58 protein-coding genes and 1 other RNA gene (1 of these 59 running past the window's edge) are annotated in these 57,671 nt (G+C 46.4%); 47 read left to right on the top strand and 12 right to left on the bottom strand.

All coding sequences use genetic code 11. From position 1 onward, the window contains the following. From addA to rnpB, 30 genes are all read left to right on the top strand, one after another. A protein-coding gene (addA, locus tag RCO25_RS19825) for a helicase-exonuclease AddAB subunit AddA (protein ID WP_308997857.1) crosses the window boundary here: on the top strand, positions 1-454 show its final stretch. It extends 3,425 nt beyond the left edge of the window; 454 of the gene's 3,879 nt are visible here — the last part of the coding sequence; its start codon lies off the left edge, out of view; its stop codon occupies positions 452-454. Positions 455-456: 2 nt separating this feature from the next. Next, positions 457-1,071 (top strand): hypothetical protein, encoded by a 615-nt coding sequence (locus tag RCO25_RS19820; protein WP_308997856.1) that lies wholly within the window; start codon positions 457-459, stop codon positions 1,069-1,071. Between the two features lie 80 nt (positions 1,072-1,151). Continuing rightward, complete coding sequence (locus tag RCO25_RS19815) at positions 1,152-1,460, top strand: hypothetical protein (protein ID WP_308997855.1); 309 nt, start codon at positions 1,152-1,154, stop codon at positions 1,458-1,460. A 120-nt stretch (positions 1,461-1,580) separates the two neighbouring features. Then, entirely contained in the window at positions 1,581-1,934 is a 354-nt protein-coding gene (locus RCO25_RS19810; RefSeq protein ID WP_308997854.1) for a histidine triad nucleotide-binding protein, read from the top strand. Positions 1,935-2,019: 85 nt separating this feature from the next. Beyond that, the gene (gene rpsU / locus RCO25_RS19805; RefSeq protein WP_005547957.1) at positions 2,020-2,193 is read left to right on the top strand and encodes a 30S ribosomal protein S21; all 174 of its coding nucleotides are present in this window, start codon (positions 2,020-2,022) and stop codon (positions 2,191-2,193) included. A 15-nt stretch (positions 2,194-2,208) separates the two neighbouring features. After that, a complete protein-coding gene (locus tag RCO25_RS19800) occupies positions 2,209-2,652 on the top strand; it encodes a GatB/YqeY domain-containing protein (RefSeq protein WP_139994357.1) in 444 nt (147 codons plus the stop codon). A 152-nt stretch (positions 2,653-2,804) separates the two neighbouring features. After that, complete coding sequence (locus tag RCO25_RS19795; protein WP_308997853.1) at positions 2,805-4,184, top strand: NfeD family protein; 1,380 nt, start codon at positions 2,805-2,807, stop codon at positions 4,182-4,184. Positions 4,185-4,221: 37 nt separating this feature from the next. Continuing rightward, on the top strand, positions 4,222-5,211 hold the full coding sequence (gene floA / locus RCO25_RS19790; RefSeq protein WP_308997852.1) for a flotillin-like protein FloA: 990 nt from the start codon (positions 4,222-4,224) through the stop codon (positions 5,209-5,211). Positions 5,212-5,272: 61 nt separating this feature from the next. Beyond that, positions 5,273-5,767 (top strand): hypothetical protein, encoded by a 495-nt coding sequence (locus RCO25_RS19785; RefSeq protein WP_308997851.1) that lies wholly within the window; start codon positions 5,273-5,275, stop codon positions 5,765-5,767. A gap of 170 nt (positions 5,768-5,937) precedes the next feature. Continuing rightward, positions 5,938-6,216 (top strand): sporulation protein YqfC, encoded by a 279-nt coding sequence (yqfC, locus tag RCO25_RS19780; protein ID WP_308997850.1) that lies wholly within the window; start codon positions 5,938-5,940, stop codon positions 6,214-6,216. A gap of 68 nt (positions 6,217-6,284) precedes the next feature. Further along, the gene (gene yqfD / locus RCO25_RS19775) at positions 6,285-7,478 is read left to right on the top strand and encodes a sporulation protein YqfD (protein WP_308997849.1); all 1,194 of its coding nucleotides are present in this window, start codon (positions 6,285-6,287) and stop codon (positions 7,476-7,478) included. 6 nt (positions 7,479-7,484) lie between these two features. Then, positions 7,485-8,456 (top strand): PhoH family protein, encoded by a 972-nt coding sequence (locus tag RCO25_RS19770; RefSeq protein WP_308997909.1) that lies wholly within the window; start codon positions 7,485-7,487, stop codon positions 8,454-8,456. 17 nt (positions 8,457-8,473) lie between these two features. Then, positions 8,474-10,720: an HD family phosphohydrolase gene (locus RCO25_RS19765; RefSeq protein ID WP_308997848.1), complete on the top strand. Its 2,247-nt coding sequence runs from the start codon at positions 8,474-8,476 to the stop codon at positions 10,718-10,720. Continuing rightward, on the top strand, positions 10,717-11,214 hold the full coding sequence (gene ybeY, locus RCO25_RS19760; protein ID WP_308997847.1) for an rRNA maturation RNase YbeY: 498 nt from the start codon (positions 10,717-10,719) through the stop codon (positions 11,212-11,214). Before RCO25_RS19765 ends, ybeY begins: the two co-directional genes overlap by 4 nt. Continuing rightward, positions 11,214-11,576 carry a diacylglycerol kinase family protein gene (locus RCO25_RS19755; RefSeq protein ID WP_308997846.1) on the top strand — a complete coding sequence of 121 codons (363 nt, stop codon included), beginning with the start codon at positions 11,214-11,216 and terminating at the stop codon, positions 11,574-11,576. Before ybeY ends, RCO25_RS19755 begins: the two co-directional genes overlap by 1 nt. A gap of 29 nt (positions 11,577-11,605) precedes the next feature. After that, entirely contained in the window at positions 11,606-12,040 is a 435-nt protein-coding gene (locus RCO25_RS19750) for a cytidine deaminase (RefSeq protein WP_308997845.1), read from the top strand. 8 nt (positions 12,041-12,048) lie between these two features. Beyond that, a complete protein-coding gene (gene era / locus RCO25_RS19745) occupies positions 12,049-12,972 on the top strand; it encodes a GTPase Era (RefSeq protein ID WP_308997844.1) in 924 nt (307 codons plus the stop codon). A 100-nt stretch (positions 12,973-13,072) separates the two neighbouring features. Beyond that, a complete protein-coding gene (locus RCO25_RS19740; RefSeq protein WP_308997843.1) occupies positions 13,073-13,234 on the top strand; it encodes a YqzL family protein in 162 nt (53 codons plus the stop codon). A gap of 166 nt (positions 13,235-13,400) precedes the next feature. Then, the gene (gene recO / locus RCO25_RS19735) at positions 13,401-14,144 is read left to right on the top strand and encodes a DNA repair protein RecO (protein ID WP_308997842.1); all 744 of its coding nucleotides are present in this window, start codon (positions 13,401-13,403) and stop codon (positions 14,142-14,144) included. Positions 14,145-14,327: 183 nt separating this feature from the next. Beyond that, a complete protein-coding gene (locus tag RCO25_RS19730) occupies positions 14,328-14,504 on the top strand; it encodes a hypothetical protein (RefSeq protein ID WP_308997841.1) in 177 nt (58 codons plus the stop codon). 92 nt (positions 14,505-14,596) lie between these two features. Further along, positions 14,597-15,484: a glycine--tRNA ligase subunit alpha gene (gene glyQ / locus RCO25_RS19725; protein WP_308997840.1), complete on the top strand. Its 888-nt coding sequence runs from the start codon at positions 14,597-14,599 to the stop codon at positions 15,482-15,484. Then, complete coding sequence (gene glyS, locus RCO25_RS19720; RefSeq protein WP_308997839.1) at positions 15,477-17,558, top strand: glycine--tRNA ligase subunit beta; 2,082 nt, start codon at positions 15,477-15,479, stop codon at positions 17,556-17,558. Before glyQ ends, glyS begins: the two co-directional genes overlap by 8 nt. Positions 17,559-17,585: 27 nt before the next feature. Then, positions 17,586-18,401, top strand: a complete 816-nt coding sequence (locus tag RCO25_RS19715) for a pyruvate, water dikinase regulatory protein (protein ID WP_308997838.1) — start codon at positions 17,586-17,588, stop codon at positions 18,399-18,401. A gap of 85 nt (positions 18,402-18,486) precedes the next feature. Next, entirely contained in the window at positions 18,487-18,951 is a 465-nt protein-coding gene (locus RCO25_RS19710; protein ID WP_374992136.1) for a YaiI/YqxD family protein, read from the top strand. A 41-nt stretch (positions 18,952-18,992) separates the two neighbouring features. Continuing rightward, a complete protein-coding gene (gene dnaG, locus RCO25_RS19705; protein WP_308997837.1) occupies positions 18,993-20,846 on the top strand; it encodes a DNA primase in 1,854 nt (617 codons plus the stop codon). An 18-nt stretch (positions 20,847-20,864) separates the two neighbouring features. Continuing rightward, positions 20,865-21,995, top strand: a complete 1,131-nt coding sequence (gene rpoD / locus RCO25_RS19700; RefSeq protein WP_053376806.1) for an RNA polymerase sigma factor RpoD — start codon at positions 20,865-20,867, stop codon at positions 21,993-21,995. Between the two features lie 118 nt (positions 21,996-22,113). Further along, the gene (locus RCO25_RS19695) at positions 22,114-22,950 is read left to right on the top strand and encodes a hypothetical protein (protein ID WP_308997836.1); all 837 of its coding nucleotides are present in this window, start codon (positions 22,114-22,116) and stop codon (positions 22,948-22,950) included. Beyond that, on the top strand, positions 22,950-23,723 hold the full coding sequence (locus RCO25_RS19690) for a tRNA (adenine(22)-N(1))-methyltransferase (RefSeq protein ID WP_308997835.1): 774 nt from the start codon (positions 22,950-22,952) through the stop codon (positions 23,721-23,723). The genes RCO25_RS19695 and RCO25_RS19690 overlap by 1 nt, the downstream gene beginning before the upstream one ends. Next, on the top strand, positions 23,699-24,820 hold the full coding sequence (locus tag RCO25_RS19685) for a Nif3-like dinuclear metal center hexameric protein (protein WP_308997834.1): 1,122 nt from the start codon (positions 23,699-23,701) through the stop codon (positions 24,818-24,820). The genes RCO25_RS19690 and RCO25_RS19685 overlap by 25 nt, the downstream gene beginning before the upstream one ends. A 111-nt stretch (positions 24,821-24,931) precedes the next feature. After that, an RNA gene (rnpB, locus tag RCO25_RS19680) (RNase P RNA component class A) lies at positions 24,932-25,338 on the top strand. A 65-nt stretch (positions 25,339-25,403) separates the two neighbouring features. On the opposite strand, the gene RCO25_RS19675 is transcribed toward rnpB, so the two are convergent. Beyond that, complete coding sequence (locus tag RCO25_RS19675; protein WP_308997833.1) at positions 25,404-27,251, bottom strand: S8 family peptidase; 1,848 nt, start codon at positions 27,249-27,251, stop codon at positions 25,404-25,406. Positions 27,252-27,433: 182 nt separating this feature from the next. Here RCO25_RS19675 and RCO25_RS19670 point away from each other — a divergent pair, with 182 nt between their 5' ends. From RCO25_RS19670 to RCO25_RS19660, 3 genes are read left to right on the top strand one after another with little or no spacing between them, the layout of a single operon-like run. Beyond that, positions 27,434-27,934, top strand: a complete 501-nt coding sequence (locus tag RCO25_RS19670) for a YpuI family protein (protein ID WP_308997832.1) — start codon at positions 27,434-27,436, stop codon at positions 27,932-27,934. 53 nt (positions 27,935-27,987) lie between these two features. Continuing rightward, positions 27,988-28,200, top strand: a complete 213-nt coding sequence (locus tag RCO25_RS19665; protein ID WP_308997831.1) for a DUF1540 domain-containing protein — start codon at positions 27,988-27,990, stop codon at positions 28,198-28,200. A gap of 6 nt (positions 28,201-28,206) precedes the next feature. Further along, positions 28,207-28,623: a DUF4190 domain-containing protein gene (locus RCO25_RS19660; protein WP_308997830.1), complete on the top strand. Its 417-nt coding sequence runs from the start codon at positions 28,207-28,209 to the stop codon at positions 28,621-28,623. Between the two features lie 48 nt (positions 28,624-28,671). Here RCO25_RS19660 and RCO25_RS19655 read toward each other — a convergent pair whose 3' ends face one another. Beyond that, positions 28,672-29,301, bottom strand: coding sequence for a GTP pyrophosphokinase (locus RCO25_RS19655; RefSeq protein WP_053376798.1), 630 nt, complete (start codon positions 29,299-29,301; stop codon positions 28,672-28,674). Positions 29,302-29,459: 158 nt separating this feature from the next. Between RCO25_RS19655 and RCO25_RS19650 the strand changes: the two genes are divergently transcribed. Continuing rightward, entirely contained in the window at positions 29,460-30,248 is a 789-nt protein-coding gene (locus RCO25_RS19650) for an ABC transporter ATP-binding protein (RefSeq protein ID WP_308997829.1), read from the top strand. After that, positions 30,239-32,557 (top strand): alpha/beta hydrolase, encoded by a 2,319-nt coding sequence (locus tag RCO25_RS19645; protein ID WP_308997828.1) that lies wholly within the window; start codon positions 30,239-30,241, stop codon positions 32,555-32,557. The genes RCO25_RS19650 and RCO25_RS19645 overlap by 10 nt, the downstream gene beginning before the upstream one ends. A 58-nt stretch (positions 32,558-32,615) precedes the next feature. Here the strand turns inward: RCO25_RS19645 and RCO25_RS19640 are convergent, their stop codons facing one another. Beyond that, positions 32,616-33,284, bottom strand: a complete 669-nt coding sequence (locus tag RCO25_RS19640; RefSeq protein ID WP_308997827.1) for a queuosine precursor transporter — start codon at positions 33,282-33,284, stop codon at positions 32,616-32,618. Positions 33,285-33,427: 143 nt separating this feature from the next. Here RCO25_RS19640 and helD point away from each other — a divergent pair, with 143 nt between their 5' ends. Then, positions 33,428-35,755 (top strand): RNA polymerase recycling motor HelD, encoded by a 2,328-nt coding sequence (gene helD / locus RCO25_RS19635; protein WP_308997826.1) that lies wholly within the window; start codon positions 33,428-33,430, stop codon positions 35,753-35,755. Between the two features lie 2 nt (positions 35,756-35,757). Here the strand turns inward: helD and RCO25_RS19630 are convergent, their stop codons facing one another. Continuing rightward, complete coding sequence (locus tag RCO25_RS19630) at positions 35,758-36,651, bottom strand: helix-turn-helix domain-containing protein (RefSeq protein WP_308997825.1); 894 nt, start codon at positions 36,649-36,651, stop codon at positions 35,758-35,760. A 697-nt stretch (positions 36,652-37,348) separates the two neighbouring features. Here RCO25_RS19630 and glgB point away from each other — a divergent pair. From glgB to RCO25_RS19600, 6 genes are all read left to right on the top strand, one after another. Next, complete coding sequence (gene glgB / locus RCO25_RS19625; RefSeq protein ID WP_308997824.1) at positions 37,349-39,256, top strand: 1,4-alpha-glucan branching protein GlgB; 1,908 nt, start codon at positions 37,349-37,351, stop codon at positions 39,254-39,256. 16 nt (positions 39,257-39,272) lie between these two features. Continuing rightward, positions 39,273-40,439 carry a glucose-1-phosphate adenylyltransferase gene (locus RCO25_RS19620; protein WP_308997823.1) on the top strand — a complete coding sequence of 389 codons (1,167 nt, stop codon included), beginning with the start codon at positions 39,273-39,275 and terminating at the stop codon, positions 40,437-40,439. Continuing rightward, a complete protein-coding gene (gene glgD, locus RCO25_RS19615) occupies positions 40,436-41,548 on the top strand; it encodes a glucose-1-phosphate adenylyltransferase subunit GlgD (RefSeq protein ID WP_308997822.1) in 1,113 nt (370 codons plus the stop codon). The genes RCO25_RS19620 and glgD overlap by 4 nt, the downstream gene beginning before the upstream one ends. A gap of 106 nt (positions 41,549-41,654) precedes the next feature. Continuing rightward, positions 41,655-43,118: a glycogen synthase GlgA gene (gene glgA / locus RCO25_RS19610; RefSeq protein ID WP_308997821.1), complete on the top strand. Its 1,464-nt coding sequence runs from the start codon at positions 41,655-41,657 to the stop codon at positions 43,116-43,118. Beyond that, positions 43,100-45,085, top strand: a complete 1,986-nt coding sequence (locus tag RCO25_RS19605; protein ID WP_308997820.1) for a glycoside hydrolase family 15 protein — start codon at positions 43,100-43,102, stop codon at positions 45,083-45,085. Before glgA ends, RCO25_RS19605 begins: the two co-directional genes overlap by 19 nt. Positions 45,086-45,340: 255 nt before the next feature. Beyond that, positions 45,341-46,690 carry a GntP family permease gene (locus RCO25_RS19600; protein ID WP_308997819.1) on the top strand — a complete coding sequence of 450 codons (1,350 nt, stop codon included), beginning with the start codon at positions 45,341-45,343 and terminating at the stop codon, positions 46,688-46,690. Between the two features lie 78 nt (positions 46,691-46,768). Here the strand turns inward: RCO25_RS19600 and RCO25_RS19595 are convergent, their stop codons facing one another. Beyond that, positions 46,769-47,614 (bottom strand): MurR/RpiR family transcriptional regulator, encoded by an 846-nt coding sequence (locus RCO25_RS19595; protein WP_308997818.1) that lies wholly within the window; start codon positions 47,612-47,614, stop codon positions 46,769-46,771. Positions 47,615-47,747: 133 nt separating this feature from the next. Here RCO25_RS19595 and gnd point away from each other — a divergent pair, with 133 nt between their 5' ends. Continuing rightward, the gene (gnd, locus tag RCO25_RS19590) at positions 47,748-48,644 is read left to right on the top strand and encodes a phosphogluconate dehydrogenase (NAD(+)-dependent, decarboxylating) (protein WP_308997907.1); all 897 of its coding nucleotides are present in this window, start codon (positions 47,748-47,750) and stop codon (positions 48,642-48,644) included. A gap of 106 nt (positions 48,645-48,750) precedes the next feature. Beyond that, on the top strand, positions 48,751-50,289 hold the full coding sequence (gene gntK / locus RCO25_RS19585) for a gluconokinase (protein ID WP_308997817.1): 1,539 nt from the start codon (positions 48,751-48,753) through the stop codon (positions 50,287-50,289). A gap of 53 nt (positions 50,290-50,342) precedes the next feature. Here gntK and RCO25_RS19580 read toward each other — a convergent pair whose 3' ends face one another. Further along, complete coding sequence (locus RCO25_RS19580; protein WP_308997816.1) at positions 50,343-52,211, bottom strand: prenyltransferase/squalene oxidase repeat-containing protein; 1,869 nt, start codon at positions 52,209-52,211, stop codon at positions 50,343-50,345. Positions 52,212-52,315: 104 nt separating this feature from the next. Then, positions 52,316-53,200: a LysR family transcriptional regulator gene (locus RCO25_RS19575; protein ID WP_308997815.1), complete on the bottom strand. Its 885-nt coding sequence runs from the start codon at positions 53,198-53,200 to the stop codon at positions 52,316-52,318. A 195-nt stretch (positions 53,201-53,395) separates the two neighbouring features. Between RCO25_RS19575 and RCO25_RS19570 the strand changes: the two genes are divergently transcribed. Beyond that, positions 53,396-54,424 carry a YeiH family protein gene (locus RCO25_RS19570; RefSeq protein ID WP_374992135.1) on the top strand — a complete coding sequence of 343 codons (1,029 nt, stop codon included), beginning with the start codon at positions 53,396-53,398 and terminating at the stop codon, positions 54,422-54,424. A gap of 109 nt (positions 54,425-54,533) precedes the next feature. On the opposite strand, the gene RCO25_RS19565 is transcribed toward RCO25_RS19570, so the two are convergent. From RCO25_RS19565 to RCO25_RS19545, 5 genes are read right to left on the bottom strand one after another with little or no spacing between them, the layout of a single operon-like run. Then, positions 54,534-54,962: a spore germination protein GerPE gene (locus RCO25_RS19565; RefSeq protein ID WP_308997814.1), complete on the bottom strand. Its 429-nt coding sequence runs from the start codon at positions 54,960-54,962 to the stop codon at positions 54,534-54,536. A 16-nt stretch (positions 54,963-54,978) separates the two neighbouring features. Beyond that, complete coding sequence (locus RCO25_RS19560; protein WP_308997813.1) at positions 54,979-55,188, bottom strand: hypothetical protein; 210 nt, start codon at positions 55,186-55,188, stop codon at positions 54,979-54,981. After that, positions 55,188-55,856, bottom strand: coding sequence for a spore germination protein GerPC (gene gerPC, locus RCO25_RS19555; protein WP_308997812.1), 669 nt, complete (start codon positions 55,854-55,856; stop codon positions 55,188-55,190). Before gerPC ends, RCO25_RS19560 begins: the two co-directional genes overlap by 1 nt. Before the next feature lie 41 nt (positions 55,857-55,897). Further along, positions 55,898-56,101 carry a spore germination protein GerPB gene (locus tag RCO25_RS19550; RefSeq protein WP_308997811.1) on the bottom strand — a complete coding sequence of 68 codons (204 nt, stop codon included), beginning with the start codon at positions 56,099-56,101 and terminating at the stop codon, positions 55,898-55,900. After that, positions 56,098-56,325 (bottom strand): spore germination protein, encoded by a 228-nt coding sequence (locus tag RCO25_RS19545; RefSeq protein WP_308997810.1) that lies wholly within the window; start codon positions 56,323-56,325, stop codon positions 56,098-56,100. Before RCO25_RS19545 ends, RCO25_RS19550 begins: the two co-directional genes overlap by 4 nt. Before the next feature lie 151 nt (positions 56,326-56,476). On the opposite strand from RCO25_RS19545, the gene RCO25_RS19540 reads away from it, so the two are divergent. Beyond that, entirely contained in the window at positions 56,477-56,902 is a 426-nt protein-coding gene (locus RCO25_RS19540; RefSeq protein ID WP_308997809.1) for an Hsp20/alpha crystallin family protein, read from the top strand. A gap of 389 nt (positions 56,903-57,291) precedes the next feature. Continuing rightward, positions 57,292-57,516 carry a hypothetical protein gene (locus RCO25_RS19535; RefSeq protein ID WP_308997808.1) on the top strand — a complete coding sequence of 75 codons (225 nt, stop codon included), beginning with the start codon at positions 57,292-57,294 and terminating at the stop codon, positions 57,514-57,516. Positions 57,517-57,671 lie beyond the last annotated feature (155 nt).

The following is a 57,671-nucleotide window of genomic DNA, read 5'->3' as shown; positions in this document are numbered from 1 at the left end:
CAACATGATTGAGCGACGGCTCTTGACGGCAAAACAATCGGAAGCGATTGATCTGCAGGCTGTCGCGGCTTTTTTCAATAGCGAGCTTGGTCAGCGCTTATTGGGAGCAGATTGGGTAAGAAGAGAGGTCCCTTTCAGCTGTATGTTTCCTGCAAGCCGAGTATATCCAAAGTCGGAAGGGCTTCTGACGAAGGAATCTATATTGATTCAAGGTGTTATCGATTGCTTGTTCGAGGATGCGGCTGGCGTCGTATTGCTGGATTACAAAACCGATCGGATCTATAAGCAGCAATGGCAGCAGGCCGCTGAGCGTCACCGCTTTCAGCTTGAGCTGTACGCAGAGGCTATTGAATCCGTGCTTGGTCGAAAAGTAGATGAATGTCATGTCTTTTTCTTTGATGGCGGGCAATCGGTTCAGTTAAAAAATGAATTAAAACATAGAAGGAGGAAGTGAAGTTGGAACCACAGAAATCGGGCAAACGCTCAATCGCATTGCCCATAACGCTGGTTATTCTCGTATTTAGCTTAATCGGCAACGTGTTTTTATACTCTCAATTTTTGCAGCACAAGCAGGAGAACAACTATGAGAAAGGACAAAGGATTTACGCGGCAGCTACCGAATCGCAGCAATACGCAAAGGAAATGACGCCTCTGCTTGACGCGTTTCTGGCAAGCAATACCATGGGAGAGCGTCTAACCCTGCAATTCGATGCAGGCAAGGTAACTGCGAAAGGCACAGCATTGACTGAACTGACAAAAGAAGCAGCGAGCATATCCGTTCAACCCGAGAAATGGAATGAGAAGCTTCCAGATAGCTACGTTAGTGAGGTTGAAAAGGGATTGCAAGCGATCGGCAGTTACGAAGGCCCTTTGAACGAAGCCGATCAGTCCTACCTGACAGAGCTCAAAAATTCGTTTGTTGCGATTTCAAGCATCTTGAGCGGTTTCAATTCTAATATCGGCGACAGTCGAATTGCTATTATCCGTTTGTCCAGCGGCCTTGATTGGATCGACCTTGTAGAGCAGCTGCAAAACATGATGATGGGACAATCAGAAAATACAGCTTCGTAGAGTCAGCAGAATCAATGAGAGTTATAGCAGTAGCCAAATGCCTACCTGTGAATAAGATATAGGAACAGGAGGCTGATACGATGGAACATGCTGTAGTGGATCAGGAGCAAATGAAGCAATGGTGCGAGTATCATAAGCATCGCTATGTTTTGGCTCAAACACATGACGGCTGGTGCGCAGACGGTTTTCTAGAGTATTTGGATGACGAAGTATTGTGTATCGCAGTGCCTTGCGGCTCGAATGAATGGGAGGATAACCGTGCGTTTCTGCCCTATCCGGCATTCGGATATCCGATCTATCCATACCCTTATTACCCCCGCAGGCGGTTTATACGCCAAATATTTCCGCTTGCTGCACTGCTTGCCTTGTCGTTGCTGCCTTATTACTAAGGTTTGCGCGGGAGATGGCGGAAGGAATGCTTATTCCTTCTGCACATTTTTTTTTGGATTGGACGAGCATCCAAAATTTCGGTATGATAAGGAAAGGTCAACGAACAGGGGGTGAACCATATGGACTGTATTTTTTGCAAAATAATTGAAGGCACGATTCCGTCGAAGAAGGTTTTTGAAAATGACAGAATTCTTGCTTTTCACGACATACAGCCAGCTGCTCCGGTACATATTCTAATCATTCCAAAGAAGCATATTCCTACCATGAATGACGTTACGACTGAAGACGCGCAGGTTGTTGCAGAGCTGTTTTCCGTGGCCCGCGAGATCGCCAAGGAGCACGGAATTGCTGAGTCTGGCTATCGTCTAGTCAACAATGTAAATGCCGATGGAGGTCAGCTTGTTTATCATCTGCATATCCATCTCTTGGGCGGAACAAAACTTTCTCCGCTGCTCGCAGATATCCGAAGTTGACACTGCCTTTTGGTTTGACATATAATGAAATTTGATAAACCGTGTTATAGCTCTGGACGGTCTGTTTCGGAGGGAGGGAAAACTGGTGTCTGAAACTAAAGTTCGCAAAAACGAAACTATTGATGCTGCGCTTCGCCGCTTTAAACGTTCCATCGCTAAAGATGGAGTTCTAGCTGAGGTGAAAAAACGCAAGCATTATGAAAAGCCAAGTGTAAAGCGCAAGAAGAAGTCTGAGGCTGCGCGCAAGAGAAAGTTTTAGGAGGATCCTTCCATAATGAACCTGAGCGAAAGATTGACCGACGATATGAAGCAAGCCATGAAGAATCAGGACAAGTTTAAGCTTTCCGTAATTCGTATGATGCGCGCGTCAGTGAAAAACTTGGAAATCGATCTCAAGCGTCCTTTGGACGATAACGAAGTGCTTGATATATTGAGTCGTGAAATCAAACAACGTAAAGATTCCCTCCAAGAATTTAAAAAAGCCAGCCGTGATGATTTAGTAGCGGGTCTTGAGGTCGAAATTGAAATTATTAGTCAATACCTTCCCGAACAGCTGACTGAAGAAGAGATTCAAGAGATAGTAACGCAGACCATCCATGAACTCGGTGCTTCTTCCAAAGCCGATATGGGAAAAGTTATGAGTGCCCTTTTGCCTAAAACAAAGGGACGCGCTGACGGTAAACTAGTAAATCAGCTCGTACAGCAACATCTCAACTAACTAAACATTCGGACACACAAAACACCCCTGGAAACAGGGGTGTTTTTTTGTGCGCTTGCTTTGCAAATGGTATAATCTTGAAAACGTTAAACGAAACTTAAAGGTTGGTTTCGCGTAGTAGGGAGCAATACACAAATAAGGGAGGAACCTTCTTGCATACGAACCGATGGCGAAGAAGCTTTTCCATCACTCCTATTGCATGGCTTGCCGTCTTATTCTTGGTGATGCTTAGCGGACTATTCGGATCACCAGTCGATCGAGCACAGGCCGCGGGCGACATTGGTCCTGCAGTATATGTGATTCCCGTTAAACAAACGGTTGAATCGGGTCTTCAATCGTTTTTGGAAAGAGCGTATGGAGAAGCGGAAGAAGCAAAAGCGGAGCATGTCATACTTGTTATAAATACGCTGGGCGGTAAAGTGGTTAACGCAGAGCAAATTGGTCATTTTATTCGGGAGAATAAAATTCCGACAACCGCATTCGTGGAAGGTAAAGCGGTATCAGCCGGCACCTACATCGCGCTAAATGCGGATAATATCGTCATGCAGCCAGGCAGCACGATTGGTGCCGCAGCTGTCGTGGACGGTTCCGGTGATTTAATTGACAATCCGAAGACAATCTCATTTTGGACTTCCGAGATGAGTGAGTCAGCAGGCTTGCAAGGCCGCGATAAAAACATCGCTGCTGCCATGGTTGATCCGAATGTAGTTTTGGAGTTGAAGGACAAGATCGGCAGAGATAAGCTGAAGGGTGACATTCTCTCGCTTACCGCGTCAGAGGCGGAGAAGCTTGGTTACTCTGAGCATACAGCCGCAACCGTAAATGAGGTAGTTAAATGGCTTGGCCTTGAAGGCCGCACACAAATCGAGGTTGCACCCACACTTGCGGAAAATGCAGCAAGATGGCTAATTAATCCGGTTGTCATGACTGTGCTGCTTATTCTGGGCATCGCCGGCATCGTCATTGAAATGTTAGTTCCAGGCTTTGGCGCGCCAGGCATCGTTGGGCTTCTATCGTTTGGTTTGTATTTCTTCGGTCACTATGTAGCTGGTTTTGCCGGAATGGAATCAGTTGTTCTATTTGTAATCGGGATAGCATTGCTTATCATCGAGGTATTTGTACCAAGCTTCGGGATTCTGGGCATTCTCGGAAGCACGGCATTGATCGCCGGCGTGGTATTGGCGGCTTCAGATTCGATGACGGCTTTTATCTCCATCGTTATTGCGCTTGTTGCTGCGATTATTTTGATCGTTCTATTTGTGCGAATGAATAAATCGAGAGGGATTTGGAATAAATTCATTTTGCGCGACAAGCTGACTACAGAACAAGGCTTTGTATCCGCCGACCTAAAGGATTCCCTTCTAGGGCTTGAAGGGATGACGATAACCCCGTTAAGGCCGGCAGGAACTGTTATTTTGGGGGATAAACGCATTGATGTAGTCACATCCGGGGAGTTTATTGATGCGAATCGCACGGTTACGGTTATAAAAGCGGAAGGTACGTGGGTGGTAGTTAAGGAAGTATCTAAATAATTAACAAAATAATTTAACCATATGGAGGTTTGAGACAATGGATCCTATCGTTTCATTTTTGATTATAGCCGTCGTAGTTATTATCGTACTATCCGTATTTCTTAGCTTCTTTCCGATTATGCTTTGGATTTCAGCATTGGCATCGGGAGTTAGGGTCGGAATTATTACGCTCGTTGCGATGCGCTTGCGCCGGGTCGTTCCAAGCAGAATCGTCAATCCGTTAATTAAAGCGACAAAAGCGGGTCTTGGCCTTAATATTAACCAGTTGGAGAGCCACTTCCTGGCAGGGGGAAATGTCGATCGCGTCGTTAATGCATTGATTGCTGCGCAGCGAGCGAATATTCCTCTTATTTTCGAACGTGCGGCTGCAATCGATTTGGCTGGCCGCGATGTGCTTCAAGCCGTACAAATGAGCGTTAACCCGCGAGTCATAGAAACGCCTATCGTCGCAGCAGTAGCGAAGGATGGTATTGAGGTGAAGGTAAAAGCGCGCGTAACGGTCCGTGCGAATATAGATCGTCTTGTCGGCGGTGCCGGCGAAGAGACCATCATCGCTCGTGTCGGCGAAGGTATTGTCACAACAGTGGGTTCAGCTAATTCCCACAAGGATGTGCTTGAGAACCCGGATATGATTTCTCGCACGGTGCTCGGTAAAGGTCTGGATGCCGGAACGGCATTCGAAATCCTTTCCATCGATATCGCGGATGTGGATGTAGGCAAAAACATTGGCGCTCATCTTCAAACGGAGCAAGCGGAAGCGGATAAAAAAATTGCCCAGGCGAAAGCGGAAGAACGCCGCGCGATGGCTGTAGCCCAAGAGCAGGAGATGAAAGCTAAGGTTGTGGAAATGGAAGCGCGAGTCGTTGAGTCGGAATCGCAGGTTCCGCTTGCCATGGCGGAAGCTCTCAGGAGCGGTAAAATCGGCGTGATGGACTATTTGAACCTGAAAAACGTAGAGGCAGACACGCAAATGCGCAGCTCTATCGGCAAGCAGGAAGGCCCAGCTGATCCGAAAGACGGCCGCTAATCCTAACGCTAAAAAGTAGTTGCTATGAGCAGCGTGAGTGCGTCTTGGAGGTGAAGGCAAATTGAAGATCATTGAATTTTTGATGAACAACATATTTATTGTGGTCGTTATTGTTGGGGCTCTCGCATCCCTATTCCGAAAGTCAGGATCGAAGAACAAACCCGGACGCATGCCAGACTTTGGCGGAGGCGGCTTGCCGCGAACCTTGTATCCGCAGGATAGCCGAAAGGAACTTGAAGAGCGTCCAATCCCGGCTGGCTCAGTAGGGGAGACCCTCTACCGCTCGCAAACGGAGAATAAGCGTGAGGATAGGGAAATCCCGTCACTTGCTTCCAGAGAATCGGAAATGTCTGTTGAGAGCCCACAGATTGCGTCTCTGCAGCGTGTGCTTCAAAGTGCGGCAACTAACAAGGATAAGGTTTCTGGTCCGGCAGAACGCAAATCTGTAAGCCAGGGCGCTGTCATGTACCCTAACCGTGCAGAAGATTTGCGAAGAGCGGTTATATGGGCTGAAATATTAGGACCGCCCCGCTCAAAAAAACCATTTCGGAAATAACCAATGAACCGTCGGAGCTTAATGCTCTGGCGGTTTTTTTATTTTACAGCCATATTTATCCGGTTAATCGCATATTTTGGAACAGTACATGAAAATGCAGTTCCTTTGCTTTGGATTAGCTAGGCTTACAATCCAGCTTAAACAAACCTTAAGGAGGCTAAGATTCGCACATGCGCCGTATAAAAAAGAAATTCCGCAAAGTGACAGCAGAGCTGCTTGATATGCCGCATGATGTCGTCTTTGATTTGCCTCGCCTTACGATGATCGGAGACCGCCAATTATATATCGAAAACCATCGAGGTGTCGTTCATTTCTCCAGCGAGCGCCTTAGATTAGCATTAAGCAAGGGCCAGCTGGAGGTAACGGGCAGCTCGCTTGTCATACGCACGATTTGGACGGAAGAAGTATTTGTGGAAGGCCAAATAACGAACATTCAGCTTCTGCCCTGATATAGAAAATGAATGCAAGGTTGTTGACGGCAAAATGTAATGAGCAAACCGTAATGGAGGCGAACGTATTGAGCGGAATTGGCGCGAATTGGATAAAAGGAATGGTTACCGTTCACATAAGGGAAGGACAACCGGAGCAGCTCGTCAACCGTGCACTAGCCGGCGGCTTGCAGCTGTCTTCTATACGTTGGACAAGCAGCGGCTTGCTTGAGTTTGAGCTGTCGGTCAGCGATTTCTTTGGCCTTCGTCCGTTTCTGAAGGAGACAGGCTGCCGAGTCCATGTTACGAAACGCAAGGGGCTGCCGTTTCTTCTCGTAAAGGCAGAGCGCAGAAAGCTTTTTGCTGGCGGAATCGTATTGTTTTTTGCAATCATATTCATGCTATCGTCACTCGTTTGGAGCATTGAAGTGCAGGGCAATGTAAAGTTGACGGAAGATCAGATAAGATTGGCTGCAAAAGAGGAAGGCCTGTATCCCATGCAATGGTCATTCCGTCTTACAGACGCTGACGTATTATCCAAGCAGCTCGTTCGAAAGCTTCCTGGATCAACGTGGGTAGGCGTCGAAAAAAAAGGCACGAAGGTAATTATCCAAGTTGTGGAGTCAACGATTCCGAGGCGAGCCGAATTGAATACGCCGCGTCATCTTGTCGCTTCAGCGGATGCTGTCGTTATTGAAATTATCGCGGAAGCGGGAAGGCCGGTCGTACGGAAAAACACTCGCGTGAAAAAAGATCAAATTCTGATTTCCGGAACGATTGGCGGCGAAGAAAATTCGCGAAATGTCGTTGCCAAAGGCAACGTCCGCGGGCTCGTCTGGTATGAGTATGAAATTGCCTCTCCTCTAGTTCAGCAGATTAAAGTATACACAGGTGAAAAAAAGACGAAATGGTTCGCCGTCATTGGCTCAAGAGCGTTGCAGGTTAGCGGCTATGGGAAGGATGGCTACGGCACTTCGGAAGCGATTCGTCACGAGGAGAAGGTTGCATGGCGCAATTGGACCCTGCCCATCGGCAGGATGAAGGAGACCGTCATGGAGACTCGATTAGAGGACAGGGAACTGACAGAGGCGGAGGCAAAGAGCGCGGGAATCCTCCAGGCTAAAGCTAACGTACTAATTAAAGCAGGCAGCGATGCGGTCATCCGAGATGAAATTGTTTTGCATGAAAAGGCGGACAATGGTAAAGTTTATATGAAAGTTCTTTTTGAGGTCGAGCAATCTATCGTTAAAGAAATGCCACTAGTCCAGATGCAGGGAGAATGAGGATTGTTGCAAATTGAAACGAAAGTAGTAAAAATACCGCTCGGTAACGCAGCGGAAGGACTTGCAGTACTCGGACCACAAGACAATTATTTACGCCTTGTACAAGCGCAGGTTGAATCTTCAATTACTTCGCGTGAAGCGGAAATTGTCATTTCGGGGCCCTCTGATGAAGTTGAATCGCTGGAGCAGCTATTCAATGTGCTCTTACAGCTTGTTCGCGGCGGTTATAAACCATCGGAACGGGATGTCGCTTATGCATTAGAACTCGCGAGATCCATGCAGGCAGAGGAGCTGCTAGACTTATTTAAGAAAGAAATCACGACTACCTTCCGAGGCAAGCCGATCCGCGTGAAGACGATCGGTCAGCGTCATTATGTGAAGACGATCCGCAAACGGGATATCGTATTCGGTATTGGACCAGCCGGAACGGGTAAAACATATTTGGCAGTCGTACTTGCCGTAGCTGCTTTGAAGGAAGGCTCTGTTAAACGGATCGTATTGACGAGACCGGCAGTAGAAGCGGGAGAAAATCTCGGATTTTTGCCGGGCGATTTGCAAGAAAAAGTAGATCCGTATTTGCGACCTCTTTACGATGCTTTGCATGATGTGCTGGGGCCGGATCAGACCGTTAAAGCATTAGAACGCGGCATGATTGAAATCGCGCCGCTTGCTTATATGCGGGGTCGTACGCTTGACGATGCGTTCATCATTTTGGATGAAGCGCAAAATACGACGCCCGAGCAAATGAAAATGTTTCTGACTAGGCTTGGATTTAGCTCCAAAATGGTCATTACAGGCGACGTTACGCAAATTGACTTGCCCAGAGGCAAAAACTCAGGCTTGATCGAGGCTCAGCGTATATTAAAGGACATAGAGGAAATCGGCATTATCCTTTTCTCTGAGCAGGATGTTGTCCGTCATTCATTAGTTCAAAAGATTATTGTTGCCTATAACTGGGATGCTGAAAACAAAGCCTAGAAAGGGATGTCTGCTGCATGAACCAAAACCAGACCGGAAAACAGGGGAATTTGCTGCCATCTAAGACGGCGGGTTGGAAGCAGAGTGCAGCCGTTCGCTGGGTGCTAATGTTGATGTTTGTGCTGCTGTTTTATTTCAGCTTAGCTCCGCATCTCGTTCCTGAGACATACGACATTGAGGAGGGCGCTGTAAGCGAGAAGGATATCAAAGCGCCCTTCCAAATAAAAGACGAGAAGGCGACACGACAAGCGGAAGAGGACGCAGCTGAAAAAGTCGACGTTATTTATTCCATAGTGCCCTTACGCAACGAAGTATTGGTTGATCAGATTTTTGTTCGAATCGAGCAATTGAATCAGGACGATCAAGTAACCTTGCAAAATAAAATTGATATTTACCGTAATGAAATTCCGGGACGCTATGCGGAGTATATCGACACCTTTGTTAAGCTCAACAAGGGCAGAGGCACCTACAACGACACTCTGCTTGAGGAAATGTCGCTGGTCGCAAAAGAACAGGAATACACCATTCCGGAAGAAACCTTTTACAAAATGCCAAACCTATCAGCCGAAACCTTAACCGAGATGCGTAATGTAGCTCGGGATATTGTGCGTAAGCTGACGGTCGAGCAGCTTCGGGAAGCCGAAACTGCGCGGACGCAGGTGGCTGAGCTTGTGAATGCCAGCTCGCTTTCAAGCCGGACGAGCAGAGAAATTGTACAGGAGCTGGCTAGATTCGCAATTATGCCGAATAAGTTTCTGGACAAAGCAGCGACAGACGAAGCCATGGTACAAGCTAAGCAGAACACGCCTCCTGTGGTCATTAAAGAGGGCGAGCTGATTGTAAAGCGCGGCCAGACTATTACGCCTGATTTGTACAAGCTCCTTGTTGATTCCTCGCTGCTTCAGGATAAGAAAAACTACTGGCCGCAGCTTGGGCTTTTGATTATGTCCTTAATGTTCATCGTCTCGCTGTACGCGTATTTGCATCAGTCGGGGAGCATAAATGGCGTTAAGCCTAAATATAACAATGCATCTTTGCTTATGTTGTGGCTTATTTTTCTAATCAATATCATAACGATACAAATCATTTCCTTGACGCAAACGGATGCTGCCCCGTATGCAGGCTATTTGGCTCCTGCTGCACTAGGCACCATGTTGATTACGCTTTTGCTAGATATGCACTTAGCAATGATCAGCTCCATTTTATTTGCGATTATGGGAAGCGTGATATTAAATACCGGCCAGCATCAAATTTTCGATTTTCAGTACGGATTTGTCATTATCGTTGTTTCGTTCGCTGCGATTTTCTCCATACACCGCGCGAGTCAACGGTCCACGATATTGAAAGCAGGCATCATGGTCAGCTTGTTTGGCTCACTATCCGTCCTTACAGTTTTGCTGCTAACCGAGCAGCTCGAGCGCGCTCCGTTCATCTATTCGGTTGCTTTTGCTTTCGCAAGCGGATTAATTACGGCAGTGCTCGTCATCGGGTTGATGCCGTTTTTCGAGATTACATTCGGTATATTATCGGCGCTGAAGCTTGTTGAGCTCTCCAATCCGAATCATCCATTGCTGCGGAAGCTGCTGACAGAAACGCCGGGTACCTACCATCACAGCGTGATGGTTGGCAATTTATCCGAAGCGGCGGCCGAGGCCATCGGTGCCGATGGATTATTATGCCGAGTCGGTTCGTTTTATCATGACATCGGAAAGACGAAACGGCCGAATTATTTTATCGAAAACCAGTCCAATATCGAAAATCCGCATGATACCATTGATCCGAAGCTAAGCAAATCAATCATTGTCGCCCATGCAAGAGACGGTGTAGATATGCTGAAGGGACATAATATTCCTAAGCCTATTCGGGATATTGCAGAGCAGCATCATGGGACGACTTCGCTTAAGTTTTTTTATTACAAGGCAATAAAGCAAGCTGAAGAACAAGGCATCGAACCACAGTTCACAGAGGATGAATTCCGTTATCCCGGTCCTAAGGCACAGTCGAAGGAAGCGGCAGTAGTCGGTATTGCCGATTGCGTTGAAGCAGCGGTACGAAGCCTGCGGAATCCAACCGTGGAGCAGGTTGAAGCGATGATTCACAAAATCATTAAGAGCAGGCTGGATGATAACCAGTACAATGAATGTGATTTAACGTTGAAGGAACTTGATAAAATTGCGCTATCGCTTAAGGAAAGCGTAATTGGCATATTCCATTCACGTATCGAATACCCGGATGATGTGAAAACAAAGGAGCGTTTGGCATGAGCTTACAACTCGATTGGAGCAATGAGCAGCAAAAGCTGGAGATCCCTGATGAATGGATAGCAACACTAGAAAAGCTGCTGAGGCTTGCGGGCGAGGCGGAAGGCATTCAATATGGCGAGGTCTCGTTAACCTTCACGAATGATGAGGAAATTCACCAGTTAAACCGAGAATATCGCGGGATCGACCGCCCGACAGATGTATTGTCTTTTGCTATGCAGGAAGATGGCGTAGACGAGCTCGACATTATTTTCGAGGTTGAACATGAAGAGGATGCCGATCCGATTTCAGGCATGCTTGGAGACATTATCATTAGTGTGGATACGGCACTTGCACAAAGCGAAGAGTACGGACATTCATTGGAGCGGGAAATCGGCTTTTTGTTCGTTCATGGTTTTCTGCATTTGATTGGTTACGATCACCAGGATGATGAGACAGAAGCGGAGATGACCGCAAAGCAGGAAGCTATTTTGCAACAGGTAGGTTTAACTCGTTAATGCAGAAGTTTATTGCAAGCTTCGCGGTAGCGATCTCTGGAGTCGTCTTTGCGCTACGTACGCAAAGTCATATGCGGTTTCACGCGTTAGCAGGGCTGATTGCATGTGTTGTTGGATTAATCGTGTCGCTTGAGCCGCTCGAATGGGCGATTATTCTTCTAGCGATCGCAGTCGTTATTAGTGCTGAAATGATCAATACGGCTGTCGAGCAAGCGGTTAATCTTGCTAGCCCAAGCATACATCCGGTGGCGAAAGTGGCCAAGGATGTTGCTGCCGGAGCAGTTCTCATTGCCGCAGTCATTTCAGCGATTATAGGGCTGCTCATCCTTGGGCCGCCCTTATGGCGTTTATTCGCAGGTTAAGAAGTCAATCCTGAACGGAGATGATTTGGATGGTATACGAAGGATTATCGGAGTCATATACGGCGCTGATGAACGCGGCTAAGGAAGCGATGTCTCGCGCTTACGTGCCTTATTCAAATTTCCAAGTCGGAGCAGCGCTTCTAGACGATGATGGACATATCCATCACGGGTGCAACATTGAGAATGCGGCTTATAGTCCTACTAATTGCGCAGAACGTTCGGCGATATTTCGCGCGGTTTCCGACGGAAAACGACCAGGTCAATTTCAGGCGATTGCGGTTATTGGCGATACCGAGGGGCCAATCGCGCCATGCGGCGTCTGCCGTCAGGTTTTAGTTGAGTTTTGTGCACCAGACATGCCTGTAATCATGGGTAATATAAACGGTCAGTGGACGATTTCGACCGTATCAGACATATTGCCGGGGGCTTTCACGCCGGCGTCATTAGAAAATAGGGAGCGTTAAATAAACATATGAATCTAACAACATCAAATGACCGTGACAGCAAAAAATTCCGATCTGGCTTCGTAGCTATAATTGGCAGGCCAAATGTAGGGAAATCAACGCTCATGAACCATCTTATTGGACAAAAAATTGCAATCATGTCAGACAAGCCGCAAACAACCAGGAACAAAATTCACGGCGTATATACCACTAACGATACACAAATTGTATTTTTGGATACTCCAGGTATCCACAAGCCCCAATCAAAGCTTGGCAATTACATGATGCAGACTGCCGAGAGCGCGCTTAGAGAGGTTGAGGCTGCACTATTTCTAATTGACGCATCCGAGGGGCTTGGCGGCGGTGACCGCTTCATTATCGAACAGCTTAAAAAGGTGAAAACGCCTGTTTTTCTTGTTATGAATAAAATTGACAAGGTAGAACCGGAGCAGCTTTTGCCAATGATTACGCAATACAACGAGCTTCATGAATTTGCGGAAATCATTCCGATCTCAGCGCTTAAAGGAAATAACGTAGATACGTTGCTTGAGCAGCTATCTCGTTATTTACCTGAAGGCCCGCAATATTACCCGGCAGATCAAATTACAGATCACCCGGAGCAGTTCGTTTGCTCAGAGCTTATTCGCGAAAAGATTCTTCACATGACTCGCGAAGAAATTCCGCATTCCATCGCGGTTACGATCGAGGATATGCGCGTTAAAGAAAATGGAGTCGTGTATATCGGAGCGGTAATTTTCGTTGAACGCGATTCCCAGAAGGGCATCATTATCGGCAAAAAAGGCGACCTCTTGAAGGAAGTCGGAAAACAGGCGCGCAAAGATATCGAAGCGCTTCTTGGCTCGCGCATTTATCTAGAACTGTGGGTAAAAGTAAAGAAGGATTGGCGCAATCAAGAGCGTGTGTTAAAGGATCTTGGCTATCGCCACGATTAAACAAAATTGACGTATTTTGTTAAGGATAGACAGCACCCGTTTATCGCATCCTATTACCGTCTGAAGCAGCATTTCAGGGGACGGAAAGGGATGAATACGTATGCGAAATTTTTCGTGGAAGTATTTTACGTTGACCGGGGATGTCGAATCTTTCATGCTATACAAGGAAATGAATCAATATGGTGCAGAAGGCGGCTCCGATGCGTTAGCCAGCGAACACGAGGAGCATTCCCCGCTTGAAGTAGAAGATACCTCAGGCTGATGCATCCATGGAATTATCGTATCGATTGATCATGTATAGGTTTTGGAAAGATAAGCTAACAGGTGAGCAGCATTCATCTCTTAGCTTATCTTTAACCGCTAAACGTGAGTTCGCAGCCATGGGACTGTGAACCTTGCGTTTCTGCTTTCAGGGGAGAGTTTGTGCAATGCTGTATCGTGTTGAGGGGATAGTCATTCGAAGCATGGATTATGGGGAAGGTAACAAAATCGTAACTCTGCTTACAAAAACAAACGGAAAAGCGGGCGTATTAATACGCGGCGCAAAGAAACTGAAGAGCAAGCATTCGTCACTCGCTCAGCCGTTTACATATGGCGAGTTCGTTTATTTTCGGAGCAGCGGACTCGGCACACTTAACCATGGTGAGATTATCGAATCTCACCATGTTTTGCGTGAAAAGCTAGACTTGGCAGCCTATTCGTCTTATGTAGCCGAGCTTACGGACCGTTCGCTGCAGGACGATGAAGCAACTGGATTTCATTTTGAGCAGCTGAAAGCATGTCTTGCCGCACTCCAAGAAGGAAAAGACGCCCAAATTGTGACACATCTCTACGAAATGCGAATTTTGGATTTATCAGGTTACGCTCCTGAACTGGATGAATGCGTTAGCTGCGGAAACGTTGTTGGTCCTTTTGTGCTCTCACCTTACGCCGGCGGCATATTGTGTACGCGTTGCAAGGGAAAGGATCCCCATGGGGTACCGCTTGGAGAAGGAGCATATAAGCTGCTTCGGTTATTCCGCCGTATGGATATGAGGAGACTGGGTTCTATCCAAGTAAAGCCGGAAACGAAAGCAGAACTTAAGCATTCCATGCGAAAGCTTATGGATACTCATCTGGGCTTACAGCTTAAATCGCGCAATTTTCTTGACCAATTGGATAAACTCATGTGAAAGCCCTTCACTATTTATGTTGGATATCATTGGTTTTCCCTCTGTCTTAAGGTGTAGTTAGCACACAGGACAAAATAGACTGGGTTTTTTAATTGCTTGAAGCGCATGTTTGACATTTGACATTTGCCATAAAGAAGCATAAAATAATGCAATATGAATATTGGGCAATGATGGAGAAAGTAATTGTTTTATGTCGACAAGCTTAGCGAGCTGGGAAAAGTGAAAGCCCAGATGGACAAAACGATGAAAGGGCACTCCGGAGTCGTATCGAAGAAAGAGGGTTTGCTCGTAAGGAGTGAACCAAGTAGGGTGGAACCGCGGGAATTTAACTCTCGTCCCTACGTCTGGCAGCAGGCGTAGAGACGGGAGTTTTTTGCGTATCATCGCCTTTGCCGAACTTGCGAAAATTTTCCAAAAGGACAGAATACAGAAGAAGAAGGAGAGGGTCAGTAATGAATTTTCAGAAAATGATTTTAACGCTGCAGCAATTCTGGGCTGAACAAAATTGTATTCTAGTACAGCCTTATGATGTGGAGAAGGGTGCCGGAACGATGAACCCGATGACATTCTTGCGTTCAATTGGGCCTGAGCCTTGGAATGTAGCTTACGTGGAGCCATCCCGTCGTCCAGCCGATGGCCGTTACGGTGAAAATCCGAATCGCCTATACCAGCATCACCAATTTCAGGTTATTTTGAAGCCTTCGCCAGACAACATACAAGAGCTTTACCTGGAAAGCTTGAAACAGCTCGGAATTGATGCGAATGACCATGATATTCGTTTTGTTGAGGATAACTGGGAATCACCGACGCTCGGCGCTTGGGGCCTTGGCTGGGAAGTATGGCTGGATGGCATGGAGATTACACAATTCACGTATTTCCAGCAGGTTGGCGGCATTGATGCTAATCCTGTTGCCGTAGAGATCACTTATGGTATGGAACGACTTGCTTCTTATATTCAAGAAAAAGAAAACGTGTTTGATTTGGAATGGGTAGAGGGCATAACGTACGGTGACGTTTTCAAGCAGCCAGAATATGAGCATTCCAAATATACGTTTGAGACATCGGACACGGCGATGTTATTTTCCTTGTTCAACATGTACGAGGAAGAAGCGAAAAAAACAATGGAGCATCATCTCGTATTTCCAGCGTACGATTATGTGCTGAAATGCTCACACACCTTTAACCTGCTCGATGCTCGCGGAGCGATTAGCGTAACGGAAAGAACAGGCTACATTACAAGGGTGAGAAATTTGGCGCGTGCCTGCGCCTCAACCTATTACGAGGAAAGAGAACGTTTAGGTTTCCCGTTGCTGAAGAAAGGAGTGAAGCAGCATGACTAGAGATTTGTTGCTTGAAATTGGACTCGAGGAAGTTCCGGCCCGATTTGTACGCGGTGCTATGAATCAGCTTAAGGATAAAACGGTAAAATGGCTGTCGGATTCACGCATCGAACATGGTGCTGTAAAGGTGTATGCGACACCACGCCGGATTGCAGTCCTTATTCAAGATGTAGCTGAGAAGCAGTCTGATATGAATGAGGAAGCAAAAGGGCCTTCACGAAAAATTGCCCAGGATGACCAAGGAAACTGGAGCAAAGCGGCACTCGGATTTGCCAGGAGCCAGGGCGTAGAACCGGAGCAGCTTTATTTTCAAGAGCTCGCCGGCGTAGAGTATGTTTATGCGAATAAAAGCAGCGTGGGCGCAGAGACCGCGGCGGTTCTTCCTGAAGGTTTGCTTTCGTTGATTACGTCGATGTCTTTCCCTAAGAATATGCGTTGGGGAAGCCATGAGCTTCGTTTCGTAAGACCGATCCGTTGGCTTGTCGCGTTATTCGGCCAAGATGTCATTCCATTTGAAATAACGGGCGTACAGACCGGCAACGTATCCCGCGGACATCGCTTTCTCGGAGAGAATACGACTGTCCAAGAGCCTGCTCAATACGTTGAGCGCTTGCGCGAGCAGAATGTCATTGCAGACGTGAGTGAACGCGAGGAGCTGATCGTTGCTCAAATAAATCAGCTTGCGAAGGAAAAGGGCTGGGAGATTGCAATCAAGGAAGATTTGCTGGAAGAGGTCTTGTTCCTAGTCGAATATCCTAATGTGCTATTTGGCGGTTTCGACCCGGCATTTCTTCACATCCCGCAGGAGGTGCTCATCACATCTATGCGTGAGCATCAAAGATACTTTCCTGTATTCAACGGTGAGGGACAGCTTCAGCCGTTTTTCGTTACCGTCCGCAACGGCGATCTAAAGTCGATTGAACTAGTAGCCAAGGGTAATGAAAAGGTGCTGCGCGCGAGACTTTCAGATGCGAAATTTTTCTATGAGGAAGATCATAAGCTGACGATCGAGCATGCTCTTTCTAAGCTTGAGAATATCGTATATCACGAAGAAATAGGCTCAGTTGCCGACAAGGTAAGAAGAATTCGCGCGACAGCCGATCTATTAAGCAAGCATTTGCAAATCGATGAGCAGCAATCCCAAGATATCAGCCGCTCTGCAGATATTTGTAAATTCGATCTCGTATCACAAATGGTTTATGAGTTCCCTGAGCTTCAAGGTATCATGGGTGAAGATTATGCCCTAAAAGCAGGAGAGCGCGAATCGGTGGCGAAAGCCATTAATGAACATTACCAGCCTCGTTTTGCCGGCGATCTGGCGCCGTCAGAATTAACAGGAGCGATCGTAAGCTTAGCTGACAAGATCGATACGATTGTAGGCTGTTTCTCCATCGGAATTATTCCAACAGGTTCACAGGATCCATATGCGCTTCGGAGACAAGCAGCCGGGATCGTTCAAATCATTTTGGCACACGGCTTAAAGTTGGAACTAAATGATTTGTATGATGCTTCCTTGTCTGTACATGAGAGCCGCGGTTTGAAGCGTGCAGCAGCAGATATTCGCAAGGATCTTTCGGATTTCTTCGCGCTTCGAGTCAAAAACGTGCTGTCTGAGCAAGGCGTTCGTTACGATGTCGTTGATGCGGTTATGGCGTCAGGCTTCACGGATTTGAAGTCGACGATCGAGCGAGCTAACGTCGTTCAGTCTTTAGCTGGGGGCGAGGACCGCACTGCGTTCAAACAAACGGTGGAACAGTTCAACCGCGTGAGCAACCTAGGCTCCAAAGCGGCTGCAACAACGGTGGATGCCGCTTTGTTTAGCGAACAGGTAGAGAACGAGCTGTATGAAAAATGGCAGCAACAGCGTCCTGTATTCAAAGAGGCGATTGACGCGGGAGATATTTCAAAAGCGGTTCATTCATTGTCATCCTTGAAGCCGTATATTCATACTTATTTTGAAAATGTCATGGTCATGGCACCCGATGAGGCAGTACGCGCGAACCGTTTGTCAACGCTTGCTGGTATCGCGGAGGATATTGCCGTTGTTGCCGATTTCTCTAAGCTAGTTTGGTAGTAAAAGAAGTCAGGAGGATGATGGAAGATGTCTCGTTTAAATCCGGAAGTAATCGTCTATGTCGTATCCGATGCAGCTGGTGATACGGGTGAGCTTGTCGTTCGAGCAGCCATTGCGCAATTTCATCCGCTCCATACAGATATTCGCAGAGCTCCGTTTATTACAGAGGAAGCAGGCTTGCAGCGAATTATTTTGCAGGCAAAGCAAGTCGATGCCATCGTGATCTATACGTTAGTCATACCGCATCTCCGTGACAGCATGAAAAAGCTTGCCGAGACCCATAACGTCGCCGCCATCGATCTTTTGGGGTCATTTATAGAAACGCTTGAAATGCGGACAGGTCGAAAATCCCGTCAAGAGCCTGGACTTAATCATGTTCTTGACGCGGATTATTTCCGCAAAGTGGAAGCGGTCGAATTCGCGGTTAAGTATGATGACGCAAGAGATACTTCGGGGGTATTAAAGGCAGATATTGTATTGGTAGGGGTATCGCGTACGTCGAAGACCCCGTTGTCCATGTACCTTGCCCATCAAAAGTTTAAAGTCGCGAATGTGCCGCTTGTTCCGGAATTAAAGCCGCCTGAAGAATTGTTTAAGCTCCCTAAGCGCAAAGTAATTGGACTTACGATTGGGGTTCCTTATTTGAATACCATTCGGAAGGAACGCCTCAAGGCGCTTGGATTACCTAATAATGCATCCTATGCCACGCCGGACCGTATTGAAAAAGAACTTCTCTATGCCGATAACATTATGAAACAGCTCGGATGCGTTGTCATTGACGTATCGCACCGGGCAGTTGAAGAAACGGCAAGCTTAATTATGGAATATGTACGTATGCCATAAAGCAAGGGGAAGGATTTTTTACAGTTATGCCGTATATAATAATATAGGACAAGAATTTGAAATCGAGCGGTGATCTTCTATTCGGATTGAGAAACCTACTATTGTAGTCGACGCTGATGCATGTCCGGTAAAAGCTGAAATAGGCGAAACAGCTAGACAATACTCGGTTCGTGTTCTTATGGTTGCTTCTCATGACCATAGATTAGAGCCACAGCCAGGCGTAGATATTGTACAGGTCGACCGGAGCAATCAATCCGTCGATCTGTATATCGTGAACCATATATCACGCGGAGATATTGTTGTTACGCAGGATTTCGGATTGGCATGCATAGCAATTGGCAAAGGCGCAATCGTCCTGTCTCCAAGGGGAGAGCAGTATACGGACGATAACATTGATTATTTGATGGAGCGGAGACATGAACTAGCGAAACGTCGCCGCACCGGAGGCAAAACAAGAGGGCCGAAAGCGATGAATAATGACGATCGTGATCGTTTTCAACAAAAGTTGACAAAAGTTTTGCGAAATGAGCAGGAGAACCATGACGTATAGCGAATATTATTTACGTGTTACTAGGATGAAGGTGATGAACGATGACATACGGTAATAAAATACCGGAAGAGGTCATTGATGCTGTCCGCAAGCATTATGACATCGTAGAGACGGTCGGGAAATATGTTCATCTCACGAAGCACGGCAAATATATGAAGGGGTTATGTCCGTTCCATTCGGAGAAGACTCCCTCGTTTACAGTAACGCCGGAGCTCCAAATTTACCATTGCTATGGCTGCGGGAAAGGCGGAAACGTCATTCGTTTTTTCGAGGAAATGGAAGGCTATTCGTTTCCTGAAGCCGTTCGCGTGCTGGCCCTCGATGCAGGTATGCCCGTTACTTGGGCCTCGGCTGAGGGTAATAAATCTACGCCGCATGATGCTGACCGTGCCAAAATCATTGAAGCGCATGAGCTTACGATTAAGCTTTATCATCATGTGCTCAATAATACGAAGCAAGGTCAGGCTGCAAAGCAATATTTGCGGGAGCGTGGACTCAGCGATAAGCTAATCGATCATTTTATGATTGGTTATGCGCCAGAGGAATGGGACTTGCTTGCTCGTTTTTTGACGAACCGGGGATTCGATCTGGCACTAATGGAAAAAGGCGGGCTGCTTTCGGCAAAGGCTGACGGGAGTGGGTATGTGGATCGGTTTCGTAATCGCATCATGTTTCCGATTTGGGATCGAGACGGCAAAGCTACCGCGTTTGCGGGTCGCATTATAGGCGAAGGACAGCCGAAATACTTGAATACCTCAGAAACGATGCTATTTACGAAAAGCAGAACACTTTACAACTTGCATTATGCACGGCCAGCTATCCGAAAGAGCAAGCAGGTCGTTTTGTTTGAAGGCTACATGGATGTCATCAAATCATGGAGCGCTGGCGTAAAAAATGGAATAGCTACGATGGGAACGGCTTTAACCGATGAACATTGTGCCATTCTGAAGCGCCAAGCCGAAGAGGTCATCGTCTGTTATGACGGTGATGATGCGGGACAAGCAGCAGCGTTCAAATCAATTCCTATGCTCGAGGGCGCAGGCTTGCGAGTATCGGTGGCGATGCTTCCGAAAGGTAAGGATCCCGATGATTATATAAGCGAATACGGACCGGAGGCTTTCTTGCGGGATACGATGGACCAGCCGGTGTCCGTAACAAAATTTAAGCTTATATATTCAAGGAAAAACCATATACTGCTAAAAGAAGAAGGTAGAAAGAACTATCTGCTTGAAGCGGTACAAATTGTTGCAGAGCTTGATTCGTCAACGGAACGTGAGGTCTACTTAAAGGAAATTTCCCGTGAGTTTGAAATCTCTCTTGACGCCTTAAAGCAGGACTGTCATCAAATTAGACAGGAGCTGCAAAAAAAGAAACCGCAAGGGGATAATAACGACAATTCGTGGAATAATGGTAGGAATGAAAAGCCCCGAAAGTCTGGACCGCCTACTCTTATGCCCGCTTACACGCATGCAGAACGAAGGTTGTTGCATGTTATGATGCGGGATCGGGAAGTGGCGCAAGCGGTTCATGAACGTTTGGGTGATGCGTTTAATGTAGAGGATCACGCAGCTCTTGCTGCTTATTTATACGCTTATTTTGCTCAAGGCTATGATCCGGATGTCAGCCGTTTTATTGCAACGCTGCATGACGACCGATTAGAACGCGCAGCTGCATCGATTCTGATGATGGACGGTGACTTCCCGTTCGACGATACGACGATGGACGCTTATATTCAAGACATTATCAAGGTTCCGCAGTATCGGGATATTGAGCGCAAGAAAGAAGAAATGGTGCGTGCTGAGCGTACCGGAGATTTTTTGGCAGCAGCACAAATAGCAAGTGAGATTATAACCCTAGAGAGACAGCTTAAAGGGCGACAGGAAGATCGTTTCTAGGGGGGAGGGAGTCGGAACATGGCGAATGATCAACATACTGAACTAGATACCGAACAAAAACTGGATCATGTGAAGGATCAATTGATCGAACAAGGCAAGAAGAGGTCTTCTTTGACGTATAAAGAAATTATGGATAAGTTGGCTCCGTTCGATCAGGATCCTGAACAAATTGATGAATTTTTCGAACAGCTCGATGATTTTGGGATTGAGGTACTGAACGAAAACGATGAAGAGAATCCACTCGCTGCCCAAGGGGAAGAGCAAGAGCGCGAGCAGGATGACTTTAATTTCGATGATGATCTTGCATTGCCGCCAGGTATCAAGATTAATGATCCTGTACGGATGTATTTAAAAGAAATAGGCCGAGTTCCGCTTCTTTCAGCGGATGATGAGGTTGAGCTGGCGCAACGAATTGAGAACGGCGACGAAGAAGCAAAACGGAGATTGGCGGAAGCTAATTTACGGCTCGTAGTTAGTATCGCGAAGCGTTATGTCGGCAGAGGAATGTTATTCCTGGATTTAATTCAAGAAGGGAATATGGGCCTGATTAAAGCGGTTGAGAAGTTTGACCATCAGAAGGGCTTTAAGTTCAGTACTTATGCGACATGGTGGATTCGCCAAGCGATTACCCGTGCCATTGCTGACCAAGCTCGGACGATTCGTATTCCTGTTCATATGGTGGAAACAATCAACAAGCTGATTCGCGTATCCCGTCAATTGCTTCAAGAGCTTGGACGCGAACCGACACCGGAGGAAATTGCTGCAGAAATGGAGCTAAGCACGGAAAAAGTTCGTGAGATCATGAAAATTGCCCAAGAGCCGGTATCGCTGGAAACTCCGATCGGGGAAGAAGATGATTCTCATCTCGGCGATTTCATCGAAGATCAAGAAGCGCTGGCACCTGCTGATGCCGCTGCGTATGAGCTGCTTAAGGAACAACTTGAGGATGTACTCGACACGCTGACCGAAAGAGAAGAAAACGTACTGCGTCTTCGCTTCGGACTTGATGACGGACGTACAAGAACACTTGAAGAGGTCGGCAAGGTATTTGGTGTTACGCGTGAGCGTATTCGTCAAATTGAAGCTAAGGCACTTCGCAAGCTTCGTCACCCTAGCCGGAGCAAACGGTTGAAGGATTTTCTCGAATAAAAAACTTTATGATTATCGACCTTTCTGCTCGTGCAGCGAGGTCTTTTTTCTTAAAAATGAGCCTCATACATAAGGACTTGCAAGCGGCAGGCCGAACCCGAAAGGATAGCGAGATTTTATGAATCAGGATCGTCGGCAAATTATCGTGAAAGAAATTGATCATTGGCGGCGAAGCAAACTGCTGCCGGATCAGTACTGTGACTTTCTAATGAATTTATACGCTGATCAAGATACGGTCCATGAAAGCAAACAACAGCAACATACAGTAGGAAAGGCGATTGCTGCTGTTCAAAGGGCAACGGGTTTGCAATGGTTTCTTACATTTGGAACTTTTACCTTAATTTCCTTTGTTGTGCTTTATTTTAACGAATTTCATCTGTTATTGCAAATGGCCGTCGTGGCCCTTGGGACGGCAGTTTTTTTACGTATCGGGCAGCGTCTTCGGAGTCGAAACGAGGCAGCTGGATTAGCTATTACCAGCACTGGCATGCTCCTTCTTTTAGGAGGGGGACTTTACATGTTAAATGTTCACGGTCTTGACCAATGGGGCTGGAAAACGGGATTACTTGCGTTTTGCTCACTCTTTTGGATTGTATATGGAATAGCAGCTCGCATACCCGCTTTGCATTTTAGCGGCTGGCTTGCAGCTATTCTTGTTTATGCGTGGCTGCTGTCACAATTTATGGTCGATTCAAAATGGTATGAAATACAGCTTTACTGGCTGCCTATTGCGTGCTTGTTCGGTTGGGGGAGCTGGTTTGTTCATCGCTGGTCAAAGCCAGCGTCCGCAGTGCTATTCGTAACTTGCGCATTGGTGTGGTTCATGCCTGAGCTGTATTCGGTCATGATCGTAGATGGGGCCATTTGGCTGCAACTGCAGCTAATCGTCAAAATAGCAATTGGCGGCGGATTATTATTCGCAATGCGAAAACAATGGATGGTGTGGGTAGTATAATGCTAAAACTTTCAAAACGTCTGCAGAAAATTGCGGATTACGTATCAATGGGGTCGCGTGTGGCGGACATTGGATCTGATCATGCAATGCTTCCGGTGTATTTACTCCAAAGTAATCGATGCCCTTCGGCTATTGCCGGTGAATTAAACAGAGGCCCCTTTGAGGCTGCAAAGAAACAGAGTGCAGATGCAGGTCTTACCTCACGATTGACGGTACGACAAGGTGATGGTTTGAATGTTTTAATATCAGGTGAAGCTGATACGGTCACAATTGCCGGTATGGGCGGCAGCTTGATGAGTGACATTCTAGAGGCAGGGTTTACAGCTGGAAAGCTGGAAGGGGTCACTGAGCTCGTGCTGCAGCCTAATGTAGGCGAAGAATTGGTACGTCAATGGCTGCTCAAGCATCATTGGTTTTTAAAAGCTGAAAGCATTCTGGAAGAGGACGGGAAAATTTATGAGGTGCTGCATGCAGTGCGCTCAGATGATGCCGTATCACGCAACAGCGAGCTTTATGATGGCCATTTCTTAGCACTTAATCTTGAGACAGATTTGTTGTTTAAGGTTCTAATGCAGATGGGGCCGTATCTTCTTCGTGATCCGCAGCCTGCGCTATTCAAAAAATGGCGTCATGAGCTGAATAAGCTGGAGCGAATTTGCGAATCGCTTGCAGGATCAGATCTTGCTGAATCGGCAGTTAAGCGCGAACAATTTCTTGCGGAGATGCATGTGATTAAGGAGGTTTTACAATGTTTGCGAACGGACAATCCGTAGTCCAGCTAATGGAACAGCTTGCTCCAAAACATTATGCGGTGGAGAATGACAAAATCGGCCTGCAGCTTGGCACATTGAATAAACCAATTCATAAGATTCTTGTAGCATTAGATGTTACCGATGCCGTTGTAAATGAAGCAATAGAAGTAGGCGCAGAGCTTATTATTGCTCATCATGCCATCATCTATCGTCCGCTGGCAAAGCTGGACACCTCGACCGCTGCCGGTCGTTTATATGAGAAGCTTATTAAAAATGATATCGCGGTATATATTTCACATACAAATCTAGACGTAGCCGACGGCGGGATTAATGATTGGCTGGCTGATCTTGTCGGAATCTTGCCGGAAGGCCGTCAATGTTTAGAAGAGGTTCATACCGATAAGCTGTACAAGCTGGTTGTGTTTGTCCCTGAGAGTCATCATGAGCAAGTGTTAGAGGCTATTTGGCGTGCGGGTGCCGGAGAAATCGGCAGCTACAGCAATTGCAGCTTTAACATAAAAGGTACAGGTACTTTCGTTCCAGGACCCGGCACGAATCCCTATATTGGAGCAGAGGGCAAGCTTGAGCATGCGGCCGAAATTCGTATTGAAACGATCGTGCCTCACAGCGTTCATCGTAAAGCGGTGCAAGCCATGCTGAAGGCGCATCCTTATGAAGAGGTTGCCTATGATTTGTACGCAATGGATCTAAAGGGACGCTCTTTTGGATTAGGGAGAACAGGCAAGTTGGAGCAGCCAATCACATTAGGCGAGCTGGCGGAGCAAGCAAAAATTATTTTCGAAGTTCCTGCTGTTCGGGTAGTTGGGCCGCTTGACCGTGTCATACGCAAAGCGGCTGTACTCGGCGGCTCTGGCGCAAGATATGTGCGGCATGCGATATTTGCTGGAGCGGATGTGCTTGTTACAGGCGATATTGATTATCATACAGCGCATGATGCCCTTGCAGCCGGGATGACGATCATTGACCCTGGACATAACATTGAGAAGGTCATGAAGAATAAGGTTGCTGAATGGTTGAATAAACAGCTTGCTGGCAGTAAGTCTGAAACGAAGGCAGTTGCTTCTTCATTGAATACCGAGCCGTTTTCTTTTGTATAACGGCTTGTCGCTTTACCTGCATATTTAACGAGTATTAAAGAATATAAGTGTTGGAATTTGTTTCAGGGTTGAGCTTTTACGAAAATACTTGTATACTTAACGATGCCACGGAAAGTTTGACAGACAATCGCTGGCGGCCTTGTTGCCGCGAGAGGAAAGTCCGGGCTCCACAAGGCAGGATGCTGGATAACGTCCAGTCAGCGCGAGCTGAAGGAAAGTGCCACAGAAATGGACCGCCGATGGCCGGCTTTTAGCCGGCACAGGTAAGGGTGGAACCGTGGTGTAAGAGACCACGAGGAGCATAGGTGACTACGTTCCTGGTAAACCCCATCTGGAGCAAGACCGAGAGGACGCCGCAGCCCCTAAGCTGCAGCCTTAGCCTGAGGCGCGTCCGGGTTGGTTGCTGGAGCCGTACAGTAATGTGCGGCCTAGATAGATGATTGTCGCTTCATCGTGGGAGGGTCGTTCCCGTTTGGACCACCAGAAGTACAGAACCCGGCTTAAGACAAACTTTCCGCACGACTATACACAAACAAAGAGCACCCATCGCATGCGATGGGTGCTTAATTGTATCTAAATAAGTTTACTTCTCATATTTGGAAACAATGCGGTCCAATCTTCTCTTTACTTGATCTGGATAAGTTTGCAAAGTGCCGCCAAATTTAGATGCGGCCTTCAGCGCTTTATCGACATCGATCTCACCGTATCCAAAATTATCATCCTTGCCTTCTGCACCCAAGTCGACTGCCGATTTTCTCATCAGCTCCATTACTTCGACGTTGGAGAGCTCAGGATTGACAGAGCGGATTAAGCCTGCTAAAGCAGCGACATGCGGGCTTGCCATGGATGTACCAGACAATGCGGCATATTGGCTGCCAGGGTAGGTACTAGCGATACTGTCTCCAGGGGCCGCGACATCAATATAATCGCCATAGTTTGAAAAGGATGCTTTTTCATGATTGCTGTCTGTAGCCGCGACTGCGAACACTTCGGGATACGCAGCAGGATAGCCAGGACGATCTGTATTGTCGTTGCCGCTTGCCGCGATCATGACGACATCATGCTCGTAAGCATATTTAATGGCGTCATGTAGAAAATCAGCCTGCGCATAGTTGCCTAAGCTCATGTTGATGACCTTAGCTCCGTGATCGGTCGCCCAAATAATGCCTTGCGCGACGGAATAGGTTGAGCCTGCTCCACTGCTGTCGAGTACTTTGATAGGCATGATTTTGTTATACCAAGAAAGTCCAGCTACGCCTTCGCTATTGTTAACTGTGGCGCCAATGATCCCTGACACATGTGTACCATGGCCAACGTCATCATCCGGTTCTGCTTCCTCATCGACGATATTCGTCCCCTCAATAAGTTTACCCTTCAAATCAGGATGATTGCTTTGCACACCCGTGTCAAGGACAGCAATGATTACCTTATCATTGCCTTTGGAGGTACTCCAGCCTTTCTCCGTTTCAATATTAGGCAAATTCCATTGATATTCCGAGTAAAGAGCGTCGTTTGGCTTAATGGCAGCGGATGTTTCATTCGTTAAATACAGGTAATGTGGCTCCGTATATTCCGTATTCCATGTTTGCTTGAAATACTTAACGAGCTGATCGGTCTCCAAATTTCTCGAACGGAAGATAAATGTATCTCCGACTTGCTTCATCGATTCCGCATTGATGTCTCGTTTTACACGCTCCAGCTCGGAAGCCGATAACGGCTTCATGAAATGTACGACGACGTCACGAACATGATAATGGCTTGCATTACCGTTGTCTTCACCGCTACGAACGGTTGTATCAACCGTTGAATTTGGCAATACCGATTCAATCTTGTAATTACCTTCAGCGGGATACGGAATTAATCGAAGGTTGCGCATTTGATGTTGTTCAACAGATTTTAATATATCCTGCTTAACGACACCGACTACACCAATGCCGGCATGCTTGGAATTAGGAACACCGAGTACCATATAACGGCTGCCGTCCTTTGCGGTAAAAGCAGGAGATTCAAATTTGGCTCCTTTGCCCACTTGGGCTTTTGCATCCTTCACATAATTTTCAACTTGTTTATTTTCAGTTTCAGGCAGCTTGCCTCGGTCTACACTTCGGTTTCCCGATATCCAGCTGATGTAGCTCATATGCATATGTTCGTGCATCATATGCTTGATTTGTTGGCCTGCTTCTTCCTTCGAGCCCATGCTTGCATTCATTAGTTTTTGAAAATCTTTAGAGCATTCCGACGCGCAAAGCATAGCGGTTGCTTTAATGTCCGATTGCACAGCTGCCATTTTTAGTGTATGCTCCCGCTTTGCGGTAAAGCTTGATGCTTTCGGAACGTTTTTGACTTCTTTCGGAGCGAATAAAGGGGTTGTAGGTATAAGCAGAGCTGCCAGGGCTAAAATTGTAAAGGCGCCAATCCATTTTCTTCGCATGCGGAAACCTCCATTGATCGTTCTAGATTAGAGCAAAGTCTAATATATAGGTTCGGATTTCAGAGCAGAAAATATGCGAAGGAAACCGTGAATCGCCAGTACCACTTCAATGTAATTTGTGGTACCATAATAATGATTGTAGTTTTTACGCGTGTTTGGATTATGAAAGGGGAACTACCTATATGCCAACTGCTAACGTCAAAGCGCTAACTGAATCAACCCGTACAAAGCTAAAGGATGCGGTTAACCAGCTTGAACCGTTTCTGAATAACAATGCTTTGCTCCAATTAACCGGAGAGGATAATGGAGAAGAAGCCCAAGCGTTTTACAAAGGCCTTTTATCCGATTTGAGACATTTATTGGTGTTTTCTGAAGTCTCGGTTGAAAAGCTGGGGGTATTGCTCAGACGGCCCAATTTCGATACAGATTATGCGGAACGCGTGCTGTATGAGGTTTACCACCAATGCGTAAGCGCGTTTTTCTATCCGAAGAACGAATGTTATTCCGAGGATGGCCGTTATGCTTATACAGGTCAGGATGCCATTCGTTTCCGTTTCAAACCGAACCGTGATTCACGAGGTATCGTACTTAGCGTATCCAAGGTATTTGAAGAACTGCGTGACGAATTGTCTTATTACGAAAATGATTACATGACCCAGCGCCGCATGCAAGGACAAAAATAAGGCAGAATGAATCACCTCCACTCAGGGAAACTTGATAGTGGAGGTGATTTTTTATGCCGAAAGGCGTGTCATGTAGTGTAGCTAACTGTAGCTTCTGGAAGGAAGGCAACAACTGCGGGGCGAGCGCGATCAATATTGAAATCGATCAGCATGCAGGTGCCCATTTCAATGAAGAGTTCGCCGGCGATGACCTTGGTTTGTATCATCAGGATCATGCGGAACAATCGAAAGCAACATGCTGCCTGACCTTTAAACCAAAGGAGTGATGATCGATGGGAAATTATGAAGACGATTATAAAAAATTGTTGGATGAACGAGATCGGTCAGCACCCACAAGCCATCCAGTTATGGGGACGGATCGCTTGCTTGATGTTAATGAAGAAATGGCAGCTGATTTTGCGGTCAGCGGTCCAGTTGTGCATACGGAGCGGAGAGAAGACCGGTATGTGGAAAAATCGGAACGATCAGACACAAGGTCTGGCGGTTTCGCGCTTGGATGGGTAGCCCTTGTATTTGCGATTGCGTCATGGTTTATTTGGCCGGTATTAATTGGAGCTACAGCGACGGTGCTTGGCTTCATGGCTTACCGACAAGGCGCGCGAGGGCTCGGCGGTTGGTCTATGGCGATCGGACTTATTGCATTAGCTTTAAACTTAATCATTGTGCCCTTTTATTATGCAATAACCTAAAGAAAAAAGAAGAAGCTCCTCTCCGCAATAACGGGGGGGAGCTTCTTTTTATTTTAATGCCTGCTCGCGGTGCTTCTGTACTTCGACGTTTAATGCCAGCATTTGACGATCAAGCAAATGGATCATGTCTGCAGAGCCTTTCAGCTGTTCCTGAATATGTGGCGGAATCTGCTCATTGAATTTATAATAGATCTTGTGCTCCAGACTAGCCCAAAAATCCATGGCAATGGTGCGGATTTGGATTTCTACAAGTACATTTTCTGTTCTATCCGTGAGAAAAACAGGGATTTCGATGAGCAAATGAATGCTTTGATAGCCGTTAGGCTTTGGATTGATTACGTAATCCTTAAGCTCAACGACCCGAACGTCACTTTGCTTGCTGATCATGTCAACGATTTGATAAATGTCCGTAGAGAAGGAGCAAATGACACGTACGCCCGCTATATCGCGTATATGCTCTTTTGCATCCTCAAGCGTAATATCCAGGCCTTTGCGCTGCAGCTTTTGCATAACGCTCTCCGGCGCTTTAATTCGGGTCTTCATATGCTCGATTGGGTTGTAATCATGAATAAATTGAAATTCTTCATTCAAAATATTAAGCTTTGTTTCAACGGCATCAAGTGCAAATTTATAAGTAAGAAAAAAATGAGCCCATTGCTTTAATTGATTGGTTTTCATATGCAAGTTCACTCCTGATATAACAAATATGTATAGGTATCGTTTGAGATAGGACGGTTCCGACTCGTTTGGAATCGCTGTAATATAATAATGGGCGATATTATAACCTAAGTCAAATTTATAGAATGAGCATTTGTCAACTGACGGGAGAGCTAACGATGATTATAGATATTCAAAATGTGTCATGGGATCGAAGCGACAAACACATTTTAAGAAATATTAATTGGCAGGTGAAGGACGGAGAGCATTGGTGCCTTTTGGGACTTAACGGCTCTGGGAAAACGACCCTTTTGAATATGATTAATGGTTACATATGGCCGACCGAGGGAAGGATGTCGGTGCTTGGCAATCCGTTTGGAGAGTTCGATTTGCGTGAGCTTCGTAAAATGATCGGCTGGGTAAGCACGTCCCTCCAGCAAAAGCTTTACGGCAGCGAGACCGCAATAAAAATTGTGCTAAGCGGTAAATTCGCAACGATCGGATTGTATGACCAGACGGACGCGGAGGATAATGAACGAGCCGAAGAATTAATGAGATCGCTTGGCTGTACCGCATTAATAAATCGTACGTATGATACGCTTTCGCAAGGAGAACGGCAGCGGGTACTGATTGCGCGAGCTTTAATGGCTTCGCCTAAGCTGCTTATTTTGGACGAGCCGTGTACGGGCTTAGATGTTTTTTCGCGTGAACAGTTGCTACAAATGATTGCTGCAGTGGCAAATGAGAAGCATGCGCCAACGATTATATATGTTACCCATCATGTAGAGGAAATATTGCCTTGCTTTACTAAGACTCTGCTAATTAAAGAAGGGCAAGTATTTGCGGCTAATGATACCACCGATGTGTTGACATCCGAACTCATGAGTGACTTTTTCTCTGTGCCTGTTGAAATCAAGAAACGGGACGGAAGAAACTGGTTATCGGTTAAGGGTGCTTTATGGAATTAGAATTACTGGAATCGGAACAGCCGCAGCCGATCGTTCCAAGCAGATGGAAAAAATTCAAGGCATGGTTGACCGGCCGATATGCCATTCGAAATGCACGCGATCAGTTTGTGGCACGCGTCGCTTCAGGAAGCCTGGCAGTATTCGCATCGCTAGCAATGCTGGCAGCCGTTTTGGGAATGCCTACCGGATTTGGAACAGGAATAGATGTTTTTGTTTTTCTAACGTTGAACATTATTGCAATGATCGCGTCAGCAAAGCTGCTGTCATTCCTTTACAGCATGCTGTATTTGCCCTTACCCCGCAGGCTCCTGGCCGCATGGACATACGCCTCGGTCGAGACGTTTTTGATCCTGTATTATGCCGAGTTCGGCATCATCATGTCGGTCGTGATTTCCCTTGCTTTTACATTTACGGGTATGTTTGCAGGCGTTTTAATGGGTTATCTCTTGAGAATGAAAATAAAGCCACTGAGCAAAGCCGCGTTTGGACTCATTTTTGCTTTTGCGGCGGCAGCAGCTTATGTTGGGCTTGACTGGCCGGGACCCTCTGCTGTGCCCCATAGAGAGGTTGCACAGCCAATTTCAATGGAGGGTACCGGCGGCAAGCTTGACTTGCCAAACCCGTCTGAACCGGGGGGACTAGCTTATCAGACCTTCACATATGGAAGCGGGAATGATAAGCACAGAGCGATTTTTGGAGATAAGGTCGGCATCCCATCGACAGCGGTCGATGCGTCGGCATATATCAGCAAATGGTCAAATTTGAAAACGAAGTTTTGGGGATTTGATGAGCATGCATTGCCTTTAAACGGCCGCGTGTGGATGCCTGAAGGCGAAGGGCCGTTCCCGCTTGCGTTAATTGTCCATGGTAACCATTTGATGGAGGATTTCTCAGACGGCGGTTATGGATATATCGGGGAATTACTGGCGAGCAAAGGTATTATCACGGTCTCGGTTGACGAGAATTTTTTGAATTATTCCGTTTGGTCTGGCATACCGAATAACGATATGAAGGTGCGGGCATGGCTGCTGCTCAAGCATTTACAGCAGATCAAGCAGCTTAACGAAGAAGAGGGGAATTTCTTTACTGGACACGTAGACTTAGAGCGGGTTGCTTTGATTGGCCATTCGCGCGGAGGGCAGGCTGCAGCAATGGCAGCGGATGCTGATCGCTGGTTCAAAGAAGATCAAACCTTAGACAGCTTAAACGGCATTCTGATCGAATCGGTGGTCGCCATTGCGCCGACGGACAAACAAGTGGACGATAAGTCGGCACGGTTATCCGATGTAAACTATTTAACGCTTCAAGGGGCTAGGGACGCGGATGTAAACAATTTTTACGGTGACCGCCAATACAGCCGGACCACTTTTGCAGAGCAATCGAATAAGTTTAAAGCTGCGCTCTATATTGCGGATGCAAACCACAGTCAGTTTAATTCGGAGTGGGGACGTATGGATGAACGTCCGCCTGGCGGATTATTTCTAAATCGCAAGGAACTGTTAAAGGCAGATGAGCAGCGGCAAATTTCAAAAGTGTATGTGTCGGCTTTTCTGCAGGAAACTCTGCTAGGACAAGAAGGCTTCCGGCCGCTTTTCGAAGATTATCGTTTAGGGTTAGACTGGCTTCCGGAAACGGTATATACGAATCGGTTTGAAGCATCGGAGTTTACTGAGATTGCGCGCTTTGATGACGGCAAACGAAAAACTGTCCTTAAGGATGGAGGCAAGGCTGGCGTTTCAGGGATGTCGGAGTGGGAAATTACTTCGGCCGAAGACAGGGATGGAAAGATTAAAGGCACGAAAGGAATCGAATTGGAATGGGAGAAACCGGGAGCGGAATACGCACTGGAGCTCTCGCCAACTACAAGCTTGAAAGTCCCGGATCTGATCGAAAGCAAGCTTGTTTTCTCGCTTGCTAACCTGGAACGCGATCTGATATCGGCTGATGAAGATAAAGCTGCTTTGGACTTCGATGGGGAAGACGAGACGGAGCTGCCTCCGCTTCCTGCTATTGAAATAACGGTCACTACAGCTGGAGGCGAGAGCAGCGAGCTTGCGTTGGCGGATATTATGCCGGTTTCCCCGCCTGCCTATACGGCTTTTATGACGATTTCATGGCTTGAGAAGCGTATGAAAGAAGAGAAGTATAAGGAGTCTACGGAGCCTGTATTTCAAACCTTTACCGTTCCAATAGAGCAGTTTATCCCGGACGATTCTTCAATAGAATCGCAGCAGATTAGAAAGATCACATTCCGGTTTACGAATGGCCCAGGTAAGGTAATGCTGGACGATATCGGACTCATGCAATAAGCAGAAAAAAGAAAAAAAGCGGGATGCCAGTCAGTGGGCAATCCCGCTTTTTGGGTCATTAAATGATGTTGTCTTCGCGGAAAGTAAAGCTTCTTGCCGCATATAGGAATGGAGTCGAACATAGGGATACAATAAATTTTATGACATATGTCGACAAGAAAGTAGAAAGCCATAGCTTACTATCGTAGCCAGATGCGCCGGCGAAAGCAATCGTGCAAAATATGAATGTATCAACAAGCTGACTTACCGCTGTGCTGCCATTATTGCGAATCCATAACTGACTCGGTGCAGGACAAAAACGTTTTAATACCGAATAAATCTTTACATCAAGAAATTGACTAACGAAATAGGCACATAAGCTTCCTAAGGCGATGCGAGGCATCAGTCCGAATATGGTCTCCAAAGTCCCTTGTACTTGTAAAGGAAATGGCTCGGCAAGTGGATTAAATAGGAGAGCCATCTGCATAATAATGGTCGTAGCGATAAGTGTGAAAAAACCGAACCATACGGCTCGCTTAGCTACTTTCTCGCCATACTTCTCATTTAGAAGTTCGGAAGCTAAATTTATGGTGCCGTACATCGTGTTGCCAAGCGTAATGGCAATGACCATGCCGAAAGCATGGATATCGATTGTTTTGACAACTTGTATATTGGCAAGCACGGTAGCCATCCCAATCCAGGCATAGATGGCGACTCGGCCGAAAAAACGATTTTCTGCCTTTGTCATTATAAACGCTTCTAATAACCTCGGCAATCACTTTTCGTCGACGTTTTCTTTGATCAGCAGAAGATGGTAAAATGGATGATGCCGTTTTAATTCGGTACATTTATTATTTCAGAAGCCTTACTAATGAGTTAAGGAGTGGTACAATGACTAATCTTAATGATCAACTAAAGATAGAGCAGCAGCGCGTAGATAGCGTAACCGAGATCATTCGAATAAGGATAGAGGAATTCCGTGGGCAGGTTAGCGGCATGCACGGGGATATTGTCGATATACGCCGCAATTTCTGGGATGATGTTACGCTGAATTTTGAAGATGCCGCCGAGTCGGCGGAATCGCATGCGAGCATGAAACAGCAGGCAGAGGTACTGTCGGAGCGTGAAAGAAGCCATCGGCATATCGAGGAACAGCTAAAAACCTTATTGAAGCTGGAGCATTCCCCCTATTTTGGACGAATCGACATCAGCGAGCAGGGCCAACAAAATTCAGAGCCTATTTATTTAGGCGTTGGCTCGCTGCTTGATGAAAACGGCTATGAGTATCTCATTTATGATTGGCGTGCTCCCGTTTCCAGCCTATATTACGATTATGGGCCAGGTCCGGTTCAATATGAAACGCCAAGCGGTACGATAAAAGGCGAAATGTCACTCAAACGCCAATTTATCATTCGTGATGCTCAGATTCGAAGTATGTTCGATACGGGCGTGACAATAGGTGATGAGCTGCTGCAAGAGGTTCTCGGGAAGCAGTCCGATGCTCAAATGAAAAGCATCGTGGCTACTATACAGCGCGAACAAAATCGTATCATTCGTAACGAACGTGCGAGGCTGCTTATCGTGCAGGGAGCCGCTGGAAGCGGGAAAACATCTGCTGCCCTGCAACGCGTAGCCTATTTGCTCTACCGCTATAGGGGTATACTTCAGGCGGATCAAATCGTCCTATTCTCACCGAATCCGATGTTCAACAGTTACGTGGCAACCGTATTGCCCGAACTTGGCGAGCAGAATATGCAGCAAACGACCTATCAGCAATATTTAGAGCATAGATTGGGCAAAACATTTTCGCTGGAAGATCCTTTTTCACAAATGGAATATACATTGGCAGCGCATAACGATGAGGGTTACGAAGCAAGAGTCGCCGGAATTACTTATAAATCAGGTGTTTCCTTTATGCATTTAATCGATAGTTATGCGGCTGAGCTTGGTCAAGCCGGGCTTTCCTTTAAAGCGGTTATCTTTAAAGGCAGAACATTAATTAGCGATACTTCAATCGCTGAACAGTTTTATAAATTGGACCGCATGATGTCAATCGGCAACCGAATGCGTCTTACGGCGGAGTGGATGCTCAAGGAGCTCACGAGACTGAGCCGCGAGGAGCGAGAGCAGGATTGGGTGCAAGAGGAGATTGAACTGCTCGATCAGGAGGCCTATGCGAAAGCCTTTGAGGAATTGCAGCGGAAAAACCGATTCGCGGGCAACTCATTTGATGATTTTGATGCGGAACGTGATTATTTGGCCGCGATGGTCGTGCAGGAGAAATTCAAAAAGCTGCGCAGACGGGTGAAACGTTTGTTGTTTTTGGATGTGCCGATGATATATAAGCGTTTATTTGATCAAGACTCATCAATGCTGCAACGATCATGGATAAAGCAGCAAGAGCTTCCGGGAAATTGGACGGAAATTAGTAGACAGACGCTTGCGAAGCTTAACAGCGGTGAAATTTTTTATGAGGATGCCACGCCTTATTTATATTTGAAGGAAAAGCTGGAGGGCTTTCATACGAATACGTTGGTTAAGCATCTTTTCATTGACGAGGCACAGGATTATTCACCGTTTCAGTATCACTATTTGAAGCGGATTTTTCCAAACTGCAAGATGACCGTTCTCGGCGACCTGAATCAATCGATTTTCGCTCACGCCTTATCAGGCAACGGATTTGAGCCTTTTACGGAGTTGTTCAGTGAGGAAGAGACAGAGAAGATCATTTTAGCGCGAAGTTACCGTTCGACTAGGCCGATTGTTTCGTTCACAAGCCGGATGATTGAAGGCGGAGAGCTGATCGAGCCCTTCAACCGGGATGGTGCTGAGCCAACGGTTACCAAAGCGGAAGACGACGGCCGGCTTATCGCAGGGATTCAGGATAGAATCCATAAATTGGTTGAGGCAGGCTATCAATCGATAGCGGTTATTTGTAAAACAGCTGAGGAGAGCCATCGTATTCATTCGTCCTTGCAGGCCCATGTACCTAAGCTCCGACTTGTCGAAAAAGAAACGGTAACGTTCGAAAAAGGCATTATCGTAATACCGACTTATTTGGCGAAAGGTGTCGAATTCGACGCTGTCGTAATTAGTAATGCAAACAATGAGCATTACGGGCGAGAAAGTGAGAGAAAGCTGTTTTATACAGCATGTACAAGAGCGATGCATGAGCTTCATCTGTTCTATACAGATGAGCCCACTTCTTTCATTCGGTAATCTTATTTTCTTACTTCTGACCAGATTTCATGAACGTCGACTTGAAGCTCCGAAGCGATCAGCTCTGCTGTGAGTCTTTGGGGCTTTAAAATTTTGCCGTTGCGCAGTTTTGAAATCGTTTGGATGGATATGCCGGTTAATGAGGACAAATGACCTGCCGTAATGTCCCTTTTGGCCATCCATATACGAAGTTTCATAGAAGAATCAATTTGATCATCTACCGGGCGTAAATCCCAGATAACGAATGCAAATTCAAGCACCTCGCCAAATCCATCGATAATAGGGGTGAATGTGACGGACAACTCAAGCTCAATTCCGCTCAGCTTGCTCGTCTTCAACAGCACGCTTCGCTCTTTCTTCAACTGATGGGCCTCTTGAATGATCTTCTTGATTTTGACGTGTTCGGTCGTATCTAAAAATTGGAGCAGCGTCTCGTCTTGCATTTTGCGGTCTGGCTCGAAAAGAAGCGGCGCCAAGCTGTCTCTCAAAAAACGTACATGCTGATGACTGTCGACGATGCCGCTGATCAATACTTTATTTCTCTCCGCTTGCTGTTCGAACCACTTATAGGGAGTCAAATCCTCAAAAATAATATAGGCCCTGCAAGAGTTGTCATCGCTGCATTTTGGCAAAGGCTGTTGGTCGATTCTTACCGAAATTTGACGTTTTAACTTCGTATTCAGGAGAACCTCACTTTTTACCACCTGTTTTGAATTGTCTATATGGTATTTTTGAAGCAAATATTTGCTCTTCTTCGATTGAAGTTCCTTAAGCGTATACCCAGATAACCGAAGGAAAGCATCATTTGCATCTTCAATTGTTACCTCACTTTCATTTTGGCAAAGTATAATCATAGGCTGGTACATTAATTTGAAAATTTGACTATAAATCGACAACACCAAACACTCCTCATAATTCCATTCCATTACCCAATAACCAAGTAAAAGTATAAAATAGCGCTTCATGACAAACAAGTATATGAATTTGACGGTTTCGTGCATGTTTCACGATTGTCAATTGAGTTTAATTAATTAAACTCGGTAGCTTAATTCATACCAATACGGTGCATATGGTTTATAGTTTGGTCTAAATTACCTGTAATAAACGTACAGCAGGCTTTATTCTAATTCATTTTCCCGATAATATGATAGCAGACAACCAGAGCGTATCAGATTTTAACGACTTGGCAAACACAGGGGAGACTGAATATGAACCATTGCAGCATAGAAAACTGTATGAAGCCGATTAAAGCAAAAGACTTATGTGCGATGCATCATCAGAGATTACTGCGACACGGGGACCCGAATACGGTCAGACCTCGTCGAGTAAAACAAGTTTTAAACTGCAAATGGGTAAATTGTATTAAAGTATCAATTACGAAGGGTTACTGCGCTAAGCATTATTACATCCAACGTGTTACGGGCACAAGTCAGATCAATGTCACTTAATCTGACATGGGAATAAATAATACTGTCGAATTCTATGAAAACGACTGTGTTTTTTTCACCAAACCATGTATAATGTGGATAAAGTATTGCAAGCACCGCTGATTCTGACTCGTCATTGATCATCCAACAGGGGGTGAAACCAAGAATGGTTCAAAAGGCACCGAACGGGCTTTCGCACAAGGATTTATATTTGTTTAATCAAGGCACTTCCTATCACAGCTACCGTTTTATGGGTGCTCACCTTGTCCGAGTGGACGGTAAAGACGGCGTAAGATTTACGGTTTGGGCTCCAAACGCAGCAGAAGTGCGTGTTATCGGCGATTTCAATAAATGGGTAGGTACGCTCCATTCTATGGACAGAATTGATGCAACAGGCATCTATTCCCTGTTTGTCGCTAACATTGGTGAAGGCGAAGTGTACAAATACGAGATCATAACACCGGAAGGCGCCATGATCAGAAAAGCCGATCCGTATGCATTCTTTGCAGAACGTCGGCCTGGCACCGCATCAATTGTATCTCGGTTAAGCGGCTATAAATGGAAGGATGGAGATTGGCAGTTAAAGAAAAGCAAGCTGCCGGCTTATAACAATCCTTTGCTCATTTATGAGGTGCATGCCGGTTCTTGGAAAATCAAAGGAAAAGAAGATTTTTTCACTTATGAAGAATTGGCTGATGATTTAGTCCCTTATGCGGCAGAAATGGGCTATACACATATTGAGCTAATGCCCATATCCGAACATCCGCTAGATCAATCTTGGGGATACCAAATTACGGGTTTTTATGCCGTTACGAGCCGTTACGGCTCACCGAAGCAGCTGATGCGATTTGTTGATAAATGCCATCAGTCAGGCATTGGCGTTATTTTGGATTGGGTTCCGGGGCATTTCTGCAAAGACGACCATGGCCTTCGTCTTTTTGACGGCACGCCCATTTTTGAAGGAGCAGATGCCAAACGTGCGGAGAAGCCGCTATGGGGCACATTGTCTTTTGATTTTGGCAAACAAGAAGTCGTTAGTTTTCTTATTTCCAATGCGATGTATTGGATGGATATGTTTCACATCGACGGTTTACGAGTTGATGCCGTTGCAAGTATGATTAATTTACATATGGACAAACCGCCGGAAATGCACACCTATAATTACTTAGGCGGACCTGACAACCTAGATGCTCTCCGCTTCATAAAGAAGCTCAATGAAACCGTGTTTCATTATTACCCCGATACTCTAATGCTTGCTGAAGATTCTTCCGCATGGCCCGCTGTTACTGCACCAACCTACAAAGGCGGCCTCGGATTTAATTTTAAATGGAATATGGGCTGGATGAACGATATGCTGCGCTATATGGCGCTGGATCCTTCTGACCGCTCAAGCCACCACCATCTCATCACATTTTCACTCCTTTACGCTTTTTCAGAAAATTATGTTCTACCTCTTTCGCATGACGAAGTCGTGCATGGAAAACGTTCGCTTTTAAACAAAATGCCTGGAAGCTATGAAGAAAAATTTGCTCAATTAAGGCTTTTTTACGGATTTTGGATGACTCATCCCGGTAAGAAATTATTATTCATGGGAAGTGAGTGGGGCCAGTTTGACGAGTGGAAGGACGGCGATATGCTGGACTGGATGCTGCTGGAATACGATATGCATCGAAGCATGCACCACTACGTAAAAACACTTAATCACTTGTATGTTGATCAGCCATCGCTGTGGGAGCGGGATAGCGAGCATGGGTGCTTTGAATGGATTGATGTTCATAATGCCGCTCAATCGGTCATATCCTTTATCCGCCGCGGAAAATCCGATTTTTCTATCGTAGTGGCTAATTTCTCCAGAAATGATTACCAGGAGTTTCGTCTAGGTGTTCCAGAGCCAGGTTCATATCGCTCTTTCATAAATAGTAACGATGAGCAATTTGGCGGTACGGAAACACAAACAAATCAATGCTACAGCAGCGAAAGCGTCGCTTGGCACGGTCACAATCAAAGCATTACGATTCACTTGCCCCCCTTAGCATTCATGTACTTCACCTTAGATTCGGGGAACACACATTAAGAGAGGGTTGGTGTCCATGGGCCGAAAAGAAATGATCGCAATGCTGCTCGCAGGAGGCGAAGGTAAAAGATTAGGCGTGCTTACAAAGGATTTAGCGAAGCCAGCTGTCTATTTTGGAGGAAAATACAGAATAATTGATTTTACATTAAGCAACTGTGCGCATTCTGGAATTGATACAGTAGGGGTACTTACGCAATATCAACCGCTTGAGCTCAATCGTTATCTAGGCATCGGCAGTCCTTGGGGTCTTGACCGGCGCGACGGGGGCATGACGATTTTACCGCCGTTTATGAAGCAAAAAGGCGGCGTTTGGTATAAAGGAACGGCAAATGCCATTTATCAGAATATGTCCTTCATTGAACCTTATAATCCGGAATATGTGCTCATTATTTCAGGCGATCACATTTATAAGATGGATTATGAGCTCATGCTGCAGCATCATAAGCGCTCAGGCGCCGATGTAACGATCGCAGGCATCGAAGTTGACTGGAAAGAAGCAAGTCGCTTTGGGGTTATGCATATCGACGATGAGGACCGTATAACCGCTTTCGAGGAAAAACCAAAAAATCCAACCAGCAATATCGCGTCCATGGGAGTTTATATCTTCACTTGGTCCGAGCTGCAAAAATATTTGATTTACGATGAAGCTAGCCGCACCTCGAGTCATGATTTCGGCAAGGATCTCATTCCTGCCATGATGCGGGACGGCAAACGGCTTCATTCCTATCCTTTCAAAGGGTATTGGAAGGATGTCGGAACTATCGACAGCCTATGGGAAGCGAATATGGATCTGCTTGCCGATGAGCCGTCATTGGAGCTGGCAGACTCTGATTGGAGAATCTATTCCGTTAATCCTAATCAGCCGGCTCAGCATATCGGGGCTAAAGCAGCAGTGACAGCTTCCATGATAACGGAGGGCTGTTTGATTGAAGGCAGCGTTTATCGTTCTGTATTGTTCTATGGCGTCAAGGCTGAGAAAAATACGGTAATCTCCGAGTCGGTCGTCATGCCCAATGTGAAAATAGGCGAGGGAGCACACATATATAGAGCCATAATCGGTGAAGGTGCAGTCATTCAAGCTGGAGTAACGATAGGCAGCCCTGATGATGACACGATAACGGTTATTGCCGTTGACCAATATGTTACGAACGATCATTTGCTGCGGGAGGTGGAGCACTCATGAAGCATAAAGTCATGGGCGTCATTAATTTAATTCATGAGACGGATGAGCTCGAAGGATTAACACAGGGCCGTTGCCTCGCAACGGTGCCCTTTGGCGCTCGATATCGCTTAATTGATTTTATATTGTCCAGCATGGTTAATTCGGGCATTTCAAAGGTAGCGGTATTTGCGCATACCAAATACCGTTCGCTGATGGATCATCTTGGTTCAGGCAAGCATTGGGATCTTCAGCACCGACAAAGCGGTTTATTCGTGCTTCCGCCGGCTACTGACGATATCCAAGAAATCAGCCGCGGCGATTTATATCACTTCTATCAACAGCGTGATTATTTTAATCGCGCATCGCTAGATTATGTGGTTATTACCCGCAGCCACATGGTTTGCAATATTGATTTTGAAAAGGTCATTCAATTCCATTTGGAGCGCGAAGCTGATATTACGGTCGTTTGCAAACAGCAGACAGATCTGCTGTCAGGCAAGGCTCGTAAGGTGAAGATGAATGAGGATGGCCGAATTACGGCGATTCAAGACCACTATGGCCGTATGGCGAGCGACATCAGCTCTATGGAGATGTACGTCATGCGCAAGGATTTGCTAATGGAACTGGTAGAAACCTCGTTGGCACAAGGGCAGGATCATCTTGTTCGGCACGCGATCTTCTCCAGACTCGACCAGCTCAATGTTTACGGCTATATGTATGAGGGTTATTTGGGCGTTGTGAACACGCTCGGAAGCTATTACCGCAATAATATGAATTTGCTTGATCCAGACGTTTGGAAAGAGCTTTTCTACCAACCAGGCCCGATTTTCACGAAGGTTAAGGATGAACCTCCAGCACGTTATTTAGGAAGCTCAAAGGTTTCGAATTCGCTTATTGCAAACGGCTGTCGAATCGAAGGAACGGTCGTTAATAGTATTTTGTTCCGAGGTGTACATGTCCAAAAGGGTGCAATTGTAAGCAATAGCATCGTGATGCAAAACGGTATTATTGGTGAAGACAGCTTTTTGCAGCACAGTATTTTGGACAAGGATGTACGCGTTGAAGCGGAGCGAGACATTCGCGGTGCCGCTAGTGCGCCATTTTTAGCTGGGAAAAGAAAAATTATTTAATTTATTTTGCCGCGAAACATGCGCTATACCACGATAGGAATACGCAAGCCGTTTCCGATTAGGTTGATGCATTGCTGATGCGGCGTCCATATGAAAGGAGAATCCTATGAACATTTTGTTCGCAACCTCAGAAGCTGTGCCGCTTGCGAAGACAGGCGGACTCGCCGACGTTGCAGGGGCGCTCCCTAAGGCGCTGAATAAGCGGGGCGTTGATACCAGAGTCGTTTTGCCTAAATATGAAGAAATACCTGCTGCCCTTATTGGGCAGTTTGAGCAAATCGCACATTTTACGGTTTCCTTTGGCTGGCGCAATCAATATTGCGGGTTGCTGAGGGCTGAGTTTGACGGTGTTATATATTATTTGATCGATAACGAGTTTTATTTTAAGCGCAGAGGTCTTTATGGTTATGGGGATGACGCTGAGCGCTTCGTGTTCTTCTGTTTTGCGGTGATGGAGGCTGTGCGTTACATGGATTTCCATCCTGATATCGTTCATTGCCATGACTGGCAAACCGGACTCATACCGTTTCTACTCAAAACAAGGTACTATCACGATCCGGCATGGGCATACACCAAATCGGTATTTACCATTCATAATTTGAAATATCAAGGCTTGTTCGGTATTGACCTGCTAATGGATTTGCTTGGCGTGGGACCTGATATGTTTTTTGCTGACAGCTTGGAATTTCATGGAGCAGGAAGCTGTATGAAGGGCGGTCTTGTCTACGCAGACAAGCTCACGACTGTCAGCAGCACCTATGCGGAGGAAATCCAAACGGAATATTTTGGTGAGAAGCTGGACTCCCTGCTTAGATACCGATCAGGCGACTTAGTGGGTATCGTAAATGGAATTGATGACGAACTGTTTGATCCCATGAATGATAGCTCATTGGACATTCCATACCGAAATTCCTTAAGCCGCAAGCGAAAAAATAAAGTAGAGCTCCAACGCGAGTTTGGGCTTCCTCAATCAGAGGATATTCCCCTAATCGGCATTGTATCCCGGTTAGTGGAGCAGAAAGGCTTTGATTTAATTACGGCTACGCTCGAAGAGCTGCTGCAAGATGATGTGCAATTTGTTGTGTTAGGTGCCGGTGATGCGAAATATGAGCAGTTTTTCAATCATATTGCATACCATTATCCCGATAAATTTGCCGTTTGGATCGGCTATGACGATCGGTTGGCCCGTCGAATTTATGCAGGCTCGGATATATTTGCGATGCCTTCTCAATTTGAGCCATGCGGTTTAAGTCAGCTTCTCGCTTTGCGCTATCGCTCTGTACCGATTGTTCGAGAGACTGGTGGATTAAAGGACACGGTACAAGCCTATAACGAATATACTGGCGAAGGTAACGGCTTCAGCTTTACTAATTACAACGCGCATGATTATATGTATACCGTGCGCAGAGCATTAGCTCTATATCGTAATCAGGAAGCCTGGAAGCAAATCGTGAGTAACGGCAGCAATGAAGATTATAGCTGGAACCGCTCCGCCAAAGCCTATATATCCGTTTACTCACAACTCTTAGCGCATCGAAAGGAGAAAGAGTCATGGCCCGTCATCTTGTAATCGGCAACGGAAAGATGCTCCTTAATTTGGATCAGCATTGCTATATTCGGGACATTTATTATCCATTCGTCGGGCAGCTAAATCACGTTGGCGGTCAATATTGCCGCTTAGGCGTGTGGGTGGAAGGTGCCTTTAGCTGGTTGGATGAGCCCGAGTGGAAGTTTGATTTAGATTATATTGATGATTCGTTAGTTACGAATATTACGGCAAAGCATGATGGTTTAGGTATTGAACTCCATATGAATGACGGAATTCATCAACGGGAATGCATTTATATTAAACGGGTTGTTATTCGCAACAGAACAAACGATACCAAAGAGGTTCGTTTGTTTTTCCATCAGGATTTGATGATTGACGGCTCTGAGGTCGGCGATACTGCCGTTTATTATCCGGAAAATCACACCCTCTATCATTACAAGCGGAATAATTATTTCATGTTCAACGGTTTCTCGGACGAAGGCGGGATGACCCAATATTCGACGGGGATCAAAAGGTTCCAATCCGCGGAAGGCACGTGGCGCGACGCAGAGGACGGCGTGCTAATGGGCAATTCCATCGCTCAAGGCTCGGTTGACAGTACGATCAGCTTCCGTACAATCGTAGCGCCAAACAGCGATAAATCCGTGTATTACTGGATGTCTATTGGTCAGAATTTAGAAGAAGTTAAGGAACTCAACCAATACGTGCAGGATAATCATCCGGAAAAGCTGCTCAGCCGAATGGTCATTTACTGGAAGCATTGGCTTCGCAGGGCAGAAACCGACCTCGGCGACCTGCCGCATGATGTTGTGAAAATGTTCAAACAAAGCTTGCTGCTCGTTCGAACGCAGGTTGATGAACGGGGAGCCATATTGGCAGCAAACGATACCGATATTTTGCAATATAATCGGGATCATTACAGCTACATGTGGCCGCGTGACGGAGCGCTTATCGCGGATGCCATGTCAATGGCGGGCTATCAGAGCGTTATAGCACCGTTTTTCCATTTCTGCGCGCAAGCTCTGTCGCCTGAGGGATATTTGTATCACAAATATAATCCAGACGGCACAGTAGGCTCCAGCTGGCATCCTTATATTGTGCAAGGAAGCAGGCGTTTGCCGATACAAGAGGATGAAACGGCGCTCGTGCTGTTCGCCTTGTGGAAGGATTATTCTCGAAATCAGGTCATTGAGCTGCCGCAGTCGCTTTACAGCAACTTAATCCGGAAGGCAGCTACCTTTTTAAGCTCATACATGGAGCCTTCCTTGTCGCTACCAAAGCCAAGCTACGATTTATGGGAGGAACGCTACGGGATTTGGACGTACACCGCAGCTTCCGTTTACGGCGGTCTGATGGCTGCGTCATTCTTTACGGATCTCTTCGGAGATTATGAGCGCAGCGACCATTACAAGAGTACGGCAGAGATGATCAAGCATGGCATTATTACGCATCTGTGGGACGAGGAAACGGGTCGATTCGCTCGCGGTTTAATTCAGAAGGATAACCGATGGGTGAAGGATATGACGCTCGAGAGCAGCTTGTTCGGTGTATTGGAATTTGGTGTGCTTCCCGTCGATGATTACCGTGTCGTTCAGACGATGCTGGCGATCAAAGAAGGTCTGCAGGTCAAAACGCATATTGGAGGAATCGCTCGTTATACGAACGATTATTATTTCCAGCAGTCTGGCGAAATTGACAAGGTTCCAGGCAACCCTTGGATTATTTGCACATTGTGGGTAGCTAACTTTGAGATAGATTCCGCTAAGACGCTGGAAGAGCTGGAAGGGCCTCGTCAAACGCTGCAATGGGTGTCGGACCATGCGCTTCAAAGCGGCTTGCTGCCTGAGCAGTTGAATCCGTATGACGGAAAACCATTATCAGTTGCACCGCTCACCTGGTCACATGCAACAGTTGTGCACAGTGTAAGCAAATATGCAGAGAAATATAAGCGACTTCGTCTCGAAAGGGAATTAAACAATAATTTGTGATATTCCTTTCAGATAAGCATCTAAAAAAGAACCCGCATGCTGTATTTCAAGCATGCGGGTTCTTTTTGGCCTGCTTTTTTTTAATTGTGAAGGCTGTTTGAATGAAATGATTTTTATTAACCATAATATAGAACTGAATATTCAACAAAAATAATAAAATATTTTTCTATGATTAATATTGATTTGAGAAATTTTTTTTCATATAATTGATAAGCTTGCTCGGTAAATTCTCAAGACAACTTAGGAGGGCACACTATGTTATTACTTATCGTTTTGGCGGCTATTGTCGTATTGCTGCTACTCATCACAGTGGCTAAGCTTAATCCGTTCGTCTCGTTGATCGTTACCGCGATCGGGGTAGGACTTGCAACGGGAATGCCTTTGTTCACCACGGAAACAGGCGGACCAGGCATTATTGACTCTATTAAGACAGGAATGGGGAATACGCTGGGCTTCCTTGCGATCGTTCTTGCACTGGGGACGATGCTTGGAAAAATGATGGCTGAATCCGGAGGCGCCGAGAAAATCGCGCAAACCCTCATTAAACGTTTCGGTGAAAAAAATGTTCATTGGGCGATGATGTTTGTAGCTTTTATCGTCGGTATTCCAGTCTTTTTCCAGGTTGGCTTCGTATTGTTAATTCCATTGGTATTTACAATTGCTCGGCAGACGGGTGTATCCTTAGTCAAAATTGGCGTACCGCTTGTAGCGGGCCTTTCCGTTGTACATGGTCTTGTTCCCCCTCATCCGGCAGCGATGGCAGCAGTAGGTATCTTCAATGCCGATGTTGGCCTGACGATCCTGTACGCCATTATCGTGGGTCTCCCGACTGCGATTATTGCAGGCCCTATGTACGGTCAATGGATAGGGAAACGGATTCATAAGACAGTTCCTAAGGAAATTGGAGATCAGCTGGCAGAGGCAGACTCTACAAGAAAATTACCGGGCTTTTTTAACACGGTATTTACGGTTCTAGTGCCTGTTATCCTTATGCTTACGTCTTCCATTGCTGAGCTTTTTCTTGAGAAAGAAAGTGAGCTTTACCAAGCATTGCGCTTTATCGGCGATCCAGTTACAGCGTTATTGATCGCAACCATCTATTCCTTCTTTAGCTTAGGTTTCTTCCGCGGTCTCAGCAGGGAGACTGTACTTAAATTCACGAACGATTGTTTAGCTCCAACAGCGACAATCTTGTTGGTCATCGGCGCTGGGGGAGCTTTTAACCGCGTTTTGCTCGATTCTGGTATCGGTGAATATATCGCGGATTTGGCAACCTCTACAAATGTTTCACCGATATTGCTCGGTTGGGGGATTGCGGCGTTGATCCGCGTAGCGACAGGTTCTGCTACGGTATCCATGATGACAGCAGCAGGAATTGTAGCGCCAATTGCTGCGGTTGTGCCAGGGGCTAATTTGGAACTGCTTGTTCTTGCGACAGGAGCAGGATCACTTATTCTGTCTCACGTAAATGATTCAGGGTTCTGGATGATTAAAGAGTATTTCGGAATGTCCGTGAAGGAAACGCTTTTGACTTGGACGGCTCTTGAAACCATTATTTCCGTAACTGCGCTTTTGCTTATTCTAGTGGTGGATATCTTCGTCTAATCGAACGAAAAAAGGTGAACCGTTGACCTCGCAGTCAGTAGCTCACCTTTCTTCTATAACATTAATTATTAGAATGGATCAAATTCTTGTCTCGGAAATAGCTTCGCGTACTTTTTCAAGAGAAACATTCGCTCTGTCTTTATTAATAATCATGACATTGACATAGAGGGCATCGATTAAGCTAAGCTGACCGATTCTTGAGGCAAGAGCTTCGGAGCGGTATTCTGTTTCGTCTGAGCTCGTATGAAGTGAAACGTCAGCATGCTGGCTGATGGGCGATTTTGGAAAACCGGTTATGGCTATTGTCTTTGCGCCATTCTGGCCCGCTGTCTTCAAGATTCGAATGGTGTCCTTATTCGTGCCCGAGTGCGAAATCACAACAGCGACATCCTCCTTCGTCAACTGCGCGGCAGACATGAGCTGGAAATGCGCATCTGTAAAAGCAAAGGCTTGTTTGCCGGAACGTATGAATTTGTGAAAGGCGTCCATTGCAATGACGCCAGAGCCGCCGATCCCGTAGAAATGAACGCGGTTCGCACGTGCTATAAAACCTACGGCTTTGGCAAAGTTGTCACCGTCCAAAATTTGGAATGTGTTTTCCAAGGTCCGTATGTTTGATTTAAAAACCTTTTCGGCAATTGTTTTTTCATTGTCGTTCTCGTTAATCTCTTCATAAATCTGCTGCATCGGCGTCATGATCTCAGATGCCAGCGCAATTTTCATCGCTTGATAACCTTTATAGCCGATATGCTTGCAAAAGCGAAAAACGGTAGCTTCTGCGACATTTAAATCGTCAGCCACCTCGTTTATTGTGCTATGAATGATTTTTTCCGGATTGTTTAGGATATATGTAGCAATTTTCTTTTCTTTTTCGCTGAACCTTGCATAATAAGAACGGATTTTACCGAGCATGTTTTGCACCATGGTAGTTGCTTCCCCTCGTGTAGCAGCTTTTTTCATGAGAAGTATAACATAAATGGCACAATGATCCTATATCGCATGCTGATAAGCATGCAAAGCAGCGCAGTTTTAAAAACCTTTTAGGAGATGAATAATGATGCAAATAGGTATAATCGGGTTAGGTAAAATGGGTTATAATTTAATGCTTAATATTATGGAACACCAGCATAAAGCCGTTGTTTTCGATGTGAATGCAGAAGCAGTCGAGAAAGCTGCAGCGGATGGAGCGCAAGGGGCAGAGTCTATAGCGCAGCTGGTTAAAAAGCTGAACGCACCGCGCGTAATTTGGATGATGGTACCGGCTGGCGAGCTAACGGAATCGGTTATCGAGGAGGTAAGCCAATCGCTGGAAGCTGGCGATATTCTGATTGACGGCGGAAATTCCAACTACAAGGATACGATTAGAAGAGCAAAACAGCAATTGGAGCAAGGCGTTCACTTCCTGGATGTCGGCACAAGCGGCGGAACATCAGGAGCAAGAGACGGCGCATGCACGATGATTGGCGGGAATAAAGAAGCGTTTGCTTCCGTTGAACAGCTGTTTCACGATATTTGTGTAGAGAACGGTTATTTGCACGCAGGTGAAAGCGGCAGCGGCCATTTTTTGAAAATGGTGCATAACGGTGTTGAATATGGCATGATGCAGTCGATTGCAGAAGGGTTTGAGCTTCTGGAAAAAAGCGCATACGACTTCGATTTCGAGAAAGTAGCGAGGGTGTGGAATAACGGCTCCGTTGTTCGCTCATGGCTGATGGAGCTCACGGAAAACGCATTTGCAAAGGATGCTCGTCTTGAAGGATTAAAAGGCATCATGCATTCTTCAGGCGAAGGGAAATGGACACTAGAAACCGCCTTGGATCTGCAAACCGCGACGCCCGTTATCGCTTTATCGCTTCTGATGAGATACCGCTCACTAGAGGAAAATACATTCTCCGGCAAAGTTGTGGCAGCACTGCGTAATGAATTCGGCGGACATAGCGTCGTAAGCTCATAAGGCTCTGAATTGAATATATATCGGAAGAAATGTTATTGTAATAGTTATAGATTCTCTAAGAAGCAAAACAGCTGATAGTCTGGCAAAAGCATAGGGAGGTACGGAGATGAAAACAAAATATGTAATCGGTGTAGATATCGGCACGACGAGCACGAAGTCGGTTCTCTTTACGACAAAGGGAGCTATTGTAGCAAGCCATGGTATAGAATATCCGCTGCATTCTCCTTCACCGGCCATCGCGGAGCAGGATCCTGATGAGATTTTTAATGCGGTGCTGGGTACGATCGGACAAGCCGTTAAAAAAAGTAACGTTCAGTCAGAGGATATTTTATGCGTGTCATTTAGCTCAGCCATGCATAGCGTCATCGCCGTAGATCGTGCAGGTATCCCATTAACGAAATGTATTACGTGGGCTGATAATCGCAGCATGGAATGGACGAACAAGATCAAAAACGAATGGAACGGCCATAATATTTATTTGCGCACAGGTACGCCGATTCATCCAATGTCTCCGTTATCCAAACTTACTTGGCTTCGCTATGATCATAAGGAGCTTTTTGAGAGTACTTATAAGTTTATTTCGATCAAAGAATATGTCTTTTTCAAGCTGTTTGGCCGTTATGTCATCGATTATTCTATTGCATCCGCAACCGGGTTATTTAATCTGAACAACCTGCAGTGGGATGAGGAAGCATTGTCTGTAGCTGGCGTTACGCCAGATCGGCTATCAGAGCTTGTTCCTACAACCTTTAAGATTGAGGGCTTAGCCGAAAATTTCGCGCAGCAAATGAACTTGCTGGCCTCTACACCGTTTGTGGTCGGTGCAAGTGACGGTGTGCTTTCGAACCTCGGCGTAAACGCGATCGATCCCGGTGTCGTTGCCGTTACAATTGGCACGAGCGGTGCGATTCGCGCGGTGACGGACAAGCCGGTAACGGATCCGAAGGGAAGAATTTTTTGTTACGCGCTGACTGAGAAGCACTGGGTGATCGGCGGTCCCGTTAATAACGGGGGAATGATCTTCAGATGGGTTCGTGATCAGATCGGCACGGAAGAGATTGCAACGGCGAAACAGCGGGGCATCGATCCTTATGAACTGCTGACTGAGCTTGCCGCGAAGGCGAATCCGGGCTCGGACGGCCTTATTTTTCATCCTTATTTGTCTGGTGAGCGCGCACCGCTATGGGATGCGAATGCAAGAGGCTCATACTTTGGTCTTGGCTTGCATCATAAGAAGGAGCATCTTATTCGAGCGGCATTAGAAGGCGTTATCTTTAATTTATACAGCGTTCTGATGGCGTTAGAGGAGCTTACAGGCAAGCCAACTAAGATACAAGCGACAGGCGGATTTGCAAGATCGGAGCTTTGGCGCCAAATGATGGCTGATATTTTCGATCAAGAGCTCCATGTGCCCGAAAGCATTGAGAGCTCATGTCTTGGGGCCGTCATTCTTGGCTTGTACAGCTTAGGGGAGATCGACTCGTTAGACGTGGTTGCTGACATGGTAGGAGGCTCGCATTTCCATTTGCCAAACAAGGAAAACGCCAAAATCTATGCCGAGCTGATGCGTATCTATATTCGTGTTTCAAGACTATTGACAGAGGAATACGCAAGCATTGCGGCATTTCAGCAAAAATACGTATAGCATTGCAATTAAAACAGCCGAGTGTCTCGGCTGTTTTTTTTGTGCAATGAAAACTATGATCCGTATTTTTTAAAAATGGAGGTGAGGGTGAGCAATGGCCAAATATAATTGTTGCTCGGATAGTTGACGTATACGCTTCCCGGCAGCCCTGCTCCGGTTGGGTAGCCGTATGTCCAATCACGTCGTTCGAGCAACTGGTGAAGAGCATCGACCCCTTTTTGCATGGCGGCGGTCGGTTTCGCATTAGCAGCGATGAGAGCATCCAGCGCCCAAGCGGTTTGAGAGGGAGTGCTTGCGTTTAGCGGAATATAACGCTTCTCTTTATCACTTAGGCAGGACTCTCCCCAGCCGCCGTCCTCGTTTTGAATGGCCAGAAGCCATTTGATCGCTTTTTTTATGGCGGGGTGATCTGTAGAAACGCCTACTGCGGTCATGCCTTGGACAGCAGCGCCAGTGCCGTGGATATAAGCAATACCCCACCGTCCGTACCAGCTGCCGTCCCGGGTTTGCTGGGATAGCACCCAGCGCACGCTGTCTTCGACCCATTTCTGACTGATGGTCATATCGAGCTCATCCCCAATAAAGCTTAGCATGCGGCCCGTTAAGTCAACGGTAGACGGATCCGTTGAAATATCGGCAGAGCCCTCGAAAGTAAAGAAGCTGGCAGGCAGCTGTTGCCCATTGCGCTCGAAAGCAGGCCAGCCCCCGTCATCATTTCTCATCGTTAATACCCAGTTTAGTCCTCGCTGCCAGTTGGCTTGTAATCCATTTTCTTCTGATACATAAGGCCGAATGGCTCGAAGCGCTGCAGCACTGTCGTCAACATCCGGATACAGCGTATTGACTTGGGAGAAGCCCCAGCCTCCTGGCGGCGTATTCGGCATGCGTTTTGCCCAATCGCCTAATCGAATGTGTTGTCTTTCCAGCAAATAAGCGCCTGCCCGTTCCATAGCTGCATGTTGAGACGGAAGACCCGTCTCCCGCAAAGCGTATGTAATCATGGCGGTATCCCACACCTCAGAGGATGCGACCTGCAGATGAGGCCGATCACCGCATAATAACGATAGGATTCCTCCTAATAATCGGTTAACGGGTGGCGATTGAGGGGAATAGCCAAGAGCCAGCAAAGCTAAAATCATCAAAATCGTCGCTGTCGAATACGTAAGCAAGGTGCCGTTCGGCTCTAACCTGTCGAACATAAACCGTTCGGCTTGCTCTAATGCGGTGTTGGAGCTGCCAGGCAGCAGGCTTGTGAGCGGCAAGCTGGAGATAAAGCCATTTAAAGCGGATATCCAGGTAGAATCGTTGGCAAATGCACGCGAGGAGCCCGTAAATAAAGAGGACAAATCAGGCATTGTGACCGTTCTGCGCACAAATTGTTTGTTGGCCATGATTAGTGTCGGGACAAGATGAACGCGCGCGTGGCCGGAAAGCGAGAATAGATCAAGGCCGATTCCCAAATCAGAAAAGAAAGCTTCGAGCGGGATACGTAATAAACGCGGCCAGTCGGCTTGACCAGTAGCGGCGAAAATAACCTGTGTGAGCAAGGTTCTGGCTTCTGATAATCCGCCGCGCTGCAAAATAAAATGCTTAGCACGCACCATACGCGGATCGTAGTCAGCGTAGTATCCCGCATACAATAATGAAAAATAAGCCTCGGCAGTAGCCTCCAGGTTCCCCTCGGATTCATCGGGATACACCTTCCATGAGCCATTTGCTTCTTGCTTGGAGGCAATTCTCGCAGCAAGCAGCCGGATGAGATGCTCATCCGTCCTACCCAGCAAGCGAAGCAATATGATCAGGTAGCTATCCGTCATTGTGCCGGAATCAAAGCACATTCGCCAAGCGCCGTCCCGAGATTGCAGATTAAGCAGCTCTGCTGTTAAATCATCTATCCGTGCACGGATTCGGTTCATATCCATATGGCGCATTCATCCTTTGCAACCGTAATAGCTCTATGTATATGCGGAGGCATGCGATGAAAGTCGAAGATCAAGGCTGTAATGAGTCTGCCTTTCCGCTGGGCTTAGCGATTGGTTGCTAACAGCGTTTGAATGAACATCTTTAAAGCCATAGAATTCGTACCATCCTTATGACAGATCAATGAAAAATCCCGCTCGAAGCGTCCCTTGTTGAGCGGGAGCTCGAGTAATTCCCCGGATTCCAATTCTTTGCGCACGATCCATCTTGAGAGCAGGGCGATGCCTAAGCCGGATACAACCGACTCTTTCACGCTTTGGCTGCTGTTGAACACATAGGAGCGTTTCGGGACAATTCGGGCATCCGAAAAAAAACGATCACTGAAGGCGCGAGTGCCAGATCCGCTTTCTCGGAGCACCCACACTTGATTTTGAAGCATCTCGCCATCTACAATCCGGGCAGCGGCGAGAGGATGTGAGGAGGGAGCAATAAGAATCATTTCATCTCTCATATAAGGCGTAATAATCAAATCAGCGGCATGTGCTTCACCTTCAATGAGTCCGATGTCCAGCTCATTTGACCGGACGGATTGCACGATTTCCTCTGTGTTTCCGATTGTGACTTGCATAGCAACATGGGGGTACATGGCAGCAAATTCTGCAAAGCGTTTTGGAAGCACGTACTCGCCTATCGTAAAGCTTGCTCCAATCATAAGTGATCCGGTCACCTGATCTTGAAGGAGCTGTATATCCTGTTTTGCTTCCTCATATAAAGACAAAATCTGTTTAGCTTTGTGATACATGATATCACCGGCTTCTGTAAGGCGGACATGCTTGGGAGATCGATGGAGCAGCTTCGCGCCCACCTCATTTTCCAAGTTGCGGATATGTTGGCTGACGCCGGGCTGGGAAAGATTCAATAATTCGGCCGCTCTTGAAAAATGGCTTTGCTCCGTCACAGTTACAAAGACTCGCAACGCTTCGATTATCATTATTATCCCTCATTATTGATTATGTTTTTAAAGACTATTTGCCCAATATAAGGCTTATATGACGGCAATGCAATGACAATCATAAGTATTGTTTATGATTAACATAGGGAATACGTATTTCACAACCTGCGGAAAGAGACGTATAGTGAAAACAAATAGGACAGCAAAGATCGTATCGAAGCAGAGGTGAAGGGCATGACTTACAAGGAGATGCTAGTTAATCATTCCTATAAAAGGATAGGGTTCTCGCTGGGGATCGCAATGACGCTGCTCATTGCCGTGCTTGCAAAAATGATTGCGATGCTCCCTTTTTTTAGCATAATGGGGCAACTGGTTGTTGCTATTTTACTCGGCATCGTTTTTCGAGCTTGGGCGGGAGTTCCGGAGATGGCGGCGGATGGAATTGCGTACTCTAGTAAAAAGCTGCTGCGCATCGGCATTATTCTGCTTGGGATGCGGCTTAATTTGTTCGATATATTTCATGCAGGCCCCAAGGTGCTTGCCATTGCGGTTATTAATATCGCGTTTACGATATTTGTTGTGTATGGATTAAGCAAATGGCTTGGCATAGACAAAAAGCTCGGGATATTAACCGCATGCGGGACAGCAATCTGTGGCGCTGCCGCCGTTGTTGCCATTGCTCCGCAGGTGAAGGCTAATCACAATGAAACAGCGATTAGCGCGGCGACGGTCGCCATTCTGGGGACGTTGTTTACGCTGGTTTATACGGCACTTTATCCAGTATTGAAATTAAGCGCTGCAGGCTATGGCATTTTCTCGGGAGCCACGCTGCATGAGGTCGCCCATGTCATTGCCGCGGCTGCGCCTGGCGGTCAAGAAGCTATAGATTTAGCTGTTATCGTTAAGATGACACGCGTAGCAATGCTTGTCCCAGTCGCTGTTATCTTAGGTATTTGGCACAGTCGCAAGGCAGATAAAACTCAAAAGGTTAACCTGAAAAACCTTCCGATTCCGTGGTTCATCGTTGGTTTCCTCGTGATGAGCGGTGTTCATACTTTAGGCATTATTCCTGATGCAGTGACGGAATACCTCATTTCCGCCGCTTATATACTACTGGCAATGGCGATGGCGGGTCTTGGTCTTGGCGTAGATATCGTTATTTTTAGAAGATTAGGAAAGAAGCCTTTTATCGCCGGTTTTATTGGTTCTGTATTGCTTGCGGGACTTGGTTTACTGCTTGTCCACGGTTTTCAATTGGCATAGCTCGTCACAAAATAGGACAGGAAGGAAGAAATAATCGGATAAGAAAGGGGGTCAAATATGACCCCCGCCTACGAAGGACAAGAGCCTTGCATTAGAATTGATAGGATTATTAGCCGGCGGGTGGCACGGTACTTGGCCGGGGATACTGGCGAATATGCTTGATACGTGATTCACCGGTAAGCTTCATCCCATTACCGATTTGGATGCTGGCGGATGAACCGGATGCTATGACATGTATGTTTCCGACGATAATGTTAGGTGAACAGTTGGTGCGTATCAACTGAACGCCTCGTCCGTCTTCAAATTCAGGATCGACCAGAACGGGAAGGGGACGGTAAAATATCGGGTACGATTCAAAAAAAACATCCCCTGCTGTCGTATGATCCTCTTGCCGCTGAAGTGCAAGCGCGCGAATCATGCCATTTGTCTCGGCGCGGTCGCCAAACTGAACCGTACCTGCTGACGCGACGCTGATGATACAGATCGATCCAACATTCGCTGTACGTATCGGGTAGCTGTTCTCTGATTGTACATTCATTCGACTCATTCGCTTTCTAAGATTCGCCTTGTGTGCCGTCTTCATCCTCAGGAAGCGGTAACGGTGCCAGTGGGCCTACGATAATGGATTCTGGCGGCGTATCGAACATGGAATATAAAGCTACATTATCTGTATCTCCAACTTGCAGCATCGATGCGCTGGATACACCAAGTATTTCTATTTGCCCAACGCTCAAATAATGATTGATCACTTTGAATTGAAGCATTATGCCATTCCTCCAGATGAAGGCGTACCCGTCTGCAGCTGGCGCATGTAGGCGAGAAGCGCAGCATCGGTATCCCTTCTTGTTTTGGCTAGGATGCTAGCCGTTTTCGAATCGTCATCCGCTTTCGCTTTCTGAGCATCCGTGCCTTGATCCGTTTTGTGCAAATAGTAATGTATGCGCGAAGGTACCTGTTTACGGATATCTTCTATAATAATCTTTCTATGATAAGGGTCGAGCGGAATACAAAGCTCATTCTCGTAAGAAAGCAGCTTTTGCGGGACTTCAACTTCCAAATAACGGGTCATTTCATTGAAAATATCGTCGTACTCGCCGCTTGGGGCTGGAATAGAAGAACTGGCGGAAGGGAAAACCTCCGGTTTCGATACGGATAGCTGTTCAATATTGCCTGGAAAGGAATCTCCGCCCATACCGGGAGCAGTCATGCCGATATTTAACGTGCCGTCCAGCTTTTCGACCTTCAATTGATCAAAATGATATTCAATACTCTCGATATTGTACGTAGGACGTGCTTCGAGCTGCTTGATCTGTTCACACAAAGCGAGGATCTTTGCGTTAAGCGCATCGAGCTGCTCCTGCTGCTCTTTGAGTTTATTTTGAACTTCAAGAGACCACATTTGCCAAGGCGACAGTGGATTAGGCTGCTGCATGAGACTGCTCCTCCTTCTTGTGATGGGTTCGAACATACCCCCTAAGATGGGTTAGGCAAAGGCACGAAAGAAAGCGGATTATCTCCACCGAGCTCTGGAGCGGGTTCAATGAACCCGCCGGTGTTATACATCTGCGACAACGAGCGAATCGAACCCGCGCTGCCGACCTGCAGGACAGAGCTGTTAGATACGTTTTCGACACGAAGCTGATGAATGGTAATTTGCTGATGAATGGTCAGATTCATATCACATTCACATCATTGGACGTATTGTCTTGTACGTCGGGATCAATGGAGTTTGTTGCACTAACAGCATTATTGGAGTTGGTTAGGCTGCCGGTTAAGAACGAGCCTGATCCGGCGTATGTCTTGGTGTTGCTAGATGGAGAGACTTCCAAGGAATCGCCGAATTGGACAATAGAGCCGGAACCTATGCTTACAATTTTGACAAAGCCGACAACAGCTGGCATGAGCATCCTCCTTTTTTTATGGGTGTTTGATGAAATCGATGACCGTGCTATATCTTATGCGGCATCCGCCCAGAGGTTCCCTTGTTGGATGTATCGTGAGCGGTGATGGGCGCATATACTGGCAGAAGTGCTGGAAGGCGGGTGTTTGCTTGTGGCATCCAAATGGGATGATATGGAACGATGGATGGAGAGACAGCAGCTTCCTAAAGGGTTTGAGCTGCTTCGCGAGCCGGATTGGGTTGAGCAGTACGTGCGTAAAATGATGACAAAAGCGCTGCCCGAAGTGGCTGGTGTTATAATTGGCGGGGGATCAGCTACCTTTTCCGAGACTCGACACTTTGTTCATGTGAAAATAAATTTACCGGACGGCTTTGATAAGGAGCAGCTGCGATTGTTCGTGCGGGAGGATCGGCTTAGGCTTGAGGGGCTGCCCGGCGGTAAAAACGAGACGATTAAGCTGCCGAAGCTGGTGAAGCCGCGAATCTGCAAAACGCTGCTGAAGGATAAAGTGCTGCAAGTAAAGCTGCAGAAGCGGCCGATAAATCGTACTTACCATGAAGCTGTCGTACGTTGGTAGAGGTATCGGCTCAAGTGGGCGAGGGCGCATGTCGTTTGATATGTGCTCTTTTTGTCACGAAATCGACAGGGTTTACGGCTGGCTAATGGCATCTCTATCCTTTATAATGTCTAATGAACATGTACATATCAGCAAAAAAAGGGAGTGTGTTCAGTGTCATTAGTCGATGTAAGCAGTGTTTCTGCTTCGTTATTCATACTCGGAATCGTTTTTTTAATGCTAATTTTCGGATTGCTTAGCTTTGGAATTTTGCGCATGTTTCAACAAAGATTTCGTACAGGCTGGGTTAGCTTTGCGGGAGCGGCCGTAAGTTTCGTCGTTTTTATGTTTATATTAAACAAGTGGTATCTATAGCCGTTCTATAGCTGATCACGAACGGAGGTAAGAGCTTGACCTGGACATTGATCTGGTTTGTCGTTAACATGCTATTTGTTGTATCCATTATCACTTATATGTTTATGCATCGTTCATACGCGGAAGCGAAGCGGCAATCTAACGACTCCGAACTCCTTAAAAGGTTAAATACAAGGCGGTTGCTGGTTGGGATTTTGAGCATCGTGCTATTCTTGGCGATGTCGGCCAGTTTTATGATTAATATGAGATTAAACGGTTAAAAGAAGGCTCTCATTGGAGAGCCCTGCAAAAGCCTTGCTTTTGAGTAAAAGTAAGCTTCAAATTGGAAATGTTATCGCGGAAACTAAAAAAGCAGCTCGTCCCTCATCCGAGGGCGGGCTGCTTTTGCTCTATCAGCTTCACCATTCGTTTCACA

This window comes from Paenibacillus sp. LHD-38, assembly GCF_031157315.1.
Lineage (GTDB): Bacteria > Bacillota > Bacilli > Paenibacillales > Paenibacillaceae > Pristimantibacillus.
The sequence above is the reverse complement of the archived record's forward strand: the minus strand, read 5'-3'. Positions and strand labels throughout refer to the sequence as shown.

What these genes read in the sequence shown, in the direction of transcription:
- RCO25_RS19815 (WP_308997855.1), top strand. Translation starts at nt 1,152, where the DNA reads ATGGAACATGCTGTAGTGGATCAGGAGCAAATGAAGCAATGGTGCGAG.
- RCO25_RS19810 (WP_308997854.1), top strand. Translation starts at nt 1,581, where the DNA reads ATGGACTGTATTTTTTGCAAAATAATTGAAGGCACGATTCCGTCGAAG.
- RCO25_RS19800 (WP_139994357.1), top strand. Translation starts at nt 2,209, where the DNA reads ATGAACCTGAGCGAAAGATTGACCGACGATATGAAGCAAGCCATGAAG.
- floA (WP_308997852.1), top strand. Translation starts at nt 4,222, where the DNA reads ATGGATCCTATCGTTTCATTTTTGATTATAGCCGTCGTAGTTATTATC.
- yqfC (WP_308997850.1), top strand. Translation starts at nt 5,938, where the DNA reads ATGCGCCGTATAAAAAAGAAATTCCGCAAAGTGACAGCAGAGCTGCTT.
- RCO25_RS19765 (WP_308997848.1), top strand. Translation starts at nt 8,474, where the DNA reads ATGAACCAAAACCAGACCGGAAAACAGGGGAATTTGCTGCCATCTAAG.
- ybeY (WP_308997847.1), top strand. Translation starts at nt 10,717, where the DNA reads ATGAGCTTACAACTCGATTGGAGCAATGAGCAGCAAAAGCTGGAGATC.
- RCO25_RS19755 (WP_308997846.1), top strand. Translation starts at nt 11,214, where the DNA reads ATGCAGAAGTTTATTGCAAGCTTCGCGGTAGCGATCTCTGGAGTCGTC.
- RCO25_RS19750 (WP_308997845.1), top strand. Translation starts at nt 11,606, where the DNA reads ATGGTATACGAAGGATTATCGGAGTCATATACGGCGCTGATGAACGCG.
- era (WP_308997844.1), top strand. Translation starts at nt 12,049, where the DNA reads ATGAATCTAACAACATCAAATGACCGTGACAGCAAAAAATTCCGATCT.
- RCO25_RS19740 (WP_308997843.1), top strand. Translation starts at nt 13,073, where the DNA reads ATGCGAAATTTTTCGTGGAAGTATTTTACGTTGACCGGGGATGTCGAA.
- recO (WP_308997842.1), top strand. Translation starts at nt 13,401, where the DNA reads ATGCTGTATCGTGTTGAGGGGATAGTCATTCGAAGCATGGATTATGGG.
- glyQ (WP_308997840.1), top strand. Translation starts at nt 14,597, where the DNA reads ATGAATTTTCAGAAAATGATTTTAACGCTGCAGCAATTCTGGGCTGAA.
- glyS (WP_308997839.1), top strand. Translation starts at nt 15,477, where the DNA reads ATGACTAGAGATTTGTTGCTTGAAATTGGACTCGAGGAAGTTCCGGCC.
- RCO25_RS19715 (WP_308997838.1), top strand. Translation starts at nt 17,586, where the DNA reads ATGTCTCGTTTAAATCCGGAAGTAATCGTCTATGTCGTATCCGATGCA.
- dnaG (WP_308997837.1), top strand. Translation starts at nt 18,993, where the DNA reads ATGACATACGGTAATAAAATACCGGAAGAGGTCATTGATGCTGTCCGC.
- rpoD (WP_053376806.1), top strand. Translation starts at nt 20,865, where the DNA reads ATGGCGAATGATCAACATACTGAACTAGATACCGAACAAAAACTGGAT.
- RCO25_RS19695 (WP_308997836.1), top strand. Translation starts at nt 22,114, where the DNA reads ATGAATCAGGATCGTCGGCAAATTATCGTGAAAGAAATTGATCATTGG.
- RCO25_RS19690 (WP_308997835.1), top strand. Translation starts at nt 22,950, where the DNA reads ATGCTAAAACTTTCAAAACGTCTGCAGAAAATTGCGGATTACGTATCA.
- RCO25_RS19685 (WP_308997834.1), top strand. Translation starts at nt 23,699, where the DNA reads ATGTTTGCGAACGGACAATCCGTAGTCCAGCTAATGGAACAGCTTGCT.
- RCO25_RS19675 (WP_308997833.1), bottom strand. Translation starts at nt 27,251, where the DNA reads ATGCGAAGAAAATGGATTGGCGCCTTTACAATTTTAGCCCTGGCAGCT.
- RCO25_RS19670 (WP_308997832.1), top strand. Translation starts at nt 27,434, where the DNA reads ATGCCAACTGCTAACGTCAAAGCGCTAACTGAATCAACCCGTACAAAG.
- RCO25_RS19665 (WP_308997831.1), top strand. Translation starts at nt 27,988, where the DNA reads ATGCCGAAAGGCGTGTCATGTAGTGTAGCTAACTGTAGCTTCTGGAAG.
- RCO25_RS19660 (WP_308997830.1), top strand. Translation starts at nt 28,207, where the DNA reads ATGGGAAATTATGAAGACGATTATAAAAAATTGTTGGATGAACGAGAT.
- RCO25_RS19655 (WP_053376798.1), bottom strand. Translation starts at nt 29,301, where the DNA reads ATGAAAACCAATCAATTAAAGCAATGGGCTCATTTTTTTCTTACTTAT.
- RCO25_RS19650 (WP_308997829.1), top strand. Translation starts at nt 29,460, where the DNA reads ATGATTATAGATATTCAAAATGTGTCATGGGATCGAAGCGACAAACAC.
- RCO25_RS19645 (WP_308997828.1), top strand. Translation starts at nt 30,239, where the DNA reads ATGGAATTAGAATTACTGGAATCGGAACAGCCGCAGCCGATCGTTCCA.
- RCO25_RS19640 (WP_308997827.1), bottom strand. Translation starts at nt 33,284, where the DNA reads ATGACAAAGGCAGAAAATCGTTTTTTCGGCCGAGTCGCCATCTATGCC.
- helD (WP_308997826.1), top strand. Translation starts at nt 33,428, where the DNA reads ATGACTAATCTTAATGATCAACTAAAGATAGAGCAGCAGCGCGTAGAT.
- glgB (WP_308997824.1), top strand. Translation starts at nt 37,349, where the DNA reads ATGGTTCAAAAGGCACCGAACGGGCTTTCGCACAAGGATTTATATTTG.
- RCO25_RS19620 (WP_308997823.1), top strand. Translation starts at nt 39,273, where the DNA reads ATGGGCCGAAAAGAAATGATCGCAATGCTGCTCGCAGGAGGCGAAGGT.
- glgD (WP_308997822.1), top strand. Translation starts at nt 40,436, where the DNA reads ATGAAGCATAAAGTCATGGGCGTCATTAATTTAATTCATGAGACGGAT.
- glgA (WP_308997821.1), top strand. Translation starts at nt 41,655, where the DNA reads ATGAACATTTTGTTCGCAACCTCAGAAGCTGTGCCGCTTGCGAAGACA.
- RCO25_RS19605 (WP_308997820.1), top strand. Translation starts at nt 43,100, where the DNA reads ATGGCCCGTCATCTTGTAATCGGCAACGGAAAGATGCTCCTTAATTTG.
- RCO25_RS19600 (WP_308997819.1), top strand. Translation starts at nt 45,341, where the DNA reads ATGTTATTACTTATCGTTTTGGCGGCTATTGTCGTATTGCTGCTACTC.
- RCO25_RS19595 (WP_308997818.1), bottom strand. Translation starts at nt 47,614, where the DNA reads ATGGTGCAAAACATGCTCGGTAAAATCCGTTCTTATTATGCAAGGTTC.
- gnd (WP_308997907.1), top strand. Translation starts at nt 47,748, where the DNA reads ATGCAAATAGGTATAATCGGGTTAGGTAAAATGGGTTATAATTTAATG.
- gntK (WP_308997817.1), top strand. Translation starts at nt 48,751, where the DNA reads ATGAAAACAAAATATGTAATCGGTGTAGATATCGGCACGACGAGCACG.
- RCO25_RS19580 (WP_308997816.1), bottom strand. Translation starts at nt 52,211, where the DNA reads ATGGATATGAACCGAATCCGTGCACGGATAGATGATTTAACAGCAGAG.
- RCO25_RS19575 (WP_308997815.1), bottom strand. Translation starts at nt 53,200, where the DNA reads ATGATAATCGAAGCGTTGCGAGTCTTTGTAACTGTGACGGAGCAAAGC.
- RCO25_RS19570 (WP_374992135.1), top strand. Translation starts at nt 53,396, where the DNA reads ATGACTTACAAGGAGATGCTAGTTAATCATTCCTATAAAAGGATAGGG.
- RCO25_RS19565 (WP_308997814.1), bottom strand. Translation starts at nt 54,962, where the DNA reads ATGAATGTACAATCAGAGAACAGCTACCCGATACGTACAGCGAATGTT.
- RCO25_RS19560 (WP_308997813.1), bottom strand. Translation starts at nt 55,188, where the DNA reads ATGCTTCAATTCAAAGTGATCAATCATTATTTGAGCGTTGGGCAAATA.
- gerPC (WP_308997812.1), bottom strand. Translation starts at nt 55,856, where the DNA reads ATGCAGCAGCCTAATCCACTGTCGCCTTGGCAAATGTGGTCTCTTGAA.
- RCO25_RS19550 (WP_308997811.1), bottom strand. Translation starts at nt 56,101, where the DNA reads ATGAATCTGACCATTCATCAGCAAATTACCATTCATCAGCTTCGTGTC.
- RCO25_RS19545 (WP_308997810.1), bottom strand. Translation starts at nt 56,325, where the DNA reads ATGCCAGCTGTTGTCGGCTTTGTCAAAATTGTAAGCATAGGTTCCGGC.